General features: G+C 34.8%; 48 protein-coding genes and 1 pseudogene (1 of these 49 running past the window's edge). 10 read left to right on the forward strand and 39 right to left on the reverse strand.

Features of this window, described 5'->3' with window-relative positions; all coding sequences use genetic code 11:
- Positions 1–857 (forward strand): KUP/HAK/KT family potassium transporter (locus CP370_RS00860; RefSeq protein ID WP_233186309.1); only part of this gene is annotated, 857 nt, incomplete at its 5' end.
- Positions 858–1,005: 148 nt separating this feature from the next.
- A complete protein-coding gene (locus CP370_RS00865) occupies positions 1,006–3,057 on the forward strand; it encodes a KUP/HAK/KT family potassium transporter (RefSeq protein ID WP_012845525.1) in 2,052 nt (683 codons plus the stop codon).
- Between the two features lie 96 nt (positions 3,058–3,153).
- Here CP370_RS00865 and CP370_RS00870 read toward each other — a convergent pair whose 3' ends face one another.
- The 5 genes from CP370_RS00870 to pfkB form a co-directional block, all read right to left on the reverse strand.
- Entirely contained in the window at positions 3,154–4,812 is a 1,659-nt protein-coding gene (locus tag CP370_RS00870; RefSeq protein ID WP_087713360.1) for a phosphoenolpyruvate carboxykinase (ATP), read from the reverse strand.
- Between the two features lie 199 nt (positions 4,813–5,011).
- Positions 5,012–6,718 (reverse strand): cell division protein, encoded by a 1,707-nt coding sequence (locus CP370_RS00875; protein WP_087713361.1) that lies wholly within the window; start codon positions 6,716–6,718, stop codon positions 5,012–5,014.
- 142 nt (positions 6,719–6,860) lie between these two features.
- The gene (locus CP370_RS00880; RefSeq protein ID WP_087713362.1) at positions 6,861–8,810 is read right to left on the reverse strand and encodes a M13 family metallopeptidase; all 1,950 of its coding nucleotides are present in this window, start codon (positions 8,808–8,810) and stop codon (positions 6,861–6,863) included.
- 114 nt (positions 8,811–8,924) lie between these two features.
- The gene (locus tag CP370_RS00885; protein ID WP_087713363.1) at positions 8,925–10,862 is read right to left on the reverse strand and encodes a fructose-specific PTS transporter subunit EIIC; all 1,938 of its coding nucleotides are present in this window, start codon (positions 10,860–10,862) and stop codon (positions 8,925–8,927) included.
- A gap of 17 nt (positions 10,863–10,879) precedes the next feature.
- The gene (pfkB, locus tag CP370_RS00890; protein ID WP_087713364.1) at positions 10,880–11,806 is read right to left on the reverse strand and encodes a 1-phosphofructokinase; all 927 of its coding nucleotides are present in this window, start codon (positions 11,804–11,806) and stop codon (positions 10,880–10,882) included.
- Between the two features lie 121 nt (positions 11,807–11,927).
- Here pfkB and CP370_RS00895 point away from each other — a divergent pair, with 121 nt between their 5' ends.
- Complete coding sequence (locus CP370_RS00895) at positions 11,928–12,686, forward strand: MurR/RpiR family transcriptional regulator (protein ID WP_011161362.1); 759 nt, start codon at positions 11,928–11,930, stop codon at positions 12,684–12,686.
- A 73-nt stretch (positions 12,687–12,759) separates the two neighbouring features.
- Here the strand turns inward: CP370_RS00895 and CP370_RS00900 are convergent, their stop codons facing one another.
- From CP370_RS00900 to CP370_RS00975, 17 genes are all read right to left on the reverse strand, one after another.
- Positions 12,760–15,708 (reverse strand): SLAP domain-containing protein, encoded by a 2,949-nt coding sequence (locus CP370_RS00900; RefSeq protein ID WP_087713365.1) that lies wholly within the window; start codon positions 15,706–15,708, stop codon positions 12,760–12,762.
- Positions 15,709–15,842: 134 nt separating this feature from the next.
- Complete coding sequence (locus tag CP370_RS00905) at positions 15,843–16,838, reverse strand: tagatose 1,6-diphosphate aldolase (RefSeq protein ID WP_087713366.1); 996 nt, start codon at positions 16,836–16,838, stop codon at positions 15,843–15,845.
- A gap of 119 nt (positions 16,839–16,957) precedes the next feature.
- Positions 16,958–18,175, reverse strand: a complete 1,218-nt coding sequence (locus CP370_RS00910) for an MFS transporter (protein WP_087713367.1) — start codon at positions 18,173–18,175, stop codon at positions 16,958–16,960.
- A gap of 102 nt (positions 18,176–18,277) precedes the next feature.
- The gene (locus CP370_RS00915; protein ID WP_087713368.1) at positions 18,278–19,474 is read right to left on the reverse strand and encodes a DUF438 domain-containing protein; all 1,197 of its coding nucleotides are present in this window, start codon (positions 19,472–19,474) and stop codon (positions 18,278–18,280) included.
- Positions 19,474–20,064: an iron-sulfur cluster assembly protein gene (locus CP370_RS00920; protein ID WP_087713369.1), complete on the reverse strand. Its 591-nt coding sequence runs from the start codon at positions 20,062–20,064 to the stop codon at positions 19,474–19,476. The genes CP370_RS00915 and CP370_RS00920 overlap by 1 nt, the downstream gene beginning before the upstream one ends.
- Before the next feature lie 54 nt (positions 20,065–20,118).
- Positions 20,119–20,832 carry an anaerobic ribonucleoside-triphosphate reductase activating protein gene (nrdG, locus tag CP370_RS00925; protein ID WP_004898590.1) on the reverse strand — a complete coding sequence of 238 codons (714 nt, stop codon included), beginning with the start codon at positions 20,830–20,832 and terminating at the stop codon, positions 20,119–20,121.
- Positions 20,832–23,042, reverse strand: a complete 2,211-nt coding sequence (gene nrdD / locus CP370_RS00930) for an anaerobic ribonucleoside-triphosphate reductase (protein WP_087713370.1) — start codon at positions 23,040–23,042, stop codon at positions 20,832–20,834. The genes nrdG and nrdD overlap by 1 nt, the downstream gene beginning before the upstream one ends.
- Positions 23,043–23,252: 210 nt before the next feature.
- The gene (locus CP370_RS00935) at positions 23,253–24,584 is read right to left on the reverse strand and encodes a carboxylate--amine ligase (protein ID WP_087284446.1); all 1,332 of its coding nucleotides are present in this window, start codon (positions 24,582–24,584) and stop codon (positions 23,253–23,255) included.
- 29 nt (positions 24,585–24,613) lie between these two features.
- A complete protein-coding gene (asnB, locus tag CP370_RS00940) occupies positions 24,614–26,563 on the reverse strand; it encodes an asparagine synthase (glutamine-hydrolyzing) (RefSeq protein ID WP_012845512.1) in 1,950 nt (649 codons plus the stop codon).
- Between the two features lie 60 nt (positions 26,564–26,623).
- On the reverse strand, positions 26,624–28,018 hold the full coding sequence (locus CP370_RS00945) for a metallophosphoesterase (RefSeq protein ID WP_087713371.1): 1,395 nt from the start codon (positions 28,016–28,018) through the stop codon (positions 26,624–26,626).
- A gap of 52 nt (positions 28,019–28,070) precedes the next feature.
- A complete protein-coding gene (locus tag CP370_RS00950; protein WP_012845510.1) occupies positions 28,071–28,553 on the reverse strand; it encodes a hypothetical protein in 483 nt (160 codons plus the stop codon).
- Positions 28,554–28,704: 151 nt separating this feature from the next.
- Entirely contained in the window at positions 28,705–29,517 is an 813-nt protein-coding gene (gene phnE, locus CP370_RS00955) for a phosphonate ABC transporter, permease protein PhnE (protein WP_004896101.1), read from the reverse strand.
- Entirely contained in the window at positions 29,517–30,320 is an 804-nt protein-coding gene (gene phnE / locus CP370_RS00960) for a phosphonate ABC transporter, permease protein PhnE (RefSeq protein ID WP_087713372.1), read from the reverse strand. The genes phnE (CP370_RS00955) and phnE (CP370_RS00960) overlap by 1 nt, the downstream gene beginning before the upstream one ends.
- Positions 30,313–31,098 (reverse strand): phosphonate ABC transporter ATP-binding protein, encoded by a 786-nt coding sequence (gene phnC / locus CP370_RS00965; RefSeq protein WP_087284438.1) that lies wholly within the window; start codon positions 31,096–31,098, stop codon positions 30,313–30,315. The genes phnE (CP370_RS00960) and phnC overlap by 8 nt, the downstream gene beginning before the upstream one ends.
- Positions 31,099–31,205: 107 nt before the next feature.
- Positions 31,206–32,135 carry a phosphate/phosphite/phosphonate ABC transporter substrate-binding protein gene (locus CP370_RS00970; RefSeq protein WP_003649610.1) on the reverse strand — a complete coding sequence of 310 codons (930 nt, stop codon included), beginning with the start codon at positions 32,133–32,135 and terminating at the stop codon, positions 31,206–31,208.
- A gap of 77 nt (positions 32,136–32,212) precedes the next feature.
- Positions 32,213–32,353: a hypothetical protein gene (locus CP370_RS09815; RefSeq protein WP_164475323.1), complete on the reverse strand. Its 141-nt coding sequence runs from the start codon at positions 32,351–32,353 to the stop codon at positions 32,213–32,215.
- 187 nt (positions 32,354–32,540) lie between these two features.
- On the reverse strand, positions 32,541–33,035 hold the full coding sequence (locus CP370_RS00975) for a universal stress protein (RefSeq protein WP_004896111.1): 495 nt from the start codon (positions 33,033–33,035) through the stop codon (positions 32,541–32,543).
- Positions 33,036–33,208: 173 nt separating this feature from the next.
- Between CP370_RS00975 and CP370_RS00980 the strand changes: the two genes are divergently transcribed.
- Positions 33,209–34,012, forward strand: coding sequence for a tyrosine-protein phosphatase (locus CP370_RS00980; RefSeq protein ID WP_012845508.1), 804 nt, complete (start codon positions 33,209–33,211; stop codon positions 34,010–34,012).
- 8 nt (positions 34,013–34,020) lie between these two features.
- Positions 34,021–34,746, forward strand: coding sequence for a GntR family transcriptional regulator (locus CP370_RS00985; RefSeq protein ID WP_087713373.1), 726 nt, complete (start codon positions 34,021–34,023; stop codon positions 34,744–34,746).
- A gap of 44 nt (positions 34,747–34,790) precedes the next feature.
- Here CP370_RS00985 and CP370_RS00990 read toward each other — a convergent pair whose 3' ends face one another.
- Positions 34,791–35,351 (reverse strand): PTS sugar transporter subunit IIA, encoded by a 561-nt coding sequence (locus CP370_RS00990; protein WP_232457410.1) that lies wholly within the window; start codon positions 35,349–35,351, stop codon positions 34,791–34,793.
- An 85-nt stretch (positions 35,352–35,436) separates the two neighbouring features.
- On the opposite strand from CP370_RS00990, the gene CP370_RS00995 reads away from it, so the two are divergent.
- The gene (locus CP370_RS00995; protein ID WP_004896117.1) at positions 35,437–35,913 is read left to right on the forward strand and encodes a nucleoside 2-deoxyribosyltransferase; all 477 of its coding nucleotides are present in this window, start codon (positions 35,437–35,439) and stop codon (positions 35,911–35,913) included.
- A gap of 275 nt (positions 35,914–36,188) precedes the next feature.
- Positions 36,189–36,797: pseudogene (locus CP370_RS01000) on the forward strand (IS110 family transposase); the annotation flags it as partial.
- Positions 36,798–37,144: 347 nt separating this feature from the next.
- On the opposite strand, the gene CP370_RS01005 reads toward CP370_RS01000, so the two are convergent.
- The 11 genes from CP370_RS01005 to CP370_RS01060 form a co-directional block, all read right to left on the reverse strand.
- The gene (locus tag CP370_RS01005; RefSeq protein WP_087284432.1) at positions 37,145–37,384 is read right to left on the reverse strand and encodes a hypothetical protein; all 240 of its coding nucleotides are present in this window, start codon (positions 37,382–37,384) and stop codon (positions 37,145–37,147) included.
- A 274-nt stretch (positions 37,385–37,658) separates the two neighbouring features.
- Complete coding sequence (locus CP370_RS01010; protein ID WP_087713375.1) at positions 37,659–39,473, reverse strand: acyltransferase family protein; 1,815 nt, start codon at positions 39,471–39,473, stop codon at positions 37,659–37,661.
- Positions 39,470–39,841: a hypothetical protein gene (locus CP370_RS01015; protein ID WP_057718155.1), complete on the reverse strand. Its 372-nt coding sequence runs from the start codon at positions 39,839–39,841 to the stop codon at positions 39,470–39,472. Before CP370_RS01015 ends, CP370_RS01010 begins: the two co-directional genes overlap by 4 nt.
- Positions 39,842–40,089: 248 nt before the next feature.
- Positions 40,090–41,262, reverse strand: a complete 1,173-nt coding sequence (locus CP370_RS01020; protein WP_087713376.1) for a DUF4767 domain-containing protein — start codon at positions 41,260–41,262, stop codon at positions 40,090–40,092.
- Between the two features lie 343 nt (positions 41,263–41,605).
- The gene (locus CP370_RS01030) at positions 41,606–42,004 is read right to left on the reverse strand and encodes a PTS sugar transporter subunit IIA (RefSeq protein WP_087284419.1); all 399 of its coding nucleotides are present in this window, start codon (positions 42,002–42,004) and stop codon (positions 41,606–41,608) included.
- Between the two features lie 23 nt (positions 42,005–42,027).
- Complete coding sequence (locus CP370_RS01035; protein WP_004896120.1) at positions 42,028–42,846, reverse strand: PTS system mannose/fructose/sorbose family transporter subunit IID; 819 nt, start codon at positions 42,844–42,846, stop codon at positions 42,028–42,030.
- Positions 42,833–43,750, reverse strand: a complete 918-nt coding sequence (locus tag CP370_RS01040; protein ID WP_087284416.1) for a PTS sugar transporter subunit IIC — start codon at positions 43,748–43,750, stop codon at positions 42,833–42,835. Before CP370_RS01040 ends, CP370_RS01035 begins: the two co-directional genes overlap by 14 nt.
- A gap of 11 nt (positions 43,751–43,761) precedes the next feature.
- Entirely contained in the window at positions 43,762–44,250 is a 489-nt protein-coding gene (locus CP370_RS01045) for a PTS sugar transporter subunit IIB (RefSeq protein ID WP_087713377.1), read from the reverse strand.
- Positions 44,251–44,387: 137 nt separating this feature from the next.
- On the reverse strand, positions 44,388–45,545 hold the full coding sequence (nagA, locus tag CP370_RS01050; RefSeq protein WP_012845499.1) for an N-acetylglucosamine-6-phosphate deacetylase: 1,158 nt from the start codon (positions 45,543–45,545) through the stop codon (positions 44,388–44,390).
- Positions 45,546–45,606: 61 nt separating this feature from the next.
- Positions 45,607–46,773, reverse strand: coding sequence for an SIS domain-containing protein (locus tag CP370_RS01055; protein WP_004896125.1), 1,167 nt, complete (start codon positions 46,771–46,773; stop codon positions 45,607–45,609).
- Between the two features lie 20 nt (positions 46,774–46,793).
- Entirely contained in the window at positions 46,794–47,510 is a 717-nt protein-coding gene (locus CP370_RS01060; RefSeq protein ID WP_087713378.1) for a GntR family transcriptional regulator, read from the reverse strand.
- A 159-nt stretch (positions 47,511–47,669) separates the two neighbouring features.
- Between CP370_RS01060 and CP370_RS01065 the strand changes: the two genes are divergently transcribed.
- Positions 47,670–50,729 (forward strand): DUF5110 domain-containing protein, encoded by a 3,060-nt coding sequence (locus tag CP370_RS01065; RefSeq protein ID WP_087713379.1) that lies wholly within the window; start codon positions 47,670–47,672, stop codon positions 50,727–50,729.
- Positions 50,730–50,808: 79 nt separating this feature from the next.
- On the opposite strand, the gene CP370_RS01070 is transcribed toward CP370_RS01065, so the two are convergent.
- From CP370_RS01070 to CP370_RS01080, 3 genes are read right to left on the reverse strand one after another with little or no spacing between them, the layout of a single operon-like run.
- Positions 50,809–51,627 (reverse strand): alpha/beta hydrolase, encoded by an 819-nt coding sequence (locus CP370_RS01070; protein WP_087713380.1) that lies wholly within the window; start codon positions 51,625–51,627, stop codon positions 50,809–50,811.
- Between the two features lie 22 nt (positions 51,628–51,649).
- Positions 51,650–52,411 carry a YibE/F family protein gene (locus tag CP370_RS01075; RefSeq protein ID WP_087713381.1) on the reverse strand — a complete coding sequence of 254 codons (762 nt, stop codon included), beginning with the start codon at positions 52,409–52,411 and terminating at the stop codon, positions 51,650–51,652.
- Positions 52,408–53,514 (reverse strand): YibE/F family protein, encoded by a 1,107-nt coding sequence (locus tag CP370_RS01080; RefSeq protein WP_087713382.1) that lies wholly within the window; start codon positions 53,512–53,514, stop codon positions 52,408–52,410. The genes CP370_RS01075 and CP370_RS01080 overlap by 4 nt, the downstream gene beginning before the upstream one ends.
- 104 nt (positions 53,515–53,618) lie before the next feature.
- On the opposite strand from CP370_RS01080, the gene CP370_RS01085 reads away from it, so the two are divergent.
- Positions 53,619–55,190, forward strand: a complete 1,572-nt coding sequence (locus tag CP370_RS01085; protein ID WP_087713383.1) for a sodium:proton antiporter — start codon at positions 53,619–53,621, stop codon at positions 55,188–55,190.
- A gap of 32 nt (positions 55,191–55,222) precedes the next feature.
- Here CP370_RS01085 and CP370_RS01090 read toward each other — a convergent pair whose 3' ends face one another.
- Positions 55,223–55,945 carry a MerR family transcriptional regulator gene (locus CP370_RS01090; protein ID WP_087284399.1) on the reverse strand — a complete coding sequence of 241 codons (723 nt, stop codon included), beginning with the start codon at positions 55,943–55,945 and terminating at the stop codon, positions 55,223–55,225.
- A gap of 29 nt (positions 55,946–55,974) precedes the next feature.
- Positions 55,975–57,060 (reverse strand): D-alanine--D-alanine ligase family protein, encoded by a 1,086-nt coding sequence (locus tag CP370_RS01095; protein ID WP_012845490.1) that lies wholly within the window; start codon positions 57,058–57,060, stop codon positions 55,975–55,977.
- A 159-nt stretch (positions 57,061–57,219) separates the two neighbouring features.
- On the opposite strand from CP370_RS01095, the gene CP370_RS01100 reads away from it, so the two are divergent.
- A protein-coding gene (locus CP370_RS01100) for a CAP domain-containing protein (RefSeq protein ID WP_087713384.1) crosses the window boundary here: on the forward strand, positions 57,220–57,671 show its 5' portion. The gene runs 1,075 nt beyond the window's last position; only the first 452 of its 1,527 coding nucleotides appear in the window; the start codon lies at positions 57,220–57,222; its stop codon lies off the right edge, out of view.

Consider the following 57,671-nt stretch of genomic DNA (forward strand, 5'->3'; position numbering starts at 1 on the left):
ATTTGGTCATAAGAAAACCCCCGAAATCCGTGTCCGAATTTCGAGGGTCACTACACATCTTGTTACGCTTATTTTTTCTATTTTTGTTCGGTGCAATTGAAAGTATGTTTTTAATTTCCAGTTTAGCTAAGTTTTTACATGGCGGTTATGTAACAGTAATTATTGCTGCCTTTATCGGTGCAATTATGTATATTTGGTATTTTGGTAACAAAGTTCGTGATAGACGCGAAGCTAAAAATGCTTACGTGCGTTTAGACGAATATATTTCTATGCTAAGTAATTTAAGTCATGATGATAGTGTACCCTTATATGCAACAAATTTAGTTTATATGGCTAAGGTTAAGTACAATAAGTTTATCAAGCGCGATATACTCTACTCAATTTTAGACAAACGTCCAAAACGGGCCCATGCATATTGGTTTGTCACTGTTAATGTAACTAACGAACCCTTTACCGCCGAATATGCAATCAATACTTACGGCACAAAAAACGTGATTAACGTTCAACTATATTTAGGTTTTAAGCAACAACAAAAAGTTAATGTTTATCTACGCCAAATAGTTCACGATCTAATTAAAGATGATACAATCGAATCTCAGCCACAAGAATACACCACGACTCCCGGTCGTGACGTTGGAGATTTTAAATTTGTAATTGTAAATGATGTGATTAGTCCACAAACTCAATTAAATACTTATGAAAAGTGGTTAGTTGAAAGTCGTGTCTGGCTTCAAAATTTATCTTCTAATCCTGCTGTTTGGTTTGGATTAGAATATGCTGATACAGTAGTTGAACGAATTCCATTAATCCTAGGCTCACAAAATATTAAATCAATTCAAAGAACTAAATTAAAATAAATATTTTTAATTAATCGCCTGCAGATACTTGCAACTCTTGCGCAAATAGATGAAAATAGATATGTTTAAAAAAAGAATGTCCTTTCGGCATTCTTTTTTACGTTATTGAATATTTAGCTATTTGGCTATTTATTGGGAGAATATAATAATGAATGAAAAAACACGGAAAAATATATCAGCCGCAGGCTTACTGATTGCTATTGGTATTGTCTACGGAGATATCGGAACAAGTCCGCTATACGTTATGAAATCAATTGTTGCCGGAAACGGCGGAATTGCGAACGTAAATCGCGACTTTATTGTAGGTTCTATTTCCTTAGTACTTTGGACAGTTACCCTGTTAACAACTTTGCAAACTGTCTTTATTGCCTTAAAAGCTACTAACCATGGTGAAGGTGGTATTTTTGCCCTCTATACTTTGGTCCGGAAACGAGCTAAGTGGCTTGTTCTTCCTGCTTTAATCGGTGGAGCGGCCATCTTAGCTGATGGTACTTTAACGCCTGCAGTTACTGTTACGACTGCGATTGAAGGATTAAAAGGAATTGAATTTGGTCATGGTAATGTTCCGGTTTCTACTCAGGGAACTGTTATTGCGATTACAGTAGTAATTCTTTTGCTTTTGTTCTCAATTCAACGAATGGGAACAAGTATTATTGGTAAGGCTTTTGGTCCAATCATGTTTATCTGGTTCACCTTCTTAGGTGTAATTGGATTAATGAATATGATGGGTGACCTTTCAATTTTGCAAGCTCTTAATCCATACTACGCAATTAAACTTTTATTCAGTCCATATAACAAGGCTGGAATCTTCATTTTAGGTTCTATCTTCCTTGCTACTACTGGTGCTGAAGCTTTGTACTCAGATGTTGGTCACGTTGGTAAGGGGAATATTATCGGTTCTTGGCCATATGTCTTTGTTTGTTTGTCACTTAACTACTTCGGTCAAGGTGTTTGGATTTTAAACAACCCTAACTACAATGCGGGAAATGGTGATTTCAACCCATTCTTCGAAATTATTCCACAAAACATTCGTTTAGCTGCGATTGTTTTAGCAACTATTGCAGCTGTTATTGCTTCACAAGCTTTAATTACTGGTTCATTTACTTTAGTAGCTGAAGCCAGTGGTTTGAAATTTTTACCAAGAATGAATATTATGTATCCTTCGACTAAGAAGGGACAGATTTATATTCCTTCAGTTAATAAAATGATTTGTGCAGCAACTATTGCAATTGTTCTTTTCTTCCAAACCTCAGCTCACATGGAAGCAGCTTATGGTTTGTCAATTACCATTTCAATGCTAATGACAACAATTCTGCTCTATGAATGGTTGGCAATGAAGGGTGTTCATACCATTTGGAATTGGCTCTTCTTAATTTTCTTTGGCTTCTTAGACGTAATGTTTATGTTAGCCAGCTTGAGCAAATTCATGCACGGTGGTTACGTTTCACTAGTCATTGCCGGATTCATCGGAATCATTATGTACGTTTGGTACTACGGTAATAAAATTAGAGACAAGCGTGAATCACGTAACGCTTATGTTCGTCTTGATGAATACGTCGACATGTTAACGAACTTAAGTCATGATGAAGACTATCCTACTTTTGCAACTAACTTAGTCTATATGGCAAAAGTTAAATACAATAAGTTTATTAAGAGAGAAATTCTCTATTCTATCTTAGATAAACGTCCTAAACGAGCACGCGCATATTGGTTTGTAACAGTTAATGTAACTAACGAGCCATTCACTGCTGAATACGCTGTTAACACTTACGGTACAAAGAATGTTATTAACGTTCAGCTCTTCCTTGGTTTTAAGCAGCAAACTAGCGTGAATGTTTACTTGCGTCAAATTGTTCATGACTTGATTGCAGATGGAACTATTGAATCTCAACCACAGGAATACACTACTACTCCTGGTAGAGATGTTGGTGACTTCTCATTCGTTATCGTTAACGATGTAATTAGTCCACAAACACAACTTAGAAGCTATGAAAAATTCCTAGTTGAAGCACGTGTATGGCTTCAAAATCTTTCCTCAAACCCTGCTTCATGGTTTGGCTTAGATTATGCAGATACAGTCATTGAACGTGTTCCATTGATTCTAGGAAATCAAAGAAGACAACACATTACTCGCATCCCTCCTAAGAAATTTGAAGATATTAAAAAGAAGCTTCAAGCTAAAGGAGAACTTAAAGAGTAAGGCAAGTTAATAGCTAACAAAAAGGCATCCCAATAAGGGATGCCTTTTTAGTGTTCAAATATAAAAATTTTTAAGAGGATTTCTAACTATGTTTAACTAATTTAATTCCTTAATAATACCTTCCAAGGTCTTCTTAGCTTCTTCTTGAATTGGTTGAGTAGGGTGTTCTTCATCATACTTATTCAACCAGTCTAACCGATCTTGCATTCTCTTAGCCAAAGTCTTTTGATATTCAGAGTCATCTAAGTGAACTTCATATCCTTCAATTGGCAAGTAAGATACACCCTTGAAGTTACCAAATTGCTTCCAGTCGCTATCTTTGATAGTGCCATTAGCAAGATCTTCAACTAACTTCTTTGTTACTTCCTTTGGAATATCCTTACCCATAAATGCATCAGTATTTAGAATGTAACAAGAAGCTCCACGCTTAGTAAATAATTCCTTAAAGTCTGAGTAGTCACCAGATACTGGGTAAGCACGGAATGGATCCGCAAATGGTTCAATTACCAAAGTATTCATATCAAAGCCCTTTGGTAAGTTTTCAGCACTAGTTCTCTTAGTTGCTAAAGTAAGTCCCATGGTAGTTGCTAGAACTGGATCATCAACATTTAAGATTGGTGGCAAAGAACCATCCTTCATAATCCAGAATAAGGCAGTGATTGGTGCATTTTCATAGTCAACTCTATGTGGTGAAGTATAACGTGTCTTAATAACACGACCATTATTGTTCCGAAGATCTTCAGTTACAATAACTTTTTTACCATCTTCATCTTGAGTAACTGCACAGTTCATAATTGTAGTGTAGTACTTAGTCTCATGGTGTCCTGCTGGATAGTCATGCGTCTTATCAAAGTATGAAGGCTCTAATGCTACTGAAGATCCATCTTCACGAGAAATAATAAATGCATCGTCGTGTAAAACAGTAATATCATATTTACCATCATACATTTCATGAGTCAAAGTAGATTTACCTGAACCAGATAAGCCATAGAAAGCAAATACTTTATCATCCTTATCCTTAAAGTGGAATGACTTTTCACCACCGTGACAAGCAGTATAACCGTTTCTGTGAGCCATAGCCCAAGCGAGAGTCAAAGTACCCTTCTTCAATTCACCGAAGTAGCGTAAGCCAAAGACTGCAGCACAGTTATGTGGAGCATCAAAGACACCAAAGCCTTTTGGATAGTCTTCATCTTGTGTATTTGGATCAAAGTAGAAGTAAATATCTCCTTCATCATATAATTTCGACTTCTTATAGATTTTTTCTGCTTCTTCATCAAAGAAGTGGAAGTTCAAGATATAGGAGAGCAAGTTAAAGGCTTGATCTTCTGGCATCATAATATGTGCTTTAACAGTAAAGCTTGGATCTAATCCTACTAAAACTGTTGCTTTTAAGAATTTTTGATCATGGCCCTTATAAATATCTTCACGTAAATTGCCTGCTAATGCTTCAGGATCCTCTTTTGGATCATCTACAAAGTGACGTGCACTTGCTGTTCTACCCAAGATTTTACCGTGATTATAAACTAATTGCTTTGCACCCTGTGGTAAACCGAGTTCTTTAGTATGTAAAATTGGTAGGTCAGTTTCGATAACACCAGATTGTTTTTTAGCTAAATTATAAGCTTCAGCAACACTAGTTACTTCGTGTACATTGTTACCATAAAAGGCAGATTCAATAGTAGAACGAACCCGACTAAATTTTTTGTTAGCTTTTCTTAACTCATCATGAGAATAACGTTCTTGTGTACTCAACTTAAATTTCCTCCTCTGAAACCATAGAAAGCGGTTTCAATTCTTACAGTTAAATGATAACATAACGAGCTTTCTATAGCCATGTATTAATTGAAAAATAAATTGATATTAATCGTAAATAACCCATACAAACAAAAAACAGTTTCCTAATAAATTGAACTTATTAAGGAACTGCTTTTGTATATGATTTCGATATCTTTTAATTGTTTTTATTATTTATAAATTTTTTACACAGTAAAAATACAATAACTAAAAGCCAAGAAATTAATGAAATTGCACTTATCACATAGAACCAGCTCGGCACTGCAAAGTGTAGAATAGCGCGATTTAATCCATCTTTTTGATCAACAATTGGATTTCCAATTACATTTTTAGCGCCGGAGAATATCTTACTATTCACTGTTAGTTCACTTTGCGTGTAAAGCACAACAGGTAAAACTATTTTATTATCTTTATTAGCCTTCCAAGATAATACTAAATCACCATTTTTAGTAACTCGGTGATCAAATTTTTGGTATCGCTCAACAACATTAACTTTATATAGATAAGCTGCATTTTGGTCAATCGACTTATCTTTCGTTGGTAAATAGTCTGGTAAATAATGCCACTTCAACATCTCTAGCATCTTGTCACTGGTTGATTGTTTAGAGACAACTTGAACTTGTGTATCTTTTTGACAAGCAACTGTGAAAATGTGGTTGGTAATTATATTTGGCACAGCTGCTTCTAAAAGTAAAATTGTTACCAAGCTAATGCCAACTGCTTTTGGCTTAACTCCCTCTTTTAGTAAGTAGTTAACCGTTAAAGCCATCCCCAGTAAAATCAATGGATATGCCACAACTGTTAATCTAAATGGAAACTGAAAGTAGGATTTTAAGCTTGGGAAAGCTCTTTGAACTAGTCCCCATGGAAAAACAAATGAAGATAAGCCTAATAAGACCGTACCCCAAATGGTTACAAAAGTATTTAGCTTATCTCGTTTATAGTGCATGACAACATAGATAAATTGCGCAATAATCAATAGGACAAAAATTGGCAAAATATAAGCAAATGCTGTTCCATATTCATTATGCCAAAGCATATGTGGTCGTAACCCACCGCGAGATAAATCAAATTCAGTAGTTGCAGAAAGGTGATTTGTAGGCATTAAAACTAAAAATGCACCAATTACATTTGCTGATAAAACAATAGTTCCTAAAACTGCCTTAATAAAGGGTAGCCAAACTTTTTTAGAATTATTGTTAATAATTAAAGAGTAGATAAAGAATGGAATCAGTAACAAGACTGCCATTAAGGTACTTAAGACATGGACTTGGATAAGCAGACTCATCACAATCATTAACTGAATCCAGTTAATTGGTTGTTTTTTATCGCAAATCATGCGAACGCCGCATAAAACAACTAGAGGTATTAGAGCCTGCCCCCACCCATTAAAAGAACTACGATTGATGAAGGCTGGAATCATCCCAATGTTAATATAGATAATTCCCATTACAGTAGCTAAAAGCTTATTAATACCTACCTGCTTTAGGAGGTAATACATACTGCCAGCACCCAATAAAGAAATTAGATAGGCTAAGATAACTTGATAGTTAAACCAATTACCAGCAATTAGAACTAAAATTCCATTAAAGTAGGCAAAAAGTGGTCCATAAATGGCATTAATAATTCTACCGCTCTGCTGAAAAGTAAAATTAGTTTGGAAAATGCTAAATATTCCACTTTTAAGCTGCATCCCTGCATCATAAAAGCGACTATAGTGAAATAAGGTATCAGCAGTGTCATCACTAGCTAAGATAGTGTGTGTAATTAGCTGCGGTGAAATGACTATGGTTGTAGCCAAGATGATTAATAAATATGGCCAGATGAATTGGCAAAATTTATTAGTTTTTATTTTTTCTAACATGTTTAACCTTTTCTAATTAAGAATATTATCTTAAGTGATAAGAATACCAATTCATAATATTATTAATAATTTCTTTTTGCAAACAATGAAAAAAGAACCAAACAGCTTTCGCTATTTGATTCTAAAATTAGTTTTTATTTTTTTACCAAATCACAACACGTTTTTCTGGATCTAACCACATACCATCCTCTGGCTTAACATCAAATGCCTTGTAGAACTCTTCTTGGCATTGTGATTGAACGTTAGCTCTTTCAGGACCAGGAGCATGAACATCAACTGAAACTTGTGTCTTAATTGATTCAGGAAGTTGCTTGTTTGCCCAAACACGAGCGAAGTTTTCAAATACTTCCTTCATGTTGCCATTTTCGCCCTTATTTGCTTCAACAGCTGCAGTTAAACCACCTTGGTCTGCAATATTTTCAGAAACAATTTGCTTACCATTTAAGGTAACTGGGCCATATTCAATTCCATTAAATAAGTCAATTTCGTCTTGCGTACGTTTCTTGAATTCTGCAAAGTCTTCGTCAGTCCACCAATTCTTCAAATTACCGAATTCGTCGAACTTAGCACCGTTGTTATCAAATGCGTGTGAAATTTCGTGCGCAATAACGACACCAATACCACCATAATTCAAGCTACGTGATTGCTTCAGGTCGTAGAATGGCTTTTGCAAAATTGCAGCTGGGAAGGTAATATCATTTCTCTGTGGATCGTAACATGCATTTACTAAGTTACCAGGCATAAGCCATACAGTTCGATCAACTGGTTGAGTTAGTTTTTCAAGGTTGTACTTAACTGATTCTACAGCAGCTGCGCTTTCATTAGAGTAAAGGCTACCGCCTTCTGCTTCAGGGACAACTTGAAGACGATCATAGATTTCTTCAATCTTTTCTGGATAACCAATCTTCAAAATCAAAGCACGTAATTTAACAATTGCTTTTTTCTTGGTGTCTTCAGATAGCCAGTCATTTTCAGAGATACGTTTTTCATAGACATCAATCATCTTATGAATCATATCTTCTACGTCAGCCTTAGCTTCAGCGCCAAAGTAAGTTTGACCGTAGTACACACCAACTACTTCGCTAAACATACCATTAGCTAAACGGTAAGCTTGCTTAGTACCAGAAGACAATTCTGGTTGGCCTGATAAAGCTTGACTAAATGGAAAAGCAGCTTCACGGAAGTCTTGAGAAAGATATGCAGCTACACCATTAATAAACTTAACAACCATCCAGCCTTTAATTTCATCAAAATTATCTTCGTTGATTAATTCCTCAACATGATCTAAGAATCTTGGTTCAGTGACTATAATTTTCTCAGGCTTTTGAGCAAATAAATTACTTAAGAAGTTGTCAATCTTAAAGCTATCAAACTTATCTTCAAATTCAGCTAAAGACATTGGATTGTACATTGCTGGGTAATCTGCCCATTCTTCAGTTGACTTAAGAACCTTGGAAAGTTTCTTATCAAACTTCAATGCATCTTCTACATACTTCTTAGCATCTTCTTCACTTACACCAGCCATCTTAAGTAAGTTTTCAGATTGATCTTGTAATACCTTCAATAAATCAGCTGCTGCAGGATTGTCATAAGTAGTAGTATCAGGCAAGAATAAACCAGGTCCGCCAAAGTACACAACATGAACTTTAGTATCCTTCATGTCAGCATCAACTGACACACTGATTGGTAAGTCAAAAGCATTCTTGTAAAAATCAGCTGCTCTTAAGTTAAGGTCAGCTAAATTACGTAAACTAGTGATTTCTTCAAGGTCAGCTTTAATTGGCTTTGCCCCATCTTCATTTCTCTTGTCAAAGTTATTAGCAATTTTGTAAAGTTCAACTGCTTTTTCAAAATTAGGAACATTTGACAATTTCTTTTTACCATCTGCAAAATCCGCAAAATCTTGCATTAAGCTCTTTTCAATGTTCAAATCAATGCCATCAAAAGAACTAATTCTTGAACGGTCTGAAGGAATTTTTGCTTTTTCAATCCATTCAGAGTTCACTGCTAAGTAAAGATTATCTTGTGGTCTTGCACTAAGATCGGGCTTAGTAATATCACCAGCACCGCCACGTACATTGAGTAATGTCATTAATAAAATTCCTCCTTGTAATTCATAAGTAGTTATATAAATGATATCATTATTAAAATTATTAGTCTATGATTAAACATAAAATAAAACTGCCATTTCTGGCAGTTTTATTTTTTAGTTGTTAGTAAACAAATTTTTAATTTCTTCTGGTATCTGAGCTTTTTTTAGTTTTTCAATGAAATCTTGATGTGTTAACAATTTAGCCGTATTAGACAAATATTGTAAATGCTTCTTACTATCCTTTTCAGGAATCAAAAATGAAATTACAGTATCAATCTTTTGTCCATCTAAAGAATCCCACTCAATCGGGTTCTTTAGCTTTAAAATTAACATAGATGACTGTTTAATAGCTGCAGATTGTGCATGCGGGATAGCAAAGCCATCTGTCATTCCAGTAGAATTTTCTTTTTCACGAACTAAATACTTGTCATAGACAGCTTGACTACTAGTAGCCAAACCATTTTTCACTGCTAAATTAGCTAAGTATTTTAAAGCTGAGTCTTTATTTGATACATCAACATTTACTTCAATATTTTGCGTTTCCAAAATATCATTTGGATTATAGTCCGTAACAGCCTTATCTTTTTCTACAGTTTTAGGCTTTTCGACATTTTCTTTTTTACCAAATACATCTAGATCAGGGCCATCTTCAAATTCTGGCTCTTTTTTTGCAAATCTACCAGCAATCAAAGCTAATAAGATTCCTGAAATGAATGAACCAATTACGATCCATAATACCCATAAAAATGGTTTGTTAACTAATGGCAAAATAATAAATCCACCATGAGGGGCTGGAACTTGAATTTTAGAGATATAAGTCAAAGCTGCCGCAATTGCTGATCCAACCATAAATGCAGGAATATTCCATAAAGGATGCTTTGCAGCAAATGGAATAGCACCCTCCGTAATATGGGTTGATCCTAGTAGAAAATTAACATAACCAGCTGTACGTTCATTCTTGGAATATGCCTTCTTATTTAATAAAACTGCAAAGCCAGTTGCTAAAGGTGGAGCAATACATGCAGCAGATACACCGGCCATAAAGTAGTAGTTACCTTGTGCTAGTAAGGCTGTACCTGTTACATAAGCAGCCTTATTAATTGGTCCACCAAAGTCAGATGCACACATTACACCAATAATAATACCTAGAAGAATCGGACTAGAATTTTCAAATCCCTTTAACCAGGACATCATACCCGTATTAATTGCTTTAATTGGTCCATTTAACCAAAACATAATTGCACCAGTAATGAATACACCTAAAACTGGAAGTAAAAAAATTGACTTTAGTCCTCTAAATTCTTTATCGGGAAGTGGTTTTAACAATCTCTGAAGTAAGAGAACTACAATTGCTGCTAGATAACCACCAATAATAGCTCCTAAGAAACCACCGCTGCCAACACTTGTAATCATCCCAGCCGCAAAACCAACGACTAGGCCTGATCTTTTAGCTAACGCTTCAGCAATAAAAGCACCTAAAACTGGGACCATCAAGCCCATTGTTGTACTACCAATTGTATTTAACATATAAGCAAATTGATTATACTGACTGCTCTTAGGATCAGCAGAATAAATTCCCCAGAAAAATGAGACAGCAATTAGCACACCACCTGCTACAACAAAAGGTAACATGTGGGAAACACCATTCATTAAAGACGTGTAAATTTTAGTTCCTAAATTTTCAGCGCTATTTCCAGCTGTAGAAGATTTTTTAGCTGGTTGTCCAGGTTTGTAAATAGGTGTATCGGGATTTAGGGCTTCCTTAATTAGTGTCTCTGGTTCTTTTATTCCTTTGGCAACGGGTACAATTACCACTCTTTTACCAGCAAAACGGTCTGGATCAACATCTACATCTGAAGCAATCACTACGCCCTTAGCATTCTTTATTTCTTCTGGTGAAAGTTCATGCTCAACACCAGTTTGACCATGGGTTTCAATTTTAATTGAATACCCTAATTTTTCAGCAGCTTTCTCTAATGCTTCTTCAGCCATAAAAGTATGTGCTACACCAGTTGCACACCCAGTTGCTCCGACTAAATCATATTGAGTCATCTTTTTCATCCCTTCTATTACTTAACTTCACTTACGTGAATCTCATTTAAATATTTTTCTAGTTCAAAATCTGTTAGTCCCATGCGACTCGCAGTATCACTACCAGCAGCTATTGCAAATTTCAATGCCTCTATCGTGTTACATCCCAATTCTCTTTTTCCAATAAATGTACCGAGCATGGTATCTCCAGCTCCAGCTGTGTTGATGACTGAAATTTTAGGAGCATTACCAAAATAAGCATGATTCTTATCAATTAGGGCCGCTCCCGAATCTCCAAGAGAGACTAAAACATTTTTACAACCGGCATCAATCAGCTTTCTAGCTAGTTTAATAATTTTTTCTTGATCCAATTTTTCATTTAAATCAAAAAAACTAGCTAATTCTTGATCATTTGGTTTTAGTAAATAAGGATGATAAGGCAAAGTATCTAAAACTGCCTTAGAACTAGAGTCAATTACTAGTTTTACTTTTTTATCAGCCATAACTTTGGCAATTTTAACTAAGTAGTCTTGGTTAATCCCTCTAGAAAAACTTCCTGAAATAATTAAAGTATCGCTTTCTTTTAGCGTTGTCCTTAAATACTTTAAAAATTGCTCTTGAACTTTTTCACTTACTTCTGGACCAGGATTTACTTCCTTATATTCTCGATTTTGATCTATTACCCGAGTAAAGACATTAATTCTAGTCGGTTCCTCAACCTTAAGAAAATTATTGCTGATGCCTTTTTCTGTTAAACCTGCTGTAATGTAATCAAGTGTAAAGCCGCCTCCGATTCCGGTCGCCACATTTTCTATACCCATTTTTTTCAAAATAAATGATACATTCACACCCTTACCATTAGGTTGAAGCTCAAAGTTCTCAGTTCTATTAACAATATTTGGCTCTAATTTTTTAGTAATAATTACCAAATCAATCGCTGGATTAAGTGTTATTGTATAAATCATGAGCTTTTCTCCTTTTCTTACCGCTTACATTATTAGTATACTTAGATAAGAAGGTAAGGTTTTTCTAAAATGAAAGCGTTTTATTAAATAAGTGGTAAAGTTTTACAGAGAGGGTACATACATGCAAAATAATGATCTTAGTAATGCAGAACTCCATTTGTGGGAAACAGTTCAAAAAAATCCACAAAAAATTGCAAAAATGTCGATTGTTAAATTAAGTCAATTTGCTCATGTTTCAACTGCTACAATCGTCAGGACTATGCAAAAAATGGGCTATAGCGGCTATACATCTTACCGAGAGTCACTAAAATTGCAGGACCGTTCTAATAGTAATTTTGATGTCTTAAATGATGCAGACGATAAAATTAAGAGTGTGATTACCAAAAATGAAATTGAAATGAACAACACCCTCCATAATCTTAGCTACAGTAACATTGAAGATAGTATTTCAATGACTAAACAAGCAAAGGTGGTCTATATTTTCGCACGTGGTCTATCGGAATCAATTGGACAAGAAATTATGGTTAAACTGCAATTAACAGGTAAATATGTTGAATTTCATTCGGATCCAAATATTATTAAGACGGCGTCTAAAAGAATTAAAGAAGATGCATTGGTTATTTTTATTAGCTTAAATGGTAATACTCCCGAATTAGTTGAAGCTGCACAAAATTTATCACGTCATGATGTTCCTACTATTACCTTTACCACTAATCCTAATGGACAACTTGCTTCGCTTTCGACATTGACTTTTATGGGCTACATGTCAAAAACCAATTATTTTCCTGATTATGAGGTACGCTCTAGATTACCCTTACAAATCATGACCCGTATTTTTTCAGATGCATATTCAGTTAGAACCGGTTTTGCTAGACAATAAAAAAGAGTTGATAATCTTCGTTTTTCAACGTTGATCTATCAACTCTTTTTCTATCGATATATAATTTTATAAATTAATTATTCTTTTTCTTACGGTTAATGCCAAGGTAACTAACCAAAGTAGTACCTGCGACTGCTAATCCAGAAAGAGCTGCAATTAGCTCATTCTTTGCACCAGTTTGTGGCAATTTATTAGTAGTTACAGTACCAGTTACAGCAACTACATGGGCTTTATCAGCTTTAACCCAGCGGTCTGCACTAACTTTATAGTAAGTAGTACCGTTAACTGTCTTTTCTCCAAGGGTCTTAACTGGAGTATTTGAACCTGTTAAGACAACGGATACGGCTGAACTATCACTATTATCAACAATCTTAACAGTAGATGATTTTTCTTCAGACTTATTGTCAGTCTTAAGATCAGACTTAACATTTCCTTCTACAGTATCAGAATCCTTTACATCTGGCTCAGGAGTAGTTGTAGTAGTTTCAGATGAATTAGTTGTTGATGATTTACCATTTGAATCCGTCTTCTCTGTTGGCTTTACAGTGCTACCTTCATCAGCTTTATCTGAAGGTTTTACAACATGACTGGTATCAGGTTTGTTGGTTGGTTTTACAGGATTTTCAGCATTAGAAGTTTCTTTATGACTGTTTTCAGTTTCTTTCTTATTAAATGCGTCTAATCTTGCCTTAGCATCTTTAAGCTTACTTTGTTCAGCAGCTAATTCTGCTTCTGCCTTCTTAAGTTCTTCTGATGCATTTGTAACTTGTGCATCAGCTTTAGATTTAGATTCCTTCAAAGTATCTAAGATTAATTGTTGAGCTTTAACTGCCTTATTAGCAGCAGTTACGTCATCATTAGCCTTATTCAAAGCTGTTTGAGCAGCGGAAAGATTTGATTGAGCATTTTCTAAATTGTTCAAAGTTTGATTCAACGAATCTAAAGCAGCTTGGACACTCTTTAAATTATTATCTTTAGCTTGAACATCATTTTGGGCTGCATCTACCTTGGCTTGACTTGCCTTAACAGCAGCAGTAGCTTCAGATAAAACATTTTGGGCTTGAGCTACAGCTTCTGCTGCCTTAGCTTGGGCAGCTTTAGCATCCTCCAAAGCCTTTGCTTTTGTACCAACTTTAGCTTGAACATCTGCTAAGGTTTGATTTGCTTGATCTAGTTGTTTTTGTTCAAACTTAAGATTTTCTTGGCCTTTAGCAAGAGCAGCTTGTGTATCTGAAATTGCCTTATTGATCTTAGTAGAACCATTGTTTAATTCTGCTAGGTTAGCTTGTAGACTCTGAACGTTATTTTGTGCTGATTTAACTGCATTTTGTGCTGCAACTAGGTTTTGATTTGCAGTTGCTACGTTAGCCTTAAGGATATTAATCTTATCTTCTTGCTTAACATCTTTCAAGTAGGATTGAACTAAGTTTTGGTAACTATTAAAATCTATTCCATTGATTGGATTAAATATAATTTCATCCATACTATCTGCATTATTCATCATTGGTTGAATTTCATATTCATTTCCAGCCAATCCAACGTAGTTAGCATCTGGCTTAATCATGGATGTATAGTGTCCAATATGTACTGGTTTATCGTTCCAAAAATCAACATCTTTTTCCCACTCATCTTGAGTTAGAGGATGGGTACTTTCAAAACTATAAGCAGCTGCATCTGGATGACCTTCAATATATTTATCAATATCGTCTTTTTCACTCATCCAATTGTCAATTGGATTAACCTCTCCAGCTGATATATCTTCTTCATCGCTATAAAATGGACCATACTTACTAGTTAATAAACTAGGATGATTAAATTCATCAGAGTAATGTTGAAAATCAGAGCTAAGCATGGCAATAGCCACAGCTGTCAAAGAAATTGATGGATGGCGTAAGCCATACTTATCGCGATATGTCATCCAGTGTTGATAGTATCCAAGAGCCTTTTCTATATTACTTAATGAAGTTGAGTCGTTTTCTTGACCTAATTTAACAGCTTCCTTAGCCCATTCTACAGTAATATTCTGGTAAGCATTTGGTTGACCAGTGATGATATTATATGCAGTTTGAGCATCTTCTCTTAAACTTTCAGAATTATCTTTATTGTCAGCAATTGCCTTAAAGAAACCAGCTGCTCCGCTTGCTTGATCTTGAGCAACTTGATCTTGCAATTCTTTCAAAGCTTGTTGAGCATCAGCCAGTGCCTTTTGCTTAGCATTAACATTGTTTTGAGCATCTACTACAGCCTTATTTGCCACTGCAAGATTATTATTAACAGTTACTATTTTTTTATTATTTTCAGCTAAAGCAGCTTGATTCTTGGACAAAACTGATTCGTTGTCCGCATTTGTCTTCTTAATATCATTTAATGCGTTTTGAACTTTTTGAACTTTTTGTTTTGCTTCATCTAGTCCACTATTCTTAACGGCAGCTTCAGCGCTAGCAACATTATTATCAGCAGTTTTTTTTGCAGCTTCTTTACTGTTAACTAAATTTTGAGCATCAGCTTGTTTTTGCTTAGCAGTCGCCAATTGACTTTGTGCTGTACTTAAATCTGCATTGGCATCACTGACATTTTGCTTAGCAGCTTGAATTGCATTTTGCTGTGCAGCAATATTCTTTTGAGTATTTTGAATATTTTCAGAAGTTGCTTGCTTTGCTACTGCACTTGCACTATCTAACTTATCTTGTGCTTGTTTTGCAATAGCTTGCTTATCAGCTAGATTCTTTTGGCTATCATTTACCTTAGCTTGTTGAGCATCACAAGCATCGTTTGTTGCTTTTGCCTGTGCTTGTGCGTCAGTTAATGCGCTCTTTTTACTATCTACGCTTGCTTGAGCATTATTAACCGATTTTTTTGCTTGGTTAACAGCATCTTGTAATTTTTCTTTATCTGATTTAGCAACTGTAACAGTGTTATTTTTATCAGCTGTAGCAGCTTGAACTTTACTATTATTAGTACTTGCTAAAAGAGTAGCTGTTAATGCAGCAACAGCTAAACTTGTATATTTTAATCCCTTCATTTTTTCCTCCAAATTAACAATCCCTTTTTTATTTTATTGCGTTAAATACGTTTTTTCAAGTTATGTCTAAACTTATGCATACACAAAAAAACAAGGCCAATTCTGGCCTTGTTTTTTGATAGTTAATTCAATTATTACTCTTCAATTTCTAACTTATCTTTCCATGATTTGGCACCTTTAAGGGCATCATTCAAGTTTTCGATATTTTTCTTTCCTTCAGTTGAAAGCCATTCCCTACCTTGCTTTTCTCCTTCGGCAGCAAATGGCTTGATTGCTGGCTTCCACGTTGCACGCCCGCAAAGAACACCATTAAAGTCAGCACCAGCTTCTTCCGCCATCTTAATTTCTGCAATGAATTCTTCTGAAGTTACACCAGCTGATAAAAAGATATATGGCAAATCAGTTAAATCTGATTGTTTCTTCAATAATTTCTTTGCTTCTTCTTTAGTATAAACAACATTGTTGTCGCCATTATAGCCTTCTACAAACTTAATATTAAATGGCATCTCAACTTTAAGAACTGTTACATCATATTGAGGCTTAGAAAATTCTTCCATAGTTTTGAAGACTTTTTCAGGCTTTACCTTTGCATACTCTTCACCTTTAGCATCATCAATTTTCCTATCATAAGTTAATAATTCAAGGAAAAATGGCAATCCATTTACTTTAGTCTCAGCTCCTACTCTTTCAACAAAAGCCTTCTTTTTATCGTTAATTTCATCACTTTCGTCTGGATCGTAGTAAAGTAAGAACTTAACTGCATCAGCACCATCATTTTTAATTCTTAATGCTGATTGATCGGCAATTAAATCACACATTCTACCTGGTTCAGTAGTGTCATAACCAGTCTTTTCATAAGATAGTAATAAACCACAATTTTTATCTCTAACCTTAGTTGCTGGAAGACCATATTCCGGATCTGTCAAAATGGCAGAAGCATAAGGAGTCAACTCACTAGAAACAGCTTCCTTAAAATCAACAATTGTTGTTTCATCAGCAGGCTTATTTGCTGCCTCAGCTAACATTCGTTTTAATGATCCTCTTTGGTCAATTGCTAATGCGCTGATTACTCCAGCCTCATTAGATAAATTATCCATATGTTTTGCAACTTCAGGTGAAATCTTTCTCATCGTGTATCTCCTTTTCATTTACCGCACATTTATATTATAAGATGGCGCTTTCATAAAAAAGAAGAGATCGCTTTCATTCTGTAAAGCTTTTCACTTAATAAGAAAAATCATGTAAAAGTTTACCTAAATATTTTCAACTTTCCTTTTAATCTCGTATGAAGGGGAACAATAATTGCCAGCATCATAAAAATCCCAACTGCAGCAACAATAAAGAAATTGATATAGCCAAACTTATCAATAACTAAGCCTCCAAATAAAGGTCCAAAGGCCCTTCCAACAGCCGACGTTGAAATTGTTAAACCTTGATATTTACCTTTACTATCGACCGGAGATAAGTCATTGACATAGGCAGGCATTGCCGGCATAGCAGTTGATTCACCGAGAGTTAAAGTAACCATTGAAAATACAAAGTGAGCATAGTCTTTTGCAAAAATTAGAGTTACAAAAGAAATAGCGAACATAGTAACTCCAAATACTACTTGATGAAACAAGTTCTTAAATGTGTTAGGAAAACGACTTAAAAATGCTTGAACAATCACAATAATGCTGGCATTAATCGTCCACAGTAAACTATATAAATGAAAAGGAATTCCCAAAGAAACCATATAAACTGAAAGGTTAGATTCCCAATTCATATACATCAACCAAATTACAGCTAAGGTAGTGAAAAAGCCAACAGTCAGCTTTAGATTGGCAGCAGGCATCGTAGTTGCCTTATTTTTACTATCTTTATTTTGCTGAGCTTTTCTTTCTAAATGAAACTTAATAATCGGTCGATAATTAATGACTGCATTTATACTTACAATCACAAAAAGACTGGCCGCAATTACAAATAAAATTGTAACTGAATAATCATAGATATAACCTACAATTAATGTCCCTAATACCACACCAAGATTTTGTGCAAAATAAATTGTATTAAAGACATATCGACCGGGCTTAGACTTGATGCTAGTCGCAATTGAATTAATTAACGCACCGTTCCAGCCGCCCAGGAGACCAGTCAAAGTCATCCAAACCCAATAAATTGGCCAAGTATGATTAGCAGCCATCCCAAATAGTACTAAGGCATCTAAGCCAGCGCCGGCAATAATTAAATAGTATGGATTGAAATGATCATATGACCAGCCAGCAATAAATGAACCAAGCATATTAGCTAAACAATTAAACAAAAGTACTATTCCAATCATAGCCAAAGAGACATGGAGTCTTTTATTCAAATAAACTGAAGTTAGTGGCCAAATAAAACTGGCTCCAATCCAGGTAAATAACTCACCTAAAAGAAGCCAATGTAACTTTATCTCATCATCCGGTTGGATATTTCCCTTACTATGCAATTTTCTCACCCTTTTCTTCTATATTCTTACATTCAGTCTAGCAATTAATGAACATTTTTGCACGATAGTAAAAAGACTCTGCCTAAAGGTAGAGTCTTCTAATTATTTCTTTTCTGTCTTCCAATTTCTAATATCAGTAACATCCTGAGCAACTTCTAAACAGCCTAAATATTTATTGTCTTTTCTCACAGCAAAATACTGTAAGTATAAGTACCGTCCCATATGTCTTGGCTTAAACCAAAACTCATACTTATCTTTTTTCCCCTGATGAAAATCATCAAAAATCTTTTTAACTCGTGGTACACTCTCAGGTAAATGACAAGAATAAACACTATTACCAAGTGCATTTTTAGAATGAGGAAAAATATTGGCACCTCCGCCAAAATAAGCTACTTTATCATTTTCATCAATAAAAGTTAATGCAAAAGGCAATAAGTCCAAAATTGCAGATAATTGTTCTAAATTTAAGCTCCCTTCTGCAAAATTTAGTGCTAAGCTACTTAATTTATCGATAGAAATAGGCCCATCACTTTTCGGCTTTTCCTTAGGTTTCCAATTCATTGGTTTTTGAATCAAAGTATAGCCAATCTGCTCTTCCTCATTTTTGACATTACCCCAGTCTTCTTCACTAGCAACTTCATCAATCATTCGCAACATGATTTCTTCTTCCTTAAAAATCATTTCAAGAACTTCATGTGCCGTCTCTTTTATTGCCTTAGACACTTCAGCCTTATTAATATCTTTTTGACTAATAAGTAAATTAGCTTGACCGATAAGTTTTCTAATTTTATCATCAACGCCCCACATAACTTTCGGTGGTGCAGTAATTCCATATTTAGTCATAATGGGAAACATGGAAGTTTCTTTACGAGCATAATGATAATGAATTTTGGCTAGGTCTTTTAACTCCTGTCTTAACTTTGAAAGTACACCCTTATCTCCCTTTTCCCACTTAGCAAGGTCTGGTAATAAGGCGTCATTTACCAAGGACTTAAGAACCATATTCTCTAACTTGAATGTATGAACAGGATGACCTGGTTTTTCAAACTCAGAATTCTCCTTATTTTCCTTAATATTACCCTTAAAAACATCGGCATGAACATTGCATAAATATTGAATTTTTCTTGGATCAAGACCTTGTGCAATTAATTCTCTTTCTGCCGCAGTAATTTCGGCTACATCAACTTGATCAAAGGCAGCTTGAAACATTTTTTTTGCTTCTTCAAGTTCTCCACCGTCTTGAATAAAATTTAAAATTTTTAAAATAGCTTGTTGTCGTTCTTTATCTAGTTCTTTCATTAATCAATCACCTTGTAGCCTTTATCCTCGAACGCCTGCTTTACTTTATCTAAGTCAATCTTCATAGCCTGCGCACCAAGTGGAATTGTCATTACTCTTCCTACAGTTGATAACAAACCTGGGATTTTAATTCTTGTAAAGCCGCAGTCATACATAATTTGAATAAAATCTGGATATTCTTCAGCCAGCTTTTTTATTGGAATAGAAAAATCAATTATCTTTTCTTTTTCCTCTGTCTCTTCAATTTCATTTTCTTGGTCAAGTGCTTGCTCATTATCAAGCATCCCTAATTGTTTCTTAGCAGCTACTGTCATACGCTCTGGATTCCAAACTGGATACCAAACTAACTTTATATCACACTTATTTATTTCTGGCACAGATAAAACTGCTTTTTCAATTGCGTTTTGTAGATATGTAGATAAGGGACAGCCCACAATAGTTAGGGTCATCTTGATTGTTGCATGATCTCCCTCAATATCGATTCCATAAATCAAGCCTAAATTGACTACATCAATCAACAACTCTGGATCTTCGACACTTTGAAGAGCAGTCATAATTTTATCTACTAATTTCAAATTCTTTTCTTGCATCTTTTCACCTAAAAAAATAAGAGAAACTCTCTTGTTTCCCTTATTCTATCAAATTTATCTAACCAGTTTATCCCAAATAACAACCTTATTAGCCTTGATTGATTTTTGAACATCAATAATTCGCTGGTTACTTGAACCACGAAATTGTAGTGTCAGATCTTTCAAATCATCCATGAAACGTCCATCAACTAAAATATCAATCTTTGAAAGCATTTCTTTCTTATCAGGAGTTTCTTTTTGAAGCTCATCCCAGGTATAGCCTGACCAAGACCAAATATCTTTACTATGTCCAAATTCCTTACGCACACGATTAATTAATTTCAAGCATACCCAAGTATTTAAAAAAGGTTCACCGCCTAATAAAGTTAATCCCTGCACATAGGATTGAGACATATCTTCAATAATTTTATCTTCCAATTCTTGAGTATAAGGACGTCCATAATTAAAATTCTGGGCTGCTAAATTGTAACAACCGGGACAGTCAAACAAGCATCCACTCACATATAAGCTGCATCTAACCCCTTCACCATCAACAAAATTAAATGGCTTATAGTCAGCAATTTTATGCTTAGAGTATTCTTCTGACTTCCATTCTTGTGGCTTAGGATTCTTCGGTTTTCTATGTTGTTGTTTTAATTTTTTAGCATGTTCAACTTGCGGCTTATATTGATTAGAATCAACAAAAATTGTATCTCCACCAACATTAACCTTAATTAAATTTCCTCGAACATCAGGACCTTCTTGATTATTCTTATCTTTCTCTGGCATCAGTATTCGTCATTCTTTCTAACTTCATCCTTAGCCATCTTTTCTTCCATTCCCATATTCAAGTGCTTTACACGGTGGACAATTTCTTCATGACGACCATGAACCATTGGACGTTTCAAAGGATTGCCTAGATAACCACAAGTACGCTTTACACAGTCACAAGTTTCTGGATCATGATTTCCACATTGTGGACATTCAAAGCCTTTAGCGGTTGCCTTAAATTCACCCTTAAAACCACACTTGTAGCATTGGTCAATTGGAGTGTTGGTTCCTAAGTATCCTACTTTATCATAAGCCCAGTCCCAGACAGCCTCTAGTGCCTTAGGATTTTGCTTAAGGTTTGGATATTCACAATAATGAATGAATCCACCTGCGGCATAGAATGGATATGGAGCTTCAAAAGCTAATTTTTCAAATGGAGTTGGGTGTTTTCTTACATCGTAGTGGAAAGAATTAGTGTAATATTCCTTATCAGTAATATCTTTAACCTTACCGAATTTTTTAGTATCCAAACGACAAAATCTATCAGTTAAGCTTTCACTTGGAGTTGAGTATACACTGTAGTGATAGTGATTTGGATCCTCTTTTTCCCATTTAGCGCAGTAATCGTGAAGTTCTTTAACAATATTAATAGTAAATTGGTGTGCTTCCTCATTATGTTCCCAATTAGGACCATAAAAGACTGTACCAACTTCATAAAGTCCAATATAACCTAATGAAACTGTACAGCGTCCATTTTTGAAAAGATCATTTACATTATCTTCTGCATTTAGCCTTTTACCAAAAGCGCCATATTCATAAAGAATTGGAGCATTATCAGGTACGGCATCAGTACAACGTTTAGCCTTAATTTGCAAAGCTTCATGTGCTGTTTGGACTTTTTCTCTAAAAATTTGCCAGAATAAGTCTTTATCTCCTTTTGATTCCATGGCAATTCTAGGTAGGTTTAAAGTAACAACACCTAAGTTCATACGACCAGAATTTACTTCTTTACCAGTTTCTGGATCTTTCCAACCTTGTAAGAAGGAACGACAACCCATTGGAGCTTTAAATGATCCAGTAATTTTCTTAATCATGTCATAACTAACAATATCTGGATACATACGCTTAGTAGAACATTCCAAAGCTAATTCCTTGATATCATAGTTTGGATCTCCAGGATGTAAGTTAAGTCCCTTCTTTAGCGTAAAGACTAATTTAGGAAAGATAGCTGTTCTCTTATCTTTTCCTAAACCTTCAATTCTAATCTTTAAGATTGCTTTTTGGATTTCACGTTCAATCCAAGATGTTCCTAGTCCAAAACCTAAAGTAGTAAATGGAGTTTGTCCTTGACTTGAAAATAGGGTATTAATTTCATATTCAAGAGCTTGCATAGCATCATAGATATCCTTTTTTGTTCGCTTAACTGCAAAAGACTTGATCTTTTCTTCATCGTCAAAAAATTCGCTAGCTTCTTTAATATTCTTGTGATAATTTTTTTCAGCATATGGAGCCAAAACTTCATCTACTCTGTCGGCAGAACAGCCTCCATATTGACTAGAAGCAACATTAGCAATAATTTGAGACATTTGAGCAGTGGCTGTTTCGATTGAATGAGGAGATTCAATATTTGCATTTCCAATTGTAAAGCCATGACCTAGCATTTCTTTAAAGTCAATCAAACAACAGTTAGTTAAAGGACTGAGTGGTGTGTAGTCTAAGTCATGCCAGTGAATATCACCACGCAAGTGTGCCTTAGCAATATGTTCTGGCATCATCGTTAAACCAATTGTTTTACCAACTACACCGGCTGTTAAATCACGCTGAGTTGAAAAGACACGTGAGTCTTTATTAGCATTTTCATTAACAATTGTTGGATCATGGTGAATTAAACGTCCCAGACGGTTAGTAGTCTCAGTTTGCTTCTTAAAATTGACCTCGTCTTCTCTACGATAATCAACATAAGCATTTGCTTCATCACTAAAGCCGAGTTCGATTAATGTTTGAACAAATGCATCTGCTATTTTCTCAGTAGAAGTCTGCTTTGCACCATTTAATTTTTTAAGGAGAGCAGGTAAAATATCTGCTTCATGTTCAGTCAGATGCAAGCTATCTAAAACCATTTCAATTTTGTAAAGGGCAAAAGGATAGATGCTACCGTCTCTTTTAATGGCTGTTTCTGGCAGCGTCATTTGAGTAATTGATTTAATTCGAGCATCTTGTTGTAACATGGTTATTCTCTTCTTTCACAATATCTATGGTTCTATTTTATCAAAAACTACATGATATTGTAGGTATTGACATTTTGGATCATATATATTGTATTAAACAAAAGTCACGTCTAGCAAGAGAGAGACTCATTTTCAAAATTTTCTATAATTAGTAAAGTAGTCAAAAAAAATACTGCTGAGAGTAAAAAATTCTCAGCAGTATTTTTCTAATTAAATTTCATTCTCATGGTTTTCTTGTTGACCATCACGAAGAGCTTGTTTTTCTAATTTTTTAGCTTCTTCTTCAAAATATTGTCCCTTATTTACTTGGTAGTACTTCTTATATCTAGCATAGTAGTTATGGAACATGTAGTGCATCAATAACCAACGTTTTAAGCTGCGATCTTTATCATAGAAGACAGTGGTACCGTAGTGACCCTCATCAATTAACTTTTCAGCTAGGCGTTTTGACCCATTGTCGTAAGCATATTCCTTAAAGATCCTCTTTGGAACACCAAGCCACAACATATAGTTAGCACCGTCTTTATTTCCATAAACTGTTGGCTTGTCCTTTAAATTATCTTCAACATAGTCATCTACATACCACTTAGCTAAGTTATAACCATTTAAAGTTACGTAGAAACTTGAACGACCTTGACGGAGGTTGATCTCAAAGAATTTGTATTCTCCATCTCTTGGATCGTACTTAATGTCAAAGTTAGCCATACCAGTATAGTTCAATTTTTCAAGGAATGATTGAACAGTATCGTAAAGCTTTTGGCTGAAGGCTGGCAAAATTGCCATGTAATTACCGATAGATTGAGGAGTTGGGTCTTCAAGAAGTGGGTGACCTAAGCACATCATCTTAACCTTGTGATCTTTATCAACATAAGCATTAAGAACACGCATGTTAGAATCATCGCCTGGAATGAAATCTTGTAAAATCAAGTCTTCAGTATAACCATTGGTATAGATTTTACCAACGATATCTACTAATTCTGCCTCATCGTGAATAGTAAAGGCTTTTTTACGGCCTTCAAATTGACAATTCAACCATGAAACCGGATCTTCTGGCTTCAATTCAACCGGATAATCAAATGGTAAATTCAAATAATTTTCAGCCTTATAGTCATCCATAGTCACAATCTTAGTATGTGGATATGGAAGACCATACTTTTCAGCAATTTCGTAGAAACCTTCTTTAGAAATTAGCTTCTCTAGCAAGTCATAATCAATGTAAGGAACAACAAAAGTATCCTTCAACTCATCCTTATGCTTAGCCAATAATTCTGCGTATCCATCTCCACAAGCAATTAAAATAACTGGTTCTGGATGATTCTTGTATTCTTCAATCTTTTGCTTCATAACGTTCATAAAGCCTGGATCTTCTTCAAAGCCTTCATGAACTTCTACGTCAACAATTTTAGAATAGCGCGTTGCTGCTAATTGACTAGCAGCCCAAGCTTGAACCTTAATTCCATAAGCCTCGTTGAAGGAGCGAGCCATTCCGTAAACATTGATATCACTACCTAATAAAATAGGGGTAAATTTTGCTTGTACCATTTTGTATCCGTACTTCTCTCTAACTTTAATTAAACAAGTCTGCCACTTTCGATTAATTCTGCTACTTCTGGTTGAACATGTTGATACTTCTTAACAGTTTCATCATAATCAACAAAGAATAATTTATACCAAACTAAGAAAGTGTAAATAGCCCAAATTTGACGACGAGCTGAACCATCGCCCTTGTAATTATCATCAAGCAATTTAACAATCTTCTTTTGGTCAAAAATGTCATCTACAAAGTCTTCAGTAAACAATGCTCTAACTTGTTTGTAAAATCTTGGTTCCTTAAGCCATTGCTTAATTGGAGTTGGGAAACCAAGCTTAGGTCTTTGAGCCCATTCTTCTGGTAAGACCTTCTCAGATGCTTTACGAAGAGCATATTTAGTATCATGACGGTTAACTAGATATTTAGTTGGAATTGAGTTAGCAAGTTCTGCAATCTTCTTATCAAGATATGGCACACGTAGTTCTAGAGAGTGAGCCATGGAGATCTTATCTGCTTTTTGCTCAATGTCATTAAGCATAAAGTGGTGAAGATCAATATATTGCATTTGCTTAACTTCATCAATATTTTTAACTTTCTTAAAGTCTTCTTGATAAATACCGTTAACTGTTAGATCATTCTTATATTTATCACGCAAGATACCATTAGCATCTTTAGAAGTAAAGATAGTTGGATAGTCCATATCATAAATGACAGATTGACCAACATAAAATTCACTTGGCTCTGCCAAGTTAGTGTACATATGTACTTTTCCTGGGAAGTTAGGCATCTTCTTAATCTTATGAGCTAAACGAACACGACTCTTCTTAGGTAATTTCTTCAAGCCAGCAGTAAAGACCTTAATTACATCATTATGGGTATGCATTCCATAGTTAACGTAGCCTGCAAATAATTCATCAGCACCTTCACCAGAAAGGGCAACAGTAACATGCTTTCTAGCTAATTTACACAGGTACCATAATGGAATAATAGATGGGTTAGCATCTGGTTCGTCCATGTGATATTGCATTTCTGGGAAGTCGCGCATTGCTTCATCTGCATCAACTTTATCTGCAAAGAATTTCCAACCGTGTAAGTCAGAAAGTGCCTTAGCTTTTGATGCTTCATTATATGTAGAATCATCAAAAGAAACTGAGAAGACATCTTCAGGATCAAGTAAACTAGTTAAGTAAGAAGAATCGATACCTTCAGATAAAAATGCACCAACTGGTACGTCTGCATTTCTGTATAAATCAACAGTTTCTTTTAAATCTTCATTGATTTTGTCTAAGGTTTCTTCAAAACTTAAGCTATTTTCAACATACTTAGCATCCCAGTATTGATGAGTCTTCATTTTGCCATCTTTATATTCGAACCAGTGACCTGCTGGGAAGCGGTAAACACCCTTAAAGAAAGTTTCCTTTAAGTCGTTATACTGGTTCATTAAGTATGGCTTAACTGCTTCAGTATTTAATTCCTTTTTAAAGCCTGGGTAAGCTAAGAAGCTCTTCAATTCACTACCAACAATTAACTTACCATTTTGGTCTGAGTAGTACATTGGCTTAATTCCGAAGAAGTCACGAGCACCATATAAAGTCTTGGTATTGTCATCCCAAATTATAAAGGCGAACATACCACGAACTTTCTTCAATAAGCCATCCATTCCCCATTCTTCATAGCCATGAAGTAAAACTTCAGTATCAGCCTTAGTAGTAAAGATATGACCTGCATCAATTAATTCTTTTCTTAATGGTTTAAAATTATAAATTTCCCCATTAAAAATAATTGCTCTACTTTTATCTTCATTAAAAATTGGTTGACTTCCACAACGAATGTCAATAATTGACAAACGTCTAAAACCTAAAGCCACCTTATCATTAATATATTTTCCATTGGAAGATGGACCACGGTGTTTAATTGTATCCATCATTCCTTGAATAGCACAGTCTTTATCCTTTAATTCAGGATCAAAAAACGCACAAATTCCACACATAAGTAATTTTCACCTCAAAATAAACAGTAGTCTTATTATAAGCTATTTACATTTCAAAAACTAAATTCGATAGAATCGTCTCTTAGAAGCAGCTCCATATCCAAATACTTGTAATAAATGCCTTTGAACATCAACATTTACTATATATCCAGCTGCTTCATTAGCATGATCCATCTGTCTATTCCAGCGCTTATTGTATTGCGTAGTAAGCGCATGGTTGGGGCCCATGAGAGCCGAGCAATTAAAAAATATATATTGTATACCGTTAATACGATATTGGTCTTCAGTATGACGGTGTCCACATAAATATGCAACTATTTTTGCATTTTTTATCTTTGTGAAATCAAAGCTATTAGCTAGGGTAAATTCAGGAGGAACATCCCTTGAATTAAGGTAGCCTTTTTCATGTTGATTAAAGGCCACCATTAATTCATGTAGAGAACGCCCATTAAATTTCAAGGCATTTGTTCCCTTGCGAGTAATAGGATTTGCATGACTCATGAAAATAATTGTTTTACCATTTGAATTTTCAAGAATTTCGATAATTTCTTGCATCTGATCTTCACGAATCGCTAAAGCAAGTTTAGTATCGTATTTTTTCTTACCTTGCTCGTCTAGCTCATAAGGTAAATCAGATGTATTGACCGTAATGATTCTGACGTCATCTTTATCAAAATATGCAACCCCATGCTTGCGCGTAATATAGTGAATACCATCTTGCGCATACATACTTGGCCACATTATATCTTCAAATTCATTTTTCGGAAAACTAGCTTTCAGATCATGGTGCTCATCAAATTTATCATTTTCATCGTGATTACCTTTAATGACAGCAAAGTTAGTTTTTTTAGATCTAAACGTTCTAGACAAAGATATCAACTCTGCTTCGCCAACTAATCCTGGGTCGGATCCATCCATCCAATCACCTAAATGAGCCTTTAAATCTAAAATATCTTTATCTTCAAGATAATTAAACTCTTTAACATGACGAAGTCCGTTATGCCCATAAAAATCAATACTATCAGCATCTTTATAGTGCGTATCGGTTAAAACACCGATATTAACTGAGTTATAGTCATCTCGGCTATGCTTTTTCACATAATCTACTAACTGATCTAATTGATCTTCAACGATATAACGACGTCCTGTCTGTTTATTAACAAATGCAGTATAACGGTTTAGCCTTTTATCAAACTTCCGAACATAAGCTGGTGCTAGATCAGACGCATTAATCGAACGTAAAGCTTGGTGCAAGACATTGTCAGTGTCCTTATAAACAATGAGCTTATATTCTTCACCATGAGGAGTTCCTTCAGGCGCTCCAACGTTATACTCACCAACAGTCATATACTTTTGCATTCCATCGAATGGAATATTATTTTTCTTTCGCATCATCTTCCGAGTTACACCGGAAAATTTATCAATCATACCTTTGGTTTTCTTGATAATTTTCATGATACTCTTCCCCACTCATCACACAAAAAAAGGCCCTTACTTGGCCTTGGGGTTAATTATTTGCCAAAGCATTTGCGGCAAGACCCAATGATAAAACCGCATCTTTAGACAAAACCTTTTTCAAATCATTAGGAGCAATCGCTCTTACAGCGCCGATGACTTTCAAACTATATAAAAGCACATGTAAATCAGTAGCACGATCATAGCTACCATCTTGCAATGGATCCTCATGATTATAGGCTAAATTAATCTCGTCTTGATCTACATATCCATCTACGTGGTTAGTTAAAATACGATCACTTAGCTCACGCAATGGTTTATCTAAATGCAGTAAAGTTAATTTACCATCAGATTCACTATTGTAGTATTCATCTTGAGTCATATCAAAGTATTCTTCAATTGGTTTATCAAGAATATCCAAACTATTAATTTCATTATAAATTCTCTTGGTATTCAGGTCTTGTTGGCCGTTGATAATCTTTTCTTGTGATAAAGCCATATCGTCAGCCAATGTCATGGTAGTTAAATTATCCATATTGTCCTCCTTGAAATACAACTTCCATTATAACAAAAAAGTTCTTTTTTTCCTGTACTTATCCATATTATAGGTAGATATTACAAAAAACTTTATAATTTATCAAAATAAAAACATGTAGTTTAGATAAACTACATGTTTTACTAATTAATTAGACTAATTTCTTTCGAATCCAACCAGAAATCCAGTCAATAATGACAACCATGACAATAATACCAACTAAGATAACACCTACACGGTTCCATTGACGATACTGCAAAGCAATAATTAATGGATAACCAATACCACCAGCACCAACTAAACCTAGAATAGATGCTGAACGGATTGAAACGTCAAAACGGTATAAAGTGTTAGAAATTAAAGCGGGCATTAAGTTGGGCATCGTTGCAAACATAATAATGTTAAATTTAGAACCACCGGCTGCTGTAACGGCTTCATTAGCTCCTTCTTCAAGGTTTTCAATTGCTTCAGAGAACAATTTAGCAAGCATCCCCACTGAGTGGAAACCCAAAGCTAAAACACCGGCTGCCGAACCAGGTCCAACAGCTTTAATAAACATCAAAGCTAAAACAATTTCTGGGAAAGAACGTATAATTGCTAAAACAATTTTTCCAGAACGAGAAGTATACCATTTTTTATGGCGCGTGTTAGCTGCCCAAAAAGCGAAAGGTAATGAGATAACTGCGGAAATAAAAGTACCTAAGAAAGCAATACAGATTGTTTCCCACAATTGAGAAATTAAATCTTCACCGCTCCCGTTATATACATAAGACCAATCTGGATGGAAAATACCAGCTAAAATAGCACCGGCAATTTGACCAGCAGTTGCTTTTATTCCACCAAAGTTCATTCCTACAAATGACCAAATAATTAAAGCTACAGTAACAATTGCAATTACCCAGTGCTTAATTTTTTTCTTGGTATCAACTGGTTTAGGAGGTAGTTTTTTCATTGTAGTATCCATTATTTCATCAACGCCTCCCGAGATTTAGTAGAAACATAGTCGATAATAACTACGACAACGATAATAATCAAAATAATCAGACCAGTCTTAGCATAGTCAAAGACTTGTAGCGTTTGTTGCAAGTAAAGACCAATACCACCAGCACCAATATATCCAAGAACCGTTGAGGCTCTGACGTTAATTTCAAATGCATATAAAACATAAGAAATAAAGTAAGTAATAATTTGTGGCATCACAGCAAAGTGGATAATTTGAAGCTTGTTTGCACCAACAGCAGTTAAAGCTTCGATTGGGCCTGGATCAATTGTTTCAATTGCTTCATAGAACAATTTAACAACCACACCAAATGTAAATACAGTTAAGGCGAGAACACCGGCAACTGGACCAATACCTACAACGGCAACAAAGATTGCACCTAAGAGTAGGTCTGGAATAGTTCTAACAATATTCATAATTATTCTTAGAATTCCAGTAACAGCCTTATTCTTAACAATATTTCTAGCGATTAAAAGAGAATAAACAAAAGCAATTGCTGATCCCATGACAGTTCCTAAAATTGCCATTTTAATTGTTTCAATTAAAAGTGGAACTGCTGTAGCTGCATATCCCCAATCAGGGTGACACATTTGAACAAAAATATCAGTAAATTGGCTAAAGTTATTAAACAAAACGCTAATGTGCGTATTGGTTACATTTACCGAAAGAAAGAGACCTAAAACCATAATTACGACCCAAACAAGGTTCATAATTTTAAATTTCTTTTTAGGCAATTCAGCTAAATGCTGTTCCTTAGATTTAGGCATCTTCTTCCCCTTTCTTGCCGTTTCCGCCATTGTAAATATCGTCAAAGACAGCTTGAGAAGTTTCACTCATCTTGCCATCATAAACGATTTGACCGGCACGAACACCGATTACTCTATCTCCAAATTCTTTAGCAAGTTCAACACTGTGAAGATTAGCAACAACTGTCATACCATATTCTTCATTAAGCATCTTCAAGTCATGCATAACTCGACGTGAAGTTTGAGGATCAAGAGAAGCTGTTGGTTCATCAGCTAAAATAATTTTAGGATTTTGAGTAAGTACACGAGCAATAGCAACACGCTGTTGTTGTCCACCAGAAAGTTGGTCTGCACGAGTATAAACTTTATCTGCTAAATCAACTCGTTGCAATGCTTCATATGCTTTTTGTTTATCTTCTTTAGTAAATAAGTTAAAAGTTGTCTTCCAAGTTTGATAGTAACCTACTCGACCAGTTAAAACATTTCGCAAAACGCTTGAACGTTTAACCAAGTTAAAGCTCTGGAAAATCATACCGATATCACGACGAATTTCGCGCAAGTCTTTTCCTTTAGCAGACGTAATTGATTTGCCATCAATTAAGATATCTCCCTTAGAAACATCTTGTAGACGATTAATAGAGCGAAGTAATGTTGACTTACCTGCACCAGATAGACCTACTACTACTACAAATTCTCCCTTATCAATATTTAAGTTAATATCTTTTAAACCAACTGTTCCGTTATCATAAATTTTGCTAACGTCTTTAAGTTGAATCATTGGCTGATTAGTAGCTGCCATTTAATCTAAATTTCTCCTTAACATATTTATATTGTTTACAGTGCATAAAAAGATAATCATCTTTTAGAGACAATTATCTTTTTACTAACTAAGCTATATTTAATTGACTATTTCTTGTCCTTGGCAATAATCTTGTCATATTTACGAACAATATCGAAGTTACTGTCCTTAGACTTAGTGTAGCCTTCGTGACTGTAAACAGATTCGATAATCTTCTTACCTTCTTTAGATTGACCAACTTCAATAAATGCCTTTGCAAGTTTCTTTTGGAATGACTTAGACATATCGCTTCTAATAGAAATAGTATCGTTAGGAATTGGCTTAGTGAAGTAAATTGGAACAACTTGGTCCATAATCTTAGGATTATCTTTTTTAACGATGTTACGAGCATCTTCAAAAACAAATGCTGCGTCAGTATCGCCATTTAATACGTTAAGAACTGCTTGGTCGTGTCCAGTAACAGTAACTAACTTACAATCCTTTGGAACGTTTAACCCTTTTTCTTCAAGTTCAGCAACTGGGAAAACATATCCTGCTGAAGAAGTTGGGTTTTGAACTGAAATACTCTTACCTTTTAAATCTTTCCAAGACTTAATCTTAGAACCCTTCTTAACAAGAATTTCGGCTCTGTAAGAGTTAACTAAGTTCTTAGTAGCTTGACCACCTGGTTGTTTTACACCGTAGCGTTGTGCTTGAAGTAAAACATTAGCTGCTCCTTGCTTGTGAGCTAATACATAACCATCTGGTGGCAAGAAACCAACATCAACCTTTTTAGATTTCATTGCTTCAACAACAGTATTGTAGTCAGTTGACATTGAAACATGAACTGGAATGCCAAGTTTCTTTGAAAGCATCTTTTCTAAAGGCTTAGCACGAGCTTCAAGCTTATTAGCAGCTTGACTAGGTACAAACTGAATAGTTAATGACTTAGGTGTATAACCATCCTTTGAACTGTTTGACTTGTTAGAACAAGCAGTTGCAACAACAGCAAGTAAAATTGCAAAAAGGCCTACTAAGACTTTTTTGAACTTTTTCATCATTTCCTCCTAATGAAAAACATTAAATGACAAATACAAAAAAAGACCCAATATGATGAGCTGACAAAAAGAGCTAATCACATTGAGCCAGAAAAGTCGCTAAAAAAAGCAACGAAAGCGCCAACACCAATGAAGACTGATTCACCTAAGGAATCAGCCCAAGAACGAGCCACTGAATTTTGGTTACGATTTATAATGTTGTAATCGAAATTCGCCATTATCGTTCTTCCTTTCCCTAGTACTAACGTTCGTTCTTAAGTATCATATCAAAAATATTCGTACTTGGGTACTATTATTTTAATGTAAGCGCTTGTAAATATTAATTTATTGAATTGGATCGATCCACTTTATAAAAAAAGTACTCTATCACTAATGATAGAGTGCTTTTTCATAATGTTCGTTTTTTTAAAAGTACTTTTTCTTGGGCTTTGCAACCTTGTTATTATCAAGATCAGTCTTAACAATTAACACATCGGATAAAGCATGTTGGTTAACATAAGCAGTAACACTACCCATTAACATTCTTTCAACTGCGTTCATACCAGTTGCACCCATAATAATTAAATCGTTGTGGTGATCTTTAATAAAATCAACAGCAATAATTCTCTTAGGGGAGCCATAACGAATATGGTAAGAAACATCAGTAAAATTAAAGTGTTCCTTAGCCCATTCTTTTAGACTCTTTAAATACTCTTCGGAATCCTGTGTCATTTGATAAATGGTATCTCCAGAAATCAAAGTATCCTGCATTTCCCCCATAAATTGACGAGTATCAATAACATTCAATACATCCAGATGAGCATTGTTATCAAGAGCAATCTTTACTGCTTTATCAAATGCACGCTCTGCAGTTTCAGAACCATCAACAGGAACTAAAATGTTGTCATAATCTTCTACCATAAGTAATCATCTCCGCATGGAATTTGCATCTTTACATTGTAATTTTACCATTAATTATACCAATTAATAAATTTGTTTTCTTTTTATAGATCTGAGAAAAATAAAATATCTGAGAAAAAATATGTTAAAGTAATAATACTGTATTTAAATAACTATAGTGAGGAAAAATACTAATGAGCGAAAATTATGAGACGAAATTAATCGGCATCCAAAATGGTCGCAATTTCCGCGAACTTGGAGGCTATAAGACTGTATCCGGTCAAACAATTAAATATAATAAATTGCTTAGAACTGGTAATTTAGCTGATCTTTCTCCATCAGACTTAGAATTATTGCAAAAACATGGCGTTAAGTATGACGTTGACTTTAGAACAGAAAAAGAAAAAAATGATCATCCTGATCGTGTTCCAGAAGGCGCTAAATATGTTTTTGACCCAGTTTTTAGTGATGATCTAACTAATGCATCTAAGGGGATCTTTGCTTTAGAAGAGAATGCCGAAAAAGATCCTGAATTTGGCTTTAAGCATATGTTCTTTGCCTATGAAGATATGATCAATGGACAGACCGCTCAAAAAGCTTACCGTAAATTCTTTGACCTTTTGCTTACAAATGATAAAGACAAGAATGCTCTTCTTTTCCACTGTACTGCCGGAAAAGATCGGACAGGATTTGGAGCTTTATTGATCTTATCAGCATTAGGTGTACCTTTTACTACTATCAAATATGACTATACTCTAACCAATATCACAACAAAAAGTTTTGTTGACGCCATGCTTAAGCAAGCAGCCGCTGACGGTTCTAGCAAGCGTGTATTGCAGTCTATTAAAGATATTCAGTCAGTCTATCCAGAATACTTAGACCATGCTGTACACGTTCTAAACCAGCAATACGGCGGCATCAACGAATACCTTCGTTCTACCATGAAGCTCTCAAGCAGTGATATCATGGATCTTAGGAGAATCTATCTTGAGGATTGATATAGATTATGGATATTCCAAAATATTTACAAATTGAAAATGAGCTAAAGCAAGAAATTATCTCTGGCAAATTTAAATATGGAGATAAATTTTATAGTGAAGCTCAATTAAAAGATAAGTTTAATGTTTCTTCAATTACTGTTATCCGAGCTGTGAAAGATCTCGTCAAGGCAGGATATTTAGTTCGCCATCAAGGAAAAGGCACTTTTATTTCACGATCAAGAAAAGATAAATTAGTTCGTCTTAGTGATAATGAAGTCTTCTCAAATAAACAAGAGGAAGATTCAGTTAAAGTTTTGAAACTTCAAGAAGAAAAGCAGAGCGAAATATTAAAAAAACTCGGCTTACCCAAATATGATAGTTACTACTATATTGAACGTTTACGGTTAATTGGTGACACACCATTTATGGTGCACCGTTCATTTATACCAGCTAAGTTTATTAACCGAGATTTAGCTAAAGATCCAAATAATTATCATAGTATCTATGAAGCCTTGCAAAGCGATAAGCAATTGTACCTATTTGATGAGCCTTTTACTGAAACAGACACAATTGTAAAAGCTGATAGCGACATTAGTAAGCAACTAAAAATAGCTAAAGATTATCCCGTTGTACGACAAGTCAAAAAAACTATTTTATCTACTACAGGTGAAGTAGTTGAACTAGTTATTGGCTATAAACGGTGTGATTACTTTTCACTTTCATTTTCAAGTACTGATTATCCGGAAGTTTAATAATTTAATCTGGAGACAAAAAGAAGCTGCAAGGCAGCTTCTTTTTATTTTTCAATTTCAAAATTATTCTCTAAAAAATCATAAATTTCTTCATTTGAATCTGAATTAAATAATTCATTTAAATCATCAACTGAAGTTCCAGCTAGAAAGTCCATAATTTTAGCCAAAATAGTTGAATGCATATCTGGATCATTATTTAAAATCAAAAATAAGAACTTAACTTCCAGTGCTTCACTTGGATTAACCATATTATTAAAAGTTGCTGAATTTCTAAGAGCAATCGGTACAATTAATTGTGCGCTAACATAGTCCCCTTCAGTATGAGGAACTGCAACATCTGGAAGTTCTCTAGATAAAGGTCTCATCGAAATCCCAGTTGGATACTTATCTTCACGTTCAATAATATCGCCTAAAAAATCTTCTTTAACATAGCCTAAGTCATATAATTTTTGAGAAACGGTCTTGAATATCTCGTTTCGATCAGTTAAGTCTGTTACAAAGACAGCTTCTGGATCGAAAAGACTTTTTTTAGTATTCGTAGTAGGTTCCGCCTTTCCTAAGCAAAAATTTCTAATTTCATTATATAAAACCGATTTCAAAAACACAAAAGTGGGTGTTTCTTTTGGGCAAATTTTGTTAAAGTTAGTTAATGTAAAAAATATTCCACCGATAAGAAAGAAAGGTTTTTCCATGACAAAACAAAAAACAGTTTATTTTGGTGCTGGTTGGTTTACTGAGACTCAAAACAAGGCTTACAAAGATGCAATGAGCGCTCTCAATGCTAATCCTACTATCGATTTAGAAAACAGCTATGTTCCTCTTCAAAATCAATATAAAGATATTCGTGTCGACGAACATCCCGAATACTTACATGATAAAGAATGGGCACAAGCAACTTATAATGGTGACTTAGTTGGTATTAAAACTAGTGACGTTATGCTTGGCGTTTATGTTCCTAAAGAAGAAGACGTTGGTTTAGGGATGGAATTAGGTTACGCTATGTCTCAAGGAAAGTATGTTTTACTTGTAATTCCTGATGAATTATATGGTGAATCAATCAATTTGATGAGTTGGGGCGTTGCTGACAACGTAATTAAAATGAGTGAATTAGCTACATTTGATTTCAACCGTCCAAGATACAACTTCTATGATGGTGCTGTATATTAATTTAAATAAAACATTCTAAGCTAAATAGTGAATCGATTATCCGACGGGATAGCTGATTCACTATTTTTTGTTTTAGCCGTAAAATTTAAAATAGTAGTAAAACCTTATGTCATCGGTCTTTTAGATGCTTGACGTCGTATATAAAACTGGCAGTCTTACTGAGAAATTATGCAATCTCTTCGAAGAATGTGGACATTTAATGTCGAGTTTAGAAAATTAGATCTGATTTCCTAAGTAAAATGGCTTTACTAGTATATTTTGGGAGGTTTTTGAAAATGAAAGTTATCTTTGGTATTGATGTAAGTAAAGTACATCAACTGTTTGTGAATTAATCAATGATAGTAAATCTATTACAACAATTACTAATGATCGTCCTGTTTTTTTTAGAGTTACTGAAAGACCTAAAAGCCTTCACTCAACACCCTCAAATTATTTTTGAAGCTACTGATGTTTATTCTAAAAGATTGCAGTCTTTCTTAGATGACTATGGTTATGAGTATGTCATTTTAAATCCGTTAAAGGCTAAGAAAGAGATGGATCTTGGTCTTAGACATAATAAAACTGATGCCTATCATTTAGCCTTGATTCAAAAACTTTACCATCATCCAGTTAACCAATTGCAAGAGCAAGAATATCATCAGCTAAATGCTTTAAGCAGATTCTATGATCAATTAACCAATGATCTTGTTATGGCTAAAAATCGACCCCATAAACTTCTCCAATTGACTTTTCCATACCTTGAAGATTTATTTAGTACGAGTAAAGGGTTTAATTACTGGTCTATTGTTAAAATGTTTCCACACTGTGACTTAGTAAATGATTCAACTAAACTTACGATTCATCATAACTTACTTAAATTACCAGGTTTTCAAGAGAAGAAGGCTGATTATGAAAACCTGTATTGTGCTTGACTTTACGTAGAAAAATAAACTGGTAGAAATTAAAATCTACCGTTTTTTTATAGCATCTTGTTCACGTTCTAACATTCTTGTTTCGTAAAGCATAATCTTTTCTCTCATTTCTGGATCTTTATGTAGTCATCATTATCATCTGTATCGGAATTATAATGTAAATTACTGAATTTTTCATTAGCATATTTTTCAGCGTCTGATTTACTTCGCCAGCCTACTTCATTTACCCATTCTCCAGCTCCACCTGCAACAACTAAAACCGTTTGATCATGCTCTGTAGCTGTAGTATAGACAGCATTTCCACCTCCTACATTCCACCCTCAAATGTTAATTTTTATTTTTCCAGTTTCAGAAGAAATGCTTTTTGGTGCCTCACCCCAGTTTTTAGTTTTTTGTTCATAGCCTAGGTGATGTCGTCCATACTCATACGCATCAAAGCCATCTTTCTTCTTGTGTAATTCAGTTGTATATAGATCTTCATAAGTAATCCAACTTTCGCCAAATACAATTGTTGTAATTTTTCCAGTCTCTGCATTGGCGAGATACCATCTCCCTCTCATTTCCTTTGGAATAGTTACTGCTCCTTCATCTCCGAAGATTCTTCTTGGTTAGCACTAGGTCCTTTTGATTGTGAGACTGAAGAAGAACTTTTACTTGAATTGACAAATTCGGCTGAACTACTTTGTCACAACCTGTTAATCCTAATAAGGGACCTGCCACTGACATATAAATAATTATCTTCCTTTTCATTTTACTTTCCCATCTAACTATCTATTAATATTATTTAAATTACCAAAAACGGCTTTGCGAACTATTGCAAAGCCGTTTTTCATCCTACTTCTTTACTGGCGTCTTCTCCGCACGAGTCAAGGCACCCTTAATGCAGTCTAGATACAATTTACTAATATCGTCTCGACCTCCAAAGTGTGTTCCATCAGTACCTGCAAATAGATTCTGATGTGCCCGAGCCACCTTGTCCCAATCACCAATTGTAATGAACTTGTACTTCTTAGGAAGAGTTCGTTCCCAAACGGCTAACTTATAGGAATTATATGATGAGTCGGCATGACCATCATGCGGAGTAATAAAGATTAAATGATGGCCTGGTTTTAGATCTTTAATAACCTTCTCAGTCTGCTGTTGATAATCATCTAAAGAATTGGTCCCAATACAAATTACAACATTGCGTTTTAATCGACCTAAATTTTGCGCGTTTATCAGCACATTGTAGGCCTTATCCATAGTACGATTACCTTCTGCATCAATATCAACATTTTTCATATGATCTAAGAGATATTTTCTACTTCCTAAAGTTACACTATCACCAATAATAGTTGCTCCATCATCTTGTACACTATTTTGCGCATTTTCTTTCTTAGGAGGCTTAGGTGCTGCTTGAACATAGGTAGTACTTAATTGATCTGCGTCCTGCTGAATTCCGCCAAGCAGTAGATTTTTTTCTAAAGAGGAAATTGAAGGTGCCTGCAGGCATAAATATACCCCAAGACCGATAGCAAGTGTTAAGCCTAGTCCTAAGGGAGCCACAATATGCTTGAAAGTGATTTTATGTTTTCCAATTGAAACAGCTTTTCCTCTGATTAAAGGTTCTAAGAAATAAAACGATACACTTGCAAAAAGAACTGAAAGAATTGTCGTAATTAAAGCTGCTAGCCAAGTTGGATAAATTTTTGAAAAAATTACAAACAAAGGCCAGTGAAATAAGTAGACACTATAACTAATGTCTGCAATATAAGTAAAAATAAACGGTTCCTTAGTGTTAGGTGTTTTACGGTGTAAAATATTAGCTCCTAAGATTGCACAAGCCGCAAATAAACTTGCTAACAAAAAGCCAAACATATAAGTCTTACGTTGATCAAAGCGTAAAACATAAGCTAAAGCAAATAAACACGCTAAATTTAGCACCATAAAAGTAACGGCACCAGCTTTATTCCAATGTTTTGCTACACTATTACTAAACGCAGGCAATAAATCTTGAATTCCTGCAATCGAACCGAGCATACTTCCAATAAAGAATGGGAAAATATGCGCAATACTTGAGAAATAAATTGGTGAAAATTCGCTTAAACTTTGTGCACGTAAATACATTACCGTTGCACTTACAGCCGCTAAAACTGCAGATGCAAAAAATACACGTATTCTGAACTTTTTAACATTAGGTGTAATCTTGGTTAAAAGATATAAAATAAAGCCCCAAACTAAGTAGAATTGGACTTCAATAGCTAATGACCACGTATGCACAAATAGATGTGGTATAAAGCGCGATTCATAAGTTCCACCAGTATTAATTTCAAAAATATTGGTTGAAAAACCAACTGCGGCTGCTAATTGTTTAGGAAGATCAGTAATATAGTCTTTACTTACCAAAAGCGTAAAAGGTAAGACAAAGGCTATCATTAACAATAAAGGCGGCAAGATCCTCATTATTCGACGATAATAAAAATCTCCTAACCTAAATTTATTAGACCGGCTAAACTCATCTAAGGCTAAAGCAGTAATCAAATATCCAGAAAATGTGAAAAAGATATCTACACCAATAAAGCCACCAGTGTAGCGCATCCGGAAGAAGTGATAAAGAAGCACACAAATTAAACCCGTGACTCGGATTAAACTAAACCATTTAATTCTCATTGTTTAACATATACTCCCCTCTCATACTTCCCAGACTGAATTACTTTTCCTTTCTTCATTAACTGTCCATTTCCTTGGGCAACTCCGTGATGAAATTGTCCTTTAAACGTCCAACCTTCATGCGATTTATAAGTACCTAAGCCTTCAAAATGGCCGTTTTTAAACGCACCAGTATAAGTATCGCCATTGTTAAAATGCATTACGCCAGAACGAAGTTTTCCATTTTCAGTTGTGCCTTGATAGACTGTACCGTCTTGGAATTTAACAGTATCCTTTTGTAGACCATTAGCATAATAAAATGTAAACCAAATACATCCCAGAATTAAAATAACAGATACAATTAAAGTCCATATCTTACGTTTAGTCATTGTCATCTCCTTGTTTTATAACACATTAACGTCTTATGATACTACACTTATCCTATTTAAATATTTCAGCCTGCAATAATACTCTTTGACCTATTTTCTCTACAAAAAAAGTCCGTTTTTAGTTAATTTTGGACTTTTACTCAAAAGAAAAATCTTATTAAATCAAAGTTTATCAATACCAAGATTTAGTATAATTTCTTAATTTCTGAGTTTTTTTCCAGACACAGACACTTTATGAAATACTAAAATTAATTATTCTCCGCAATTTCGTTAAAGTGAGAAGCTAAATCTTGGTTAGCAGTTGGATGAACTACCACATAACCTCCATTTGTCGTCTGATCAACCAAGGCAACTGGTTCTCCATGATAAAAACAGAACAGATACGTTATATGATCTTCTGCACTTTTACCATTATGATTAAAAATAGCAACTACATTATATGTATCACTGTCATTATCTTTATTAGTTACTTGCGGATTCCATTTCAACTTAATAGTTTCCATATCTTTAGGATCCCTACTATCGTGATCTCCAGAGCTCAATTTAAATGGGTAAGTATCTTCACTAATATCGCGTGGGAAATGCTCTCCAGCTAATGTTACCAGATCATCTTCTCCTTCATTATAATGCTCATAAAATTGATGCATCTTATTGCCGAATTCATCCATATAACTAATTAATTCATCATTTTGGTTATTTGACCATAGCCGGTCTTTAGATGTAGTCTTCTTAGATTTTGTGTTAGTTTTAGAACTCTGATCATTAGCTTTTTCATCCGACTTACCAGTAACAATCGATAGATTATCATTCCAAATATTTACATTTTTCTCCGTGTTTTCAGATTTAATTTCTGGATAAATCTGAGTTAAAACACTTCTATTATTGTAGCTAGACTTATTTCCAACATAAGTTATCTCTTTATTATCTTTAGAAACTAAATAGCCAACCTGATCATTTATAACATATAATCTACTTCCGTCAGTAGCACTGATCTCATAATCTCCAAAACGATATTTTGAATAATTTTCTATTGTTAAGTGACCGCTTCCTAAATCATCAGCTGCTTCTCCCCATTTTTTGCCATATTTTTTATCAGCATAAAGGATTGCCCAAGCAGCTAGTTGCTTACTTGGAATCTTTTTAATCTCAGCACTAGTTAATTTTCCATTACCACCAATCACAGTGCTATTAGTCGAATTTCCACAATGTTGATACAATCCCCAGCCACCAAAAATAAGGATAAATGCGGCGATAATTGATCCAATAATAATATTTCTTTTTTTTGATTTTAATCTATTGCTGTGAATTTCACTTCTTTTAGGCATCTCAGAATTGGAACATATAACTGACCTTCCACAATGTGGACAGAATCGATCCGTAGCCTTAATTGATTTCCCACAATGGGGACAAAATTTATTCATACTTTGACCTTTCTATTATAGCACTGTCATTAAATTATTTATATTGTAACAAATTAATCAACAAAAAATTTGATAGAAACGAAATGAAGTGCCTCATAATTGTTAGACATAAATCTAATGATTGTGAGGCACTTTTTTATGACCAAATATTCAACTGAATTAAAAATTAAAGTTATTTCTAAATATTTAAATCATGCTAATTCACTATTAGGATTAGAAAAAGGAATATTTGAAGAGATGTCCAATAGTTTATTACGCAGTAATTTATACATTTTTCATTATAAAAAACGACCCACGTATGGTTTTACCAACGCAAGTCGTTTTCGACATCTATATAAATAAGCTATTTCTTCATGCTAGCAAGCATTTGATTAATATCTACAATCCCTGCTTTACCAGCAGCCACAGAATCTGCATCATTACCAATCATTTGACTATTTAGCCAATCAATTACCATAGCGAGATTCATCCCTGCAATTAGGTGAATATCTTGACCACTCATAATCAAGCGACTAACTGTGTTAGCTGGTGTGCCACCCATTAAATCAGCAAATACTGTTAAATCTTCTTCAGGAATACCGTTAATGGTATCTTGAAATTTCTTTTCAAAATCTTCTGGTCCTTCTTCTGGAAGTAAACATACTACATGAATATGTTCTTGAGGCCCCATAATCAATTCTGCACTTTTTTTAACTTCTTCAGCCATCTTACCATGACTGATTAGCACTAATTCTTTTGTCATAATATTTTTCCTTTAATTTACTGCTAAATCTTAGCAAGAACACCAACACCGCCAAGAATAACTGAAAGAACTAAAACAATTAAGATAGCCTTAGTTGAGGTCATCTTCTTCTTTCCAAGTAACCAGTAAACAAAGCCAACAATCAAAGCAGGCAATAGTTTAGGAATGATCATATCTAAGTTGTTTTGGATGTCCATGGTAACTTTACCGATTTGTGGTACCCAGGCAAACTTAACGTTAACCATCGTAGCTACTAAAGCACCAACCATAAATACACCAAGTACTGTAGCAGCATCAGTTAAAGCATTCAAACGGTCTCTCATATCAGTAACAAGAGTTACTCCTTTATCATAAGCAAACCGTAGTTGCTTCCATCTGAAGAAACAGATAGCAATTTGAGCAGCAATCCAGATAAATACACCAACTGGGTTTCCTTGAGAAGCCATAGAAGCAGCCAAGGCACCGAAGATTGTCGGAATCAATGCAGCAAAGATTGAGTCACCAATTGCGGCGAAAGGTCCCATTAATCCAACCTTCAAACCAGTAACAGTATCTTTACCTTCAACACCTTCATTTTCTTCAATAGCTAAGTCAATACCGGTAATAATGGTATTGAAGAAGTTAGAAGTGTTAAAGAACTGAACATGCGTCTTCATCATTTCTTGCAATTCTGGAGTATTATCACCATAAATCTTACGAAGTTGTGGCAAGATTAAGAATAAATACCCAGTATTCTGCATTCTTTCATAGTTCCAACCTAGTTGGAAACCGAATAGAGAACGTCTGTTAATTTGATTAAAGTCTTTATCTGTTAATTTATAAGTTGGTTTAGAGTTCATCATCAGTGATTTCCCCCTCTGAAGCTACATTAGTGGATTCTGTAGTAGTTGTGACTTCTTTTGTTCCGCCTTTACCACTGCCACCTTTGCCACTAATTTCATCTTTGTAGTGTAAGATTGCAAATGCTAATCCAATCAAAGCCATTGCAAGCATTGGTAGGCCATTGAAAGTTGCAGTAAATGATTTATTTGCTGCTTGAAGACCTGTACCCAAAGTTTGAATGCTTGTAAACAAAACTGAGAATAAAGTAGTAAATGTGAATCCCATAATTAAGTAAGCAATGTGCTTCTTAACTGGTAAGTAACGAAGCAAAATAGCAAAACCAACTGCAGGAAGGACAGCACCAGCTACTGTTAAACCAGTACCTAACCACTTTAAGTTTCCGTTCAATGAGTTAGCAATTGTTTGAACTAAGCCGCGTCCAAATGCTAAAGCAATAAAGACAGGGATTGCACGAGATAAAGACCATGGAATCGCACCGTAAAGGAAGTTTCTTTCGATTCCCTTATAATTGTTTTCTTCAATTAAGTGATCAATTCTGTGAGCAAAATAAGTGTTAGCAAATCTTGCCAAAACGTCCAATTGAACCATGATTGCAGCTACAGGAACCGCAATTGAAGAAATAGCTACTTGTGGGCTCATTCCTTTAATACTTACAGAAAATGCTGTTGCTAAAACTGTACCAGTAGTTGCATCAATCTTAGAAGCACCACCGAAAGTACCAACACCTAAAACTGTAAGTTGCATGGCACCACCAATAATTAAACCGGTTTTTAAGTCACCCATGATTAAACCAGCAATCAAGCCAGCTCCAACTGGTGTATTCAATGATGAATAAATTTGTAATTCATCAAGAATTTCATATCCAGCATAGAGGGTAAGTAGTAATATTTGCCACCAAGCCATAATTAAACCTCCTATTTAATCTTTTCATTCATTAATTTCATAAAGTCATGAGAATCATCGCTTGGAGTTAACTGAGCTGTGATTTTCACACCCTTATCTGCTATTTTATTAAAGTCTTCAACGTCTTTCTCTTCAACATTGATTTGCTTAGTCACTTGCTTAGTAGTATCAGTTTGAGACATGGTACCTACATTCAAGGTATCAAGTTTAAGACCTAAGTTAATTAAATCTAAGAAGGCTGCTGGCTTTTTAGCGACAATAAATACTCGCTGGTTACCATAACGATCATGAATTAAGTGATCAGCTGCAACCTTTGCTGGCAAAACACTAAGACGAGTAGTAAGAGGTGTAGCCATTCTTAAACCACTTTTTTGAATATCGCTTTTTGCTGCTTCTTCATCAACAACAATAATACGATCAGCTTGAAGTTTTGGAGTCCAAAGATTAGCTACTTGACCATGGACAAGTCGTCCATCAATTCTAGCTCCCACAATATTCATAGAGATTCCTCCATCTTTTATAAATACTTTGTAAGCGCTTTCTACAATTTTAATCTTAGTATATTAAGTTTTGTTAGTCAACTGGTTGCAACCACTTTTTTAAGATTCTCTAAAGTTACTTGCAAAAGTATAAACTTTTAAGCTTTGTAACGTGATTCACCGTTTAAATAAGTTTCACTTACAGTCATATCATGGTTTAATACAACAAAATCAGCTGGATGATCTGGCTTAATCACACCACACTTATCAAGTAAATTACAGCTCTTAGCCGGCACATAACTAGCCATCATAACTGCATCTTCAGGTGTTGCAACATTCCAATCAACTACATTCTTAACTGCATCCTTTAAGAGCAAAATACTACCTGCCAAATTATTAGTTTCTTTTAGACGTGCCATTCCATCCTTAACATAAACTGGCAATTCACCCAAAACATAGTCCCCATCTGGCATTAAACCTGCTTGCATGCAGTCTGTAATCAAGGCAATATGTTCTGGTCCCCGTGCGTTTACTAAAGCACGAACAGCCGGTTCTTCAACATGGTGACCATCGCAGATTAATTCATCGGTTGTTAAACGTGAAGAAAAAGCAGCACCAATAATATTAGGTGAGTGTTGTGACAAACTATTCATCCCATTAAATGTGTGGGTAAATACACTAGCACCAGCTTCAACACAACCAATAGCGTCTTCAAAATTAGAATCTGAGTGACCTAAGGCAACAACCAAGCCCATTTTTACTGCCTCACGTACAAACTGACGAGCATTTTTTCTTTCAGGTGCCATTGAAATCTTAATTAGCATGTCATCTGAAACTTTACGCCATTTTTTCAAAAGCATAATTGATGGATCAGTCATGTACTTTGGATTTTCTGCTCCACCATGTTTTGGAGTAAAGAACGGTCCTTCAAAATGCAAACCTTGGATTTTAGCACCAGTTTCTTCACCCTTATGTGCAGCAAACTTTTCACAAGTTTCTGTTAATTCTTTGTCACTAGCAGTAATAGTTGTTGGTAGCCAGCTAGTTACACCAGCTTGCAATAAGCCATTTGAGATCTTGTCAATGCCTTCCCAGTCACTCTTCATCGTATCTTCATCAAGCAAACCATGAATATGTGTATCTACATAACCAGGGGCAATCCATTGATCGCCATATTCTTTAATTAAGCCATGGCTTGGCTTTTCATCTTCTCGATAATATAAACCAAAGTTGCCATCATCTTGAACTTCAAGATAACCGCCCTTTTCAGTTCTATTTTCTAAAAAGAATTTTCCTGCATGGATGTAATATGACATAATAGTTAACTCCCTAAATTAATTTATATTTTAATCTGAAACTGTTTTCAAAATTTGAATTTTATTTGATGAATTTGTGAATTGTTACTCCCTTAACCACACGGTTAACAGTACCTGTTGGGGATGGAGTATCTGGGGTATTTCCTACTTTGATTGAAGTAAGCAATGCAATTGTTTGTCCAAACATAATATCCGGTAAGGCTAAATATGCATCAGGCACTTCTTTTCCAGCAAAGGCAAAGAATTTCCCATCAAAATCTTGACCCTTTTTAAGCTGACCTACTCCCATTACTAACGGAACAATTTGATCGGCCTTAATCTCATCTAAAATATCCAAATCATATTTTCTGGTGTAGGTATTGTTAGAAACAAAGTCAAAAACAATCGTCTTCTTATCTAAAAATGATTTTGGACCATGTCTCAATCCCATCGAAGTATCAAATAAGGCTGCTACTTTTCCAGCTGTTAATTCCAAAATTTTAAGTCGTGCTTCTTCAGCTAATCCACCTAAAGCGCCACTACCAATATAAGTAATTCGATCAAAATCAGTATCAACTAACTTTTGAATTTCATCTTCACGGTCAATTACACTTTGGCCCATTTCAGCAATTTCATTAACAATTGCTTCTTTTTCAGCATCACTTCTAGTATCAAAAACTAATAAAGTAGCTAAACTCATACATGAAAACGAACCAGTCATTGCAAAACCTTGGTCTAATGATTTAGCAGGCATTAAAAGAACTAAGCCATTTGGATCATCTTTTAAGTCTTGAGCCAAATGTCCTTCTGGAGCACAGGTAATAGCAATTTGATATAAATTAGTAACTAATTGCTTAGCAAGTTCAACAGTTGCAACTGACTCAGGGGAATTACCGCTACGAGCAAAAGAAACCAAAATTGTTGGTGTATCTGCTTCAAGATAATCTTCCGGTGTTGAAACAATTTTAGTTGTATCAATTGCTTCAAAGTCGTATTTACTACGGTCTCCATGCTTTCTCAAATAAGGCATTACCGTATTGCCTACGTAAGCGCTAGTTCCTGCGCCGGTAAAAATCACTTTTACCTTATCGAATTTTTTAGTAATTTTAGCTAAAAAATCATCGATTTCTGTTTTCTTTTCTTTATATATCTTAAAAGTTTCTTTCCATAAAGAAGGCTGTTGTTGAATTTCTCTAGTAGTAATATCTGCACCCATCTTTTTTAATTCTGCATCGGTTTTAGTAAACATGAGCCTATTCCTTTCAATAATTAAACTAAATGATTGTATTGACGTGATCGATAAATGAATCTATCTCCTCTAGCAAGAGAAATAGTGAACTCGATCGGTACATTTTTATCATTGATTGCCCGTCTAAAAATCTTCAAACTTGCATCCCCAGGCTTAACACCCAAGATTTTGCTATCTTTTTCGTCCAAGTTAACTGCTTGTACATCTTCAAAAGCAAGAATACTTTGTTCATTATATTTTTGCTTCATCACTGTATATAAGTTGTCCTCTAGGTCTGACATTTTTAGATCAGGGAAAATTCTTTCAGGTAAATAAGTTTCTCCATACATTAGTGGTACTCCATCAGCTAGACGTAACCTAACTAATTTGTATGCCTTCTCACCAGTTTTTAAATTAAGCTGATTTGCAACATCTTCTTCAGGTGTCACAAGTTCTAATGTGCGGTTTTGTGTTGTTGGCTTGTGACCTGCTTCAGACATCTGCTCACTAAAAGAATACATACTTCCCAAGTTGGTTTGATCTAGATAAATTGTCGAAACAAATGTACCTTTCCCATGCAATCGATAAATAATGCCGCGCTCTTCTAAATCATTTAATGCTAATCGAATCGTATTTCGACTAACACCATACTCTTTCAAAAGTTGTCGTTCACTCGGTAATCGATCATTTGGCTTCATTTCAGTCTTAATTTTCTTTTCGAGATCTGAAATAACTTGCTGATAAAGTGGTTTTTTCATCTTCTAACCCCATCCAATCTTTAACTGGTTAGTACCACCTTCTACAGAATATTCCAGAAAGCGCTTTATGTCAAATCTAAAAAAACACGAAACTCATTTTTTCGTTATAATATGAACTATACGTAAATGAAAAATTTAATTTAAAGAAGAAAACTAATTATGTCTGAAATTACTAACAAACAACAACCTCAACATTTAAGTCGTTTAGTCCACGTGGCTAAGGGTACTCGCTACTATGATTTGCAATTTGAAGATGGAACAAGAGCGCGTCTATACATTATTGCTAAAGGTATCTTTCGTTTAATCGTTGATCCAGCAGCAGAATTTAAGCCTTTAACTCCATCATTAACCATCGCAGCAAGTAACTTTAGTTTGCGTCCATTTGAAGATTCTCAGCTTTTAGTAACCGATGAGACTTTCACCATTAAAAGCGGTCAGTTTTCACTTCGCTTACAAAAGAATCCAGCTATCTTCAGTATTTTTGACGATCAATTACATCGCTACCGCATGATGCAAAGTAGTCCAATTGAACTGGGGGGCGATTATTCTAGCGAATTCTTACGTCAGAACAAAAACGAATTCTATTACGGTGGCGGGATGCAAAATGGAAGCTTCAGCCACAAAGGAAAAATTATCGAGATTAAAAATACTAATTTAACTGGTCCCAGTGCTGTTGCTTGTCCAGAAGGATTTTTCTGGTCAAATGCTGGTTTTGCAGAGTTGAGAAACACATGGAAAGATGGTATCTACAACTTTAAGGGTGATGACGGGACTACAACAGTTATTACCCATCAAACTCCTATTTTTGATAATTTCTATCTTTTAGGAGATTCTCCGGCGGAAATATTGCGTCAGTACTATAAAATTACGGGTTCTCCTCTTTTCTTGCCGAAATATGCACTCGGTCTGGGTTATCTTGGTAATTACCTTGATACTTGTTGGACAGCAGCTAAACCTCAAGAAAATAGTGCAATTAAATTTGAAGACGGCAATACTTATAAAATTGCGCGTAGCAATAATGATATTGTGGCCAAGTCCTCTCTCAATGGAGAAGAACAGTACCAATTTTCTGCTCGGGCAATGATTGAAAGGTACAATTCATATCATCTTCCACTTAGTTGGTTTGTTCCTAACTATGAAAGCAAACAAGACTTAAATGACGATGAAATGAATAATTTAGTTGATTTTGCAAAAGATCAAAATGTAAAAATAGGATTCTATGGATCCTTGCCTACTGATGCACCAGCTAATTTTTTAAAGTTCAAAGCTGATCCTGCTAATTTCCCTAATGAAAAAATAATGCAGGACTTTGCTATCGCTAGTGAACCTCTAATTGATAAAAATAAAACCAATCGTCCTTGGGCAATGGCAAGTAATGGCTGGAGTGCTATTCAAACTTTGGCTACTACTGCAAATGAAGGTGTTGGTGGTGAATGGGAACAAATTGCTACTGAAATTGCTAGCTTTTTAAGTATGTCTCTTTCTGGGCAGCCAAATGTAGGAAGTGCTATTGATGGAAAAGAAGGCGGCGGTAATGCACAAGTAAATATCCGTGACTTACAATGGAAAGTCTTTACTCCACTTCTTTATTCAATTGATAATTATGGTAATATCCAAAAAACACCATTTGCATTTAATGCAAAAATGACTAGAATTACTCGCGCCTATCTTAAACTTAGAGAAAAAATCACTCCATATCTCTATACTGTTACGCGCGCGGCTCAAGATGGAATGCCAATTGTTAGACCGCTCTTCTTAGCTTTCCCTCATGAACGAGTTAACTATACTAACCAAGTTAAACATGAATTTATGCTAGGAAATAACCTACTAATCGCTCCAATCACTAACGGGCGAGAAGATCCAAGTGGCGCTTCCCTAAAGGATAACCTCTACTTACCTGATCATCGAACAATGTGGATTGACCTCTTCACTGGCAAAAAACTAATTGGTGGTCGAATTTACGATAAGTTGCATTACCCACTCTGGCATCTTCCTGTATATGTACGCGGCGGTGCAATTTTACAAGAGTCATTAAGAAGTGCCCTTGTTTACCCACAAAGTAAGAGTTCAGCTATTTTATACGAAGATGATAATCAAACTAATGATTATGAAAAGGGCCATGCAGCTACCACGCAAATCACTAGCTCTGTTAGCGGATCAAATCTTCATATTACGGTCTACCCAACTGAAGGCAGCTACACGGGTCTTGAAGAAAAACAAATTACTAATTTAACTATTATGTCTGATCGTTATCCTGGTAAAGTTTCTCTTAAACTAAACGATCAATTTGTTCCACTAACTGAATATAACGATCTTGATAGCTTTAACAAAGCTGAAGAAGGTGTCTTCTACCAGCAAGACTACATGCCATGCAAAGAGTTTGGTTACTTTACTGGTCAATTGCAGCCAGCTCTTAGAGTGAAGATGCCTGCTGTTGATATTCATGACAATAAGTTCGAACTGATGATTGAAAACTTTAGTTATGGTAGCGAAGTAGAACAACACGCTATTATTGACTCAGCAATGGCTTCTCCAAGAAGTGCAGCAATTTTAACTGACCGCTTAACTTCAAAGAGCATTACTATTACCTGGACTAATCCAACTAATTTCGCAGATAAAAATATAATGGCCGATATCGAAGTTAACGGAATTGTTCATACTAATATTGACGGTAATACTTTTACTTTCCATGAGCTTGAACCTAATACACGCTACCGCTTCAGAATTAGAAATAAGTTCGGTAATAAAGTATCCGATTGGTCAGAGTACTTTGGCACCCATACAAAGCGTGATCAAATGGATTATGCCATTTCAAATATTACAGTTTCTAGTACGGGAGAAAGCGAAGAGGATTTACCAGTCGAAAACTTAACTGATCTTAAATTAGCTAGTGAGTGGCTTTCTAAAGATCAAATTACTAAAGATAGTCCTCTAGACCTAACTTTTAATTTCAACCATATTTATAAACTCAGCCGAATGGTTTATGTTCCTCGTTCACGTGATCGCATAGGTCATGTTTTACGTGTTCAAGTTGCTATTTCCAAAGACGGAGAAAACTTCAGCGACTTTAGTAAAGAAATTAATTGGCCAAATGATGCTAAAAACAAGGTAATTGGCTTAAGAGATGTAGTTGCTAAATCAATTAAACTTAGAATTTTGGCAACTTCCGATAATTTAGCCTCTGGAAAAGAAGTTCTATTCTTTATGGCAAAAGAATAAAATTAAAAAGTCCGAAAAGATGAAATTATTGTACATTTCCTTTTCGGACTTTTTCTATATATATTTGTTTCACGTGAAACTAAACGTAAATTTTTCTATCTTTCAACCATTCAAGGCTCAATTCAAACCAATGAGCAAGATGCGCATCAGCTTTACGTTCTTTAGTAGCTAACTCAGGAGTAGCAAGAGAAAAACCATGTCCACCCTTATTAAACAAATGTGCTTCAAAGCGAACCCTATTTTTTCTTAGAGCAGTTATATATTCAATCGTATTATCAATTAAGACAACCGGATCATCTACTGCCTGAAAAATAAAAGTAGGAGGGGTTTGGGGAGTAACTCCGACCGCTGTATCAAGTAAATCTTTTGCACTTGGCATTTTTTCCTTAGCATCAGGCGGTAAAGGAAAACCAATATCTTTAATATTAATTAACGGATAACCTAAAATAGTCGCATTTGGTGATACTTTATCATGCTCAAAATGATATTCAGACTGCCACTTTTGACTTTCTGCCATTACATTCATCGAACTAACAACATGGCCGCCAGCTGAAAAACCAGTTGTCGTAATTTTATCCTTAGCAAGACCTAACTTCTCACTATTTTCTCTAAAGTATGCAACAGCAGTTAAACCAGATAAAGCAGCATCAGGATAAATTCTGCCAGGATCGGTAGTTAAATTATATGAAACTATTGCCGCATCAAATCCATGAGCTGCATAAGCTAGTGCAACTGGTTCTCCCTCTCTCAATGACAAATGGTTAAAACTACCACCTGGAAAGATCAACATTAGTGGTCTTTTCTTTAGGAGGAGTTGCGGATTATCTTGCAAACTATAATAAGTAACGTGAAATTCACGCCCATTAAAATTTGTTAACGTCAAATTCTCTATCTTCATCTTACTGCGCTTCTATTTATCTCTACTTTTTATTTTCTTTATTCGTTAAAGTGTGTGCTAAGAATATTGTAGTTAATGGTACCGTTAAAAGCACGCCAATGAACGAATATACAATAATCAAAAACTCATCCACAAAAAGTTTATCATTTAAAATTTCAAATAAGGAATAATTTAGTCTTACATACCAAATAAATATTGGTAAAAAACTACCAAATAAACCAAATAAAATTGTATTCATGGCTGTTCCTAGTACATCCTCTCCAACTTCATTCCCACTTCTAATTAATTGCTTTTGCGTAATATTAGGATCATGTCGCTTTAACTCAAGCAAGCCCGCACTCATTGCAACACTAGCTTCTGCAATTGCTCCTAGCATTGAAAAGATTGCAACTAAAATTGCGATTTGAGAAAAACTAATTCCTACATTTAATGATAAACCAATTAATTCTTCCCCTGCCTGGCCTCCAAAGCCTTGAGTTTGCGCTAAATTTTCAAACAAGATAATTATCAGCATCACAATTAAACTCACACACAGAGCAGTTAAAAACGCATTTTTAGCCACAGTATAATCATGTGTTCCTAAATAAATAATCGTTAATAACTTTAAAGGAATAAATATTGTTCCAACCAATACTATATTTACTCCCCAGGAAATAAGTAGTGCAACTAAAATCAGTAAACAGGCATTGATAACGACGCTTAGATAACTCTTAAAGCCAGTTTTTCCTCCAACTATAATCATTAATACTAGAAGAATTAATAAAAGAGCAGTTAAAGTTGTCATTTTTCTACCACCTCTGCTTTTTTGTTTTTTAAAAAGACAGCACTAGATAGAGTAGCAAAAATCACCGTTAGTACGATTCCGATTGCCGAGCTTAAACTCTGGATGACCCCTAAGGAAAGGGTGTATTTAAAGGTATAGACTAAAGTATTATTATCTCTCAAATACAAAATTGTCATAGGTAAGGCTTCAGCCATAAAAATTAAAACTAGTACATTTATCAGTGGCCCCATAATCTCTTGGCCTAGAGTTCGTCCGCTAATAAATAGCTCTTTAAATGTTAGGTCTGACTTATGTTTTGCTAATGCATAAAGACTAGAAACAATATCAGTAGCCTCATCCATTACTGCTCCTAGAACTCCTAGAATTGTCTGAGATAAAAATAAAGCTCGAGGATCTTGAGTAGCATAATCTACTGCTTCATAATCAATTCCCCGCTCATGAGTTAATTTCATAACTAAATAAAAGATGCCAAAAGAGACAAAAACTCCTAACAAAGTAGCAGTTAAAGTCACCAGCATTTTTTGATTAAAGCCTTGTACTATTACCAGAGAAATAAAAGTAAACAGAATTGCTGCAATACTATAAATTAAGAAAATTCTTGTTCCATTTTCCTTTACATCACTTTTAATTACAAAATAAAAAATTATACTATTTAAGATCATTGAAATTAAAAGTAAGCTAGCCTGTTTTCCTGTAATTAAAACAATTACACTAATCGTCAAAAACATGCTTAAAACAACAACCCAGTCACGTTTTGGTTCAACTAATTTAGGTTTGCCTTTAATAAATGAAACAATTACACGTTGATGATGTCGATACTTTTGTGAAACAGCTTGAGACGGCGAATAAGTATTAGTAACTAAAAATGTCTTTCCCTTATATTTTCCAGACAAAATTTTTAAATGTAGATTTTGTTGCCGTACCTCGTCTTTGTTTTCATAGTTGTCTTTTGTCTTATCGACTAATGTATCTGTTATTTGCCTATCAGTAATGACCGCAATTGGCTTACTTGCAAAAGCAGTTGAGAAATAGGTAATTAGAGTAAAAAATATTCCCACAACTACCACTGCTAAACTAAGCCAAATTTTTGCATTCTTTTTCACTTTTTTGCCTTCCCTAAATAATTTAATGGTGAGTATGCTACTATAGTAGCATTAAAATTTTTTACTAATTATTAAAAAATAGTAATTTATCTGAGGTAGATTTAATGGAACTTATGATTTCAACTTTTACCCTAGCAATTGCTGCAGCAATTAGTATTATCATTGCCCAAGCAATTGATAAGGTATCTGTTAACTATGTGAGCATGATCATTGGGATAATTATTGGTCTAATTCCCTTATTAAACAGCCAAGTTGCTAGCTTTGATTCAGAAATTTTTATGGAATTGATCGTAGCTCCACTTTTATTTTTTGAAGGTCAAAAAACTAGAATTAATAATATTGGTAGAAGAATTAAGGAAATCATCGGATTAACTGTAATTATGGTTCTTCTGGCCTTAATAATCAGTGGATTCAGTATTTATTTATTCACTAGCATTAGTCTTCCACTAGCCTTTATCATTGGTAGTATCAGTACTCCAACGGACGCAACGGCAAGTGAAGCCGTAACTAATGGTTTACGAATGACTAGACGGGTAACTTCCTCCCTAAAAGCTGAGTCACTTTTTAATGATACTTCGGGAATCATTTTACTTAATATGAGCTTGCTTTGGTTTGCCAATGGTTACATCAATTATGGACAAACCATTCATGACTTCTTTGTTTCCTCATTAGGTGGAGCAGTATTAGGTTTTGCAGTTGCTTGGATAATCATTATTTTTCGTCAAAGTCTCGTCAGATCACGATTTAATTCTTTAAATGCACAGAATTTAATTTATATCCTTACCCCGCTAGCACTTTATGCGTTAGCAGAAGATTTACATGTTTCCGGAATTATTGCAGTTGTGGTTGCTGGCTTATTACATAATGCAGAATCTCAGCAAAGTTTACTTCTTAATTCAAGACAAATTCATATGGGACGAGACTTGCAAAATCTTATTTCAGATATTTTCAACAGTATGGTTTTTATCATTTTGGGACTAATGATGGTCAGAATATCCCGGAATAAATTATTTAATGGTGACTTAGCCAAGTGGATTCTTGTTGGCTTCATTGTTTATCTCGCAAATTTACTTGTTCGTTATGTCTATGGACGTTTAGTTATTCGCTATGATCGACGAGAAAGTACTGTATTTTCACTTGGAGGTATTCATGGTGCTGTTACTCTTGCTCTAGCCTTAACAATTAGTGCTAACTTTTTAGGAACTAAAAACTACAATCTAGTTATTATGTCTGAAGCAGTTTTAATTATTTTGAGCATGCTTGTACCCACGATTGTATTTCAATTTATCCTTCCACATGAAGTTAGTGATGAAGAAGCACACATTGTTATGGAGAAGATCCGTAATGAAATGGTTAAGCGAGCTCTAATTTCAGTCCATAAAATGTACCTACCTAAAAGAGTTAAGCGCCATGTTATCTATACCTTACTCAATCAAAAAAGAGTTGTTAAAACGCGAGAATACATGCGTGTGTTGCTAAAAACAATTGATCAGCCTAATCTAACTAAATCAGAACAGTATTTACAACGTTTAGCATTTTTTAGAGCATTTGCTATTGAGCGTGAATATTTAGAAATGATTGGACAAAAAGAGAGTAAATATAGAACGTATATATTAAGTCTGTATAACGACGTATTACTAGCTGAATCATTAATTATTGAATCTGACGATGAATAAAAAAATAGGATGCCGCATTTCGGCATCCTATTTTACTTGAAAAAGCGATCCCACCAATGGTGTTTTTTCTTAGGGTGAATTTGCATTTGGGCTAAAGTACGGTGAATATTTTCTTCTACCTGTTGTTTACGCCTTTTTTCTTCGTTCTCTCTAGCTTTTCTTAAAATTTCTTCATGAGCTTCTTGCTCACTTTTTTGTTCTTCAGTAATCTCTTTGGCAGCTTCCTGATCTTTATTATTAGCCTCTTGTTTTTCTTTAGAATCATCCGATTCTGGTTCAGCTAATTGGTGTGAACGATCAATTAATTTTTTATTTTGAGCTTCAACACGTGCTACCTGCTTCTGCAAATCTTCAATTGCTTTGTTCTGACTTGCAATAGTATTTTGTAGCATCGTTAAAAGTTTTACTACTTGATCAGCATCAACAGTGGCAGTATTAGTAGCAACTGATTTTTGCATTTTTGCTGCTTTTTTAACTTCTTCAGTTTTCTTATCGCTTACTGCAAAGATTTGTCTAGCTGCTTCTTGCAAGGTTAAATCAGAATTTTTAGTCAATGCTCTAAAAGCTTTTAAATCTTCAATATCCTTTGCCGAGTACAAGCGAGACTTTTGCTTGGTTCTTTCATAGTAATCCTTATTTCCAGTAACCTTTTCCACGATTAAAGAATACTTTCTTAACGTTGCTACGCTAATATGAAGTTCTTCCGCCGTTTTTGCTGGGGCCTCAAGTTCTTCAAAATTATGGTCGCTTGCCATCCTAAATTCTCCCTTTACTTAAACTAAGTTTAATCATGTTTATGTAACAAAGTCTTCTTATGATCGTAGCGTTCCATTGCGTAATCAATTAATTTAGTAATTAAGTCAGTGTATGGAATTCCAATTTCTTCAAATAACTTAGGATACATACTAATATTAGTGAAACCAGGAAGAGCATTTACTTCTGTTAGAACAACTTCATTATCTTCACTACGAAGCATCGAATCGATACGAGCCAAGCCGCTACATTCAGTTGCTTGGAACACCTTTAAGGCATTCTTTCTAACTGTTTCAACAATTCCCTCAGGAAGCTTAGCAGGAATTTCTAAAGTTGATGTTGAGTCATCATCATACTTATTTTCATAGGTATAGAATGAATCTTTTGCGTTAATAATTTGACCAACACCAGCAACGATTGGTTTATCATTACCTAAAACAGCAGTTTCTACTTCAGTACCATGAACAGTTTCTTCAACTAAAACCTTATCATCGTATTTAAAGGCTTCCGCTAAAGCAACCTTATATTCTTTTTCGTTAGTAACATGACTTACACCAACTGAAGAGCCTTGGTTTGATGGTTTAACAAATAAATCTGAACCCAATTGGCTAGCTACGTATTCATAGTCTAACTTCTCGTTATCTGGATCGTTATATTCAAAACGCTTAACTGCAATCCATTTTGCTACAGGAACACCAGCACGTTGAGCGAGTATCTTAGTCATTTCCTTATCCATCGTTACAGCTGCTGCTAAAACATCGTCTCCAACAAATGGTTTATCTAAAACTCTAAATAGTCCTTGTAAACAACCATCTTCGCCTAAGTTTCCGTGTACAATTGGGAAAAATACGTCAATTTCAGGACGATCTTTTAATTCAATAATATTAGAAATATTAGCTACTTTATGAGGATTAGCCACTTCCATTTTAGGATTATCTAATACTTTGCGAGAATCTGCATCATCGGCTAAGTATCCATCGTTAGTAATCCACATTGGATAAACATCAAATTTATTAGTATCAATTTCTTCATAAATGTTGTGGGCAGACATGATAGAAACTTCATATTCTGAAGAATTTCCACCGAAGATCAAACCTATCTTAATTTTGTCAGTCATATTTTTATCTCCTTTTTGTCCTCGAAACCTTATTATAAACAATCGTGACGCTATAATGCATCAATTTCGAAAAAAAGTCTAAAAAGAATGCAATTTTTTTATAATTACGTTATATATATTACTAGCATGCTACTATATGATTCGCTAAAAGGAGTAATTATGACTTTTACCAAAAAAGCAGCCACTTTTTTAGCAACTATTGTGTTAAGTACAACTACTTCTACCGTTATAGTTACTAACGCACAGGCTGCAACCTTTACTAAAGATGAAATTCAAGAAGTTCATCAAATTCAAAATCAATATAAAAATTTACCTAAAGATAATTTTAATGCAGATACTCTTTATGCCAGCACTCCTCATCTCACGGCTCCCTTTTCACCCGGCTCTGTTACAAATTCTTATATCACTTCTCAATTAGATTATATTAATTTTTACCGAGCTTTATTTGATTTACCAAGTATTTCAACAAATAAAACCGATAATGATAACGCTCAAATCACGGCAAGCGTTATGGCTGCAATCAAAGCTAACCCATTCACTAACCAACATGGCCTCCCTAGTGAAATCAAACCTGATTATATTAATGATACGTATTGGACAATCGCCAAAAA

Origin of the sequence: Lactobacillus sp. UMNPBX19, from assembly GCF_002553805.1 — a bacterium.
Classification (GTDB): domain Bacteria; phylum Bacillota; class Bacilli; order Lactobacillales; family Lactobacillaceae; genus Lactobacillus.

Excerpts from the sequence above, each read along its gene's own strand:
- CP370_RS01065 (WP_087713379.1), top strand. The coding sequence starts at position 47,670 with ATGTCTGAAATTACTAACAAACAACAACCTCAACATTTAAGTCGTTTA.
- CP370_RS01070 (WP_087713380.1), bottom strand. The coding sequence starts at position 51,627 with ATGAAGATAGAGAATTTGACGTTAACAAATTTTAATGGGCGTGAATTT.
- CP370_RS00985 (WP_087713373.1), top strand. The coding sequence starts at position 34,021 with ATGGATATTCCAAAATATTTACAAATTGAAAATGAGCTAAAGCAAGAA.
- phnE (WP_004896101.1), bottom strand. The coding sequence starts at position 29,517 with ATGGATACTACAATGAAAAAACTACCTCCTAAACCAGTTGATACCAAG.
- CP370_RS00920 (WP_087713369.1), bottom strand. The coding sequence starts at position 20,064 with ATGCAAGAAAAGAATTTGAAATTAGTAGATAAAATTATGACTGCTCTT.
- CP370_RS00980 (WP_012845508.1), top strand. The coding sequence starts at position 33,209 with ATGAGCGAAAATTATGAGACGAAATTAATCGGCATCCAAAATGGTCGC.
- CP370_RS00935 (WP_087284446.1), bottom strand. The coding sequence starts at position 24,584 with ATGGTACAAGCAAAATTTACCCCTATTTTATTAGGTAGTGATATCAAT.
- CP370_RS00865 (WP_012845525.1), top strand. The coding sequence starts at position 1,006 with ATGAATGAAAAAACACGGAAAAATATATCAGCCGCAGGCTTACTGATT.
- CP370_RS01020 (WP_087713376.1), bottom strand. The coding sequence starts at position 41,262 with ATGAATAAATTTTGTCCCCATTGTGGGAAATCAATTAAGGCTACGGAT.
- CP370_RS00900 (WP_087713365.1), bottom strand. The coding sequence starts at position 15,708 with ATGAAGGGATTAAAATATACAAGTTTAGCTGTTGCTGCATTAACAGCT.
- CP370_RS00995 (WP_004896117.1), top strand. The coding sequence starts at position 35,437 with ATGACAAAACAAAAAACAGTTTATTTTGGTGCTGGTTGGTTTACTGAG.
- CP370_RS00895 (WP_011161362.1), top strand. The coding sequence starts at position 11,928 with ATGCAAAATAATGATCTTAGTAATGCAGAACTCCATTTGTGGGAAACA.
- nagA (WP_012845499.1), bottom strand. The coding sequence starts at position 45,545 with ATGTCATATTACATCCATGCAGGAAAATTCTTTTTAGAAAATAGAACT.
- CP370_RS01090 (WP_087284399.1), bottom strand. The coding sequence starts at position 55,945 with ATGGCAAGCGACCATAATTTTGAAGAACTTGAGGCCCCAGCAAAAACG.
- CP370_RS01035 (WP_004896120.1), bottom strand. The coding sequence starts at position 42,846 with ATGATGAACTCTAAACCAACTTATAAATTAACAGATAAAGACTTTAAT.
- CP370_RS00880 (WP_087713362.1), bottom strand. The coding sequence starts at position 8,810 with ATGACATTACTCAATGTACGTGGCGGTGCTGGTGATATTACTAAGCCC.
- CP370_RS00975 (WP_004896111.1), bottom strand. The coding sequence starts at position 33,035 with ATGGTAGAAGATTATGACAACATTTTAGTTCCTGTTGATGGTTCTGAA.
- CP370_RS00875 (WP_087713361.1), bottom strand. The coding sequence starts at position 6,718 with ATGTTAGAAAAAATAAAAACTAATAAATTTTGCCAATTCATCTGGCCA.
- CP370_RS00945 (WP_087713371.1), bottom strand. The coding sequence starts at position 28,018 with ATGAAAATTATCAAGAAAACCAAAGGTATGATTGATAAATTTTCCGGT.
- CP370_RS01095 (WP_012845490.1), bottom strand. The coding sequence starts at position 57,060 with ATGACTGACAAAATTAAGATAGGTTTGATCTTCGGTGGAAATTCTTCA.
- CP370_RS01040 (WP_087284416.1), bottom strand. The coding sequence starts at position 43,750 with ATGGCTTGGTGGCAAATATTACTACTTACCCTCTATGCTGGATATGAA.
- CP370_RS01085 (WP_087713383.1), top strand. The coding sequence starts at position 53,619 with ATGGAACTTATGATTTCAACTTTTACCCTAGCAATTGCTGCAGCAATT.
- CP370_RS00905 (WP_087713366.1), bottom strand. The coding sequence starts at position 16,838 with ATGAGAAAGATTTCACCTGAAGTTGCAAAACATATGGATAATTTATCT.
- CP370_RS00970 (WP_003649610.1), bottom strand. The coding sequence starts at position 32,135 with ATGAAAAAGTTCAAAAAAGTCTTAGTAGGCCTTTTTGCAATTTTACTT.
- CP370_RS01015 (WP_057718155.1), bottom strand. The coding sequence starts at position 39,841 with ATGACTAAACGTAAGATATGGACTTTAATTGTATCTGTTATTTTAATT.
- CP370_RS01030 (WP_087284419.1), bottom strand. The coding sequence starts at position 42,004 with ATGACAAAAGAATTAGTGCTAATCAGTCATGGTAAGATGGCTGAAGAA.
- CP370_RS09815 (WP_164475323.1), bottom strand. The coding sequence starts at position 32,353 with ATGGCGAATTTCGATTACAACATTATAAATCGTAACCAAAATTCAGTG.
- CP370_RS00915 (WP_087713368.1), bottom strand. The coding sequence starts at position 19,474 with ATGAAAGAACTAGATAAAGAACGACAACAAGCTATTTTAAAAATTTTA.
- phnE (WP_087713372.1), bottom strand. The coding sequence starts at position 30,320 with ATGCCTAAATCTAAGGAACAGCATTTAGCTGAATTGCCTAAAAAGAAA.
- CP370_RS01005 (WP_087284432.1), bottom strand. The coding sequence starts at position 37,384 with ATGAGAGGGAGATGGTATCTCGCCAATGCAGAGACTGGAAAAATTACA.
- CP370_RS01055 (WP_004896125.1), bottom strand. The coding sequence starts at position 46,773 with ATGTTTACTAAAACCGATGCAGAATTAAAAAAGATGGGTGCAGATATT.
- CP370_RS01010 (WP_087713375.1), bottom strand. The coding sequence starts at position 39,473 with ATGAGAATTAAATGGTTTAGTTTAATCCGAGTCACGGGTTTAATTTGT.
- CP370_RS00885 (WP_087713363.1), bottom strand. The coding sequence starts at position 10,862 with ATGACTCAATATGATTTAGTCGGAGCAACTGGGTGTGCAACTGGTGTA.
- pfkB (WP_087713364.1), bottom strand. The coding sequence starts at position 11,806 with ATGATTTATACAATAACACTTAATCCAGCGATTGATTTGGTAATTATT.
- CP370_RS01075 (WP_087713381.1), bottom strand. The coding sequence starts at position 52,411 with ATGACAACTTTAACTGCTCTTTTATTAATTCTTCTAGTATTAATGATT.
- CP370_RS00950 (WP_012845510.1), bottom strand. The coding sequence starts at position 28,553 with ATGGATAATTTAACTACCATGACATTGGCTGACGATATGGCTTTATCA.
- phnC (WP_087284438.1), bottom strand. The coding sequence starts at position 31,098 with ATGGCAGCTACTAATCAGCCAATGATTCAACTTAAAGACGTTAGCAAA.
- nrdG (WP_004898590.1), bottom strand. The coding sequence starts at position 20,832 with ATGCCAGAGAAAGATAAGAATAATCAAGAAGGTCCTGATGTTCGAGGA.
- asnB (WP_012845512.1), bottom strand. The coding sequence starts at position 26,563 with ATGTGTGGAATTTGTGCGTTTTTTGATCCTGAATTAAAGGATAAAGAC.
- CP370_RS01045 (WP_087713377.1), bottom strand. The coding sequence starts at position 44,250 with ATGAATATTGTGGGAGCTAGAATTGATGGACGACTTGTCCATGGTCAA.
- nrdD (WP_087713370.1), bottom strand. The coding sequence starts at position 23,042 with ATGTTACAACAAGATGCTCGAATTAAATCAATTACTCAAATGACGCTG.
- CP370_RS01060 (WP_087713378.1), bottom strand. The coding sequence starts at position 47,510 with ATGAAAAAACCACTTTATCAGCAAGTTATTTCAGATCTCGAAAAGAAA.